The 57,671-nt window shown below is 68.7% G+C and carries 38 protein-coding genes (2 of these 38 cut by a window edge); 15 read left to right on the forward strand and 23 right to left on the reverse strand.

Annotated features, from left to right (window positions below; genetic code table 11):
* Positions 1-1,073, forward strand: partial view of a CitMHS family transporter gene (locus tag C1933_RS16375; protein WP_108754875.1) — the 3' portion only. 256 nt of this gene lie to the left of the window's left edge; 1,073 of the gene's 1,329 nt are visible here — the last part of the coding sequence; its start codon lies beyond the left edge, outside the window; the stop codon is at positions 1,071-1,073.
* 25 nt (positions 1,074-1,098) lie between these two features.
* Positions 1,099-1,839, forward strand: coding sequence for an acetoacetyl-CoA reductase (gene phbB / locus C1933_RS16380; RefSeq protein WP_108754104.1), 741 nt, complete (start codon positions 1,099-1,101; stop codon positions 1,837-1,839).
* 107 nt (positions 1,840-1,946) lie between these two features.
* Here the strand turns inward: phbB and C1933_RS16385 are convergent, their stop codons facing one another.
* The 4 genes from C1933_RS16385 to rsgA form a co-directional block, all read right to left on the reverse strand.
* On the reverse strand, positions 1,947-2,942 hold the full coding sequence (locus C1933_RS16385) for a DUF4274 domain-containing protein (RefSeq protein ID WP_108754105.1): 996 nt from the start codon (positions 2,940-2,942) through the stop codon (positions 1,947-1,949).
* Between the two features lie 152 nt (positions 2,943-3,094).
* Positions 3,095-5,386 carry a TonB-dependent receptor gene (locus C1933_RS16390; protein WP_108754106.1) on the reverse strand — a complete coding sequence of 764 codons (2,292 nt, stop codon included), beginning with the start codon at positions 5,384-5,386 and terminating at the stop codon, positions 3,095-3,097.
* A 445-nt stretch (positions 5,387-5,831) separates the two neighbouring features.
* Positions 5,832-7,085, reverse strand: coding sequence for a flavohemoglobin expression-modulating QEGLA motif protein (locus C1933_RS16395; protein WP_108754107.1), 1,254 nt, complete (start codon positions 7,083-7,085; stop codon positions 5,832-5,834).
* A gap of 295 nt (positions 7,086-7,380) precedes the next feature.
* Entirely contained in the window at positions 7,381-8,481 is a 1,101-nt protein-coding gene (rsgA, locus tag C1933_RS16400) for a ribosome small subunit-dependent GTPase A (protein WP_199911378.1), read from the reverse strand.
* Between the two features lie 111 nt (positions 8,482-8,592).
* Here rsgA and C1933_RS16405 point away from each other — a divergent pair, with 111 nt between their 5' ends.
* The 3 genes from C1933_RS16405 to C1933_RS16415 are packed head-to-tail and all read left to right on the forward strand — an operon-like array spanning position 8,593 to position 11,203.
* A complete protein-coding gene (locus C1933_RS16405) occupies positions 8,593-9,867 on the forward strand; it encodes a pyridoxal phosphate-dependent aminotransferase (protein WP_026347275.1) in 1,275 nt (424 codons plus the stop codon).
* 3 nt (positions 9,868-9,870) lie between these two features.
* On the forward strand, positions 9,871-10,488 hold the full coding sequence (locus tag C1933_RS16410) for an SGNH/GDSL hydrolase family protein (RefSeq protein ID WP_108754109.1): 618 nt from the start codon (positions 9,871-9,873) through the stop codon (positions 10,486-10,488).
* A 4-nt stretch (positions 10,489-10,492) separates the two neighbouring features.
* A complete protein-coding gene (locus C1933_RS16415; RefSeq protein ID WP_108754110.1) occupies positions 10,493-11,203 on the forward strand; it encodes a class I SAM-dependent methyltransferase in 711 nt (236 codons plus the stop codon).
* Between the two features lie 66 nt (positions 11,204-11,269).
* Here the strand turns inward: C1933_RS16415 and C1933_RS16420 are convergent, their stop codons facing one another.
* Entirely contained in the window at positions 11,270-12,049 is a 780-nt protein-coding gene (locus C1933_RS16420) for a polysaccharide deacetylase family protein (protein WP_108754111.1), read from the reverse strand.
* 59 nt (positions 12,050-12,108) lie between these two features.
* Here C1933_RS16420 and grxD point away from each other — a divergent pair, with 59 nt between their 5' ends.
* Positions 12,109-13,035, forward strand: a complete 927-nt coding sequence (gene grxD / locus C1933_RS16425; RefSeq protein ID WP_108754112.1) for a Grx4 family monothiol glutaredoxin — start codon at positions 12,109-12,111, stop codon at positions 13,033-13,035.
* A 138-nt stretch (positions 13,036-13,173) separates the two neighbouring features.
* On the opposite strand, the gene C1933_RS16430 is transcribed toward grxD, so the two are convergent.
* The 3 genes from C1933_RS16430 to C1933_RS16440 all read right to left on the reverse strand — a co-directional run bounded on the left by C1933_RS16430 (position 13,174) and on the right by C1933_RS16440 (position 18,041).
* Positions 13,174-13,713: a DUF924 family protein gene (locus tag C1933_RS16430; RefSeq protein ID WP_108750569.1), complete on the reverse strand. Its 540-nt coding sequence runs from the start codon at positions 13,711-13,713 to the stop codon at positions 13,174-13,176.
* A 44-nt stretch (positions 13,714-13,757) separates the two neighbouring features.
* A complete protein-coding gene (locus C1933_RS16435; RefSeq protein WP_108754113.1) occupies positions 13,758-14,534 on the reverse strand; it encodes an AMP nucleosidase in 777 nt (258 codons plus the stop codon).
* Between the two features lie 120 nt (positions 14,535-14,654).
* Positions 14,655-18,041, reverse strand: coding sequence for an autotransporter serine protease (locus tag C1933_RS16440; protein WP_108754114.1), 3,387 nt, complete (start codon positions 18,039-18,041; stop codon positions 14,655-14,657).
* Positions 18,042-18,306: 265 nt separating this feature from the next.
* Between C1933_RS16440 and C1933_RS16445 the strand changes: the two genes are divergently transcribed.
* The 5 genes from C1933_RS16445 to C1933_RS16465 all read left to right on the forward strand — a co-directional run bounded on the left by C1933_RS16445 (position 18,307) and on the right by C1933_RS16465 (position 23,071).
* The gene (locus C1933_RS16445; protein ID WP_108754115.1) at positions 18,307-19,716 is read left to right on the forward strand and encodes an amidohydrolase; all 1,410 of its coding nucleotides are present in this window, start codon (positions 18,307-18,309) and stop codon (positions 19,714-19,716) included.
* The gene (locus tag C1933_RS16450; RefSeq protein ID WP_108754116.1) at positions 19,716-20,978 is read left to right on the forward strand and encodes an amidohydrolase family protein; all 1,263 of its coding nucleotides are present in this window, start codon (positions 19,716-19,718) and stop codon (positions 20,976-20,978) included. The genes C1933_RS16445 and C1933_RS16450 overlap by 1 nt, the downstream gene beginning before the upstream one ends.
* Before the next feature lie 18 nt (positions 20,979-20,996).
* Positions 20,997-21,629, forward strand: coding sequence for a 2-hydroxychromene-2-carboxylate isomerase (locus C1933_RS16455; protein WP_108754117.1), 633 nt, complete (start codon positions 20,997-20,999; stop codon positions 21,627-21,629).
* A gap of 93 nt (positions 21,630-21,722) precedes the next feature.
* The gene (locus tag C1933_RS16460; RefSeq protein ID WP_108750563.1) at positions 21,723-22,664 is read left to right on the forward strand and encodes a DegV family protein; all 942 of its coding nucleotides are present in this window, start codon (positions 21,723-21,725) and stop codon (positions 22,662-22,664) included.
* A gap of 68 nt (positions 22,665-22,732) precedes the next feature.
* Positions 22,733-23,071: a hypothetical protein gene (locus C1933_RS16465; protein WP_108754118.1), complete on the forward strand. Its 339-nt coding sequence runs from the start codon at positions 22,733-22,735 to the stop codon at positions 23,069-23,071.
* A 105-nt stretch (positions 23,072-23,176) separates the two neighbouring features.
* Here C1933_RS16465 and C1933_RS16470 read toward each other — a convergent pair whose 3' ends face one another.
* From C1933_RS16470 to C1933_RS16485, 4 genes are all read right to left on the reverse strand, one after another.
* Positions 23,177-24,589, reverse strand: a complete 1,413-nt coding sequence (locus C1933_RS16470; RefSeq protein ID WP_108754119.1) for an efflux transporter outer membrane subunit — start codon at positions 24,587-24,589, stop codon at positions 23,177-23,179.
* Complete coding sequence (locus C1933_RS16475) at positions 24,586-25,623, reverse strand: HlyD family secretion protein (RefSeq protein ID WP_108754120.1); 1,038 nt, start codon at positions 25,621-25,623, stop codon at positions 24,586-24,588. Before C1933_RS16475 ends, C1933_RS16470 begins: the two co-directional genes overlap by 4 nt.
* Before the next feature lie 23 nt (positions 25,624-25,646).
* The gene (locus C1933_RS16480; RefSeq protein ID WP_108754121.1) at positions 25,647-27,161 is read right to left on the reverse strand and encodes an MFS transporter; all 1,515 of its coding nucleotides are present in this window, start codon (positions 27,159-27,161) and stop codon (positions 25,647-25,649) included.
* A gap of 234 nt (positions 27,162-27,395) precedes the next feature.
* Positions 27,396-28,304, reverse strand: coding sequence for a LysR family transcriptional regulator (locus C1933_RS16485; protein ID WP_108754876.1), 909 nt, complete (start codon positions 28,302-28,304; stop codon positions 27,396-27,398).
* A 142-nt stretch (positions 28,305-28,446) separates the two neighbouring features.
* Here C1933_RS16485 and C1933_RS16490 point away from each other — a divergent pair, with 142 nt between their 5' ends.
* Positions 28,447-28,887, forward strand: a complete 441-nt coding sequence (locus C1933_RS16490; RefSeq protein WP_108754122.1) for a universal stress protein — start codon at positions 28,447-28,449, stop codon at positions 28,885-28,887.
* A 299-nt stretch (positions 28,888-29,186) separates the two neighbouring features.
* On the opposite strand, the gene C1933_RS16495 is transcribed toward C1933_RS16490, so the two are convergent.
* From C1933_RS16495 to C1933_RS16530, 8 genes are all read right to left on the reverse strand, one after another.
* Positions 29,187-43,868, reverse strand: coding sequence for an ESPR-type extended signal peptide-containing protein (locus tag C1933_RS16495; RefSeq protein ID WP_108754123.1), 14,682 nt, complete (start codon positions 43,866-43,868; stop codon positions 29,187-29,189).
* 148 nt (positions 43,869-44,016) lie between these two features.
* Positions 44,017-46,833, reverse strand: coding sequence for a serine/threonine-protein kinase (locus C1933_RS16500; protein WP_108754124.1), 2,817 nt, complete (start codon positions 46,831-46,833; stop codon positions 44,017-44,019).
* An 8-nt stretch (positions 46,834-46,841) separates the two neighbouring features.
* A complete protein-coding gene (locus C1933_RS16505) occupies positions 46,842-47,441 on the reverse strand; it encodes an ECF-type sigma factor (RefSeq protein ID WP_108754125.1) in 600 nt (199 codons plus the stop codon).
* A gap of 272 nt (positions 47,442-47,713) precedes the next feature.
* Positions 47,714-49,144, reverse strand: coding sequence for a GGDEF domain-containing protein (locus tag C1933_RS16510; protein WP_108754126.1), 1,431 nt, complete (start codon positions 49,142-49,144; stop codon positions 47,714-47,716).
* 236 nt (positions 49,145-49,380) lie between these two features.
* Positions 49,381-50,211 (reverse strand): S-formylglutathione hydrolase, encoded by an 831-nt coding sequence (fghA, locus tag C1933_RS16515; RefSeq protein WP_108754127.1) that lies wholly within the window; start codon positions 50,209-50,211, stop codon positions 49,381-49,383.
* Positions 50,212-50,259: 48 nt separating this feature from the next.
* Entirely contained in the window at positions 50,260-51,369 is a 1,110-nt protein-coding gene (locus tag C1933_RS16520) for an S-(hydroxymethyl)glutathione dehydrogenase/class III alcohol dehydrogenase (protein WP_108754128.1), read from the reverse strand.
* Positions 51,370-51,427: 58 nt separating this feature from the next.
* Positions 51,428-51,703 (reverse strand): metal/formaldehyde-sensitive transcriptional repressor, encoded by a 276-nt coding sequence (locus tag C1933_RS16525; RefSeq protein ID WP_108754129.1) that lies wholly within the window; start codon positions 51,701-51,703, stop codon positions 51,428-51,430.
* Positions 51,704-51,759: 56 nt separating this feature from the next.
* Entirely contained in the window at positions 51,760-52,668 is a 909-nt protein-coding gene (locus tag C1933_RS16530) for a LysR family transcriptional regulator (RefSeq protein WP_108754130.1), read from the reverse strand.
* A gap of 127 nt (positions 52,669-52,795) precedes the next feature.
* On the opposite strand from C1933_RS16530, the gene C1933_RS16535 reads away from it, so the two are divergent.
* Positions 52,796-53,899 (forward strand): alkene reductase, encoded by a 1,104-nt coding sequence (locus C1933_RS16535; protein ID WP_108754131.1) that lies wholly within the window; start codon positions 52,796-52,798, stop codon positions 53,897-53,899.
* Between the two features lie 166 nt (positions 53,900-54,065).
* Here the strand turns inward: C1933_RS16535 and C1933_RS16540 are convergent, their stop codons facing one another.
* Complete coding sequence (locus C1933_RS16540) at positions 54,066-54,743, reverse strand: SMI1/KNR4 family protein (protein WP_108754132.1); 678 nt, start codon at positions 54,741-54,743, stop codon at positions 54,066-54,068.
* 124 nt (positions 54,744-54,867) lie between these two features.
* Here C1933_RS16540 and C1933_RS16545 point away from each other — a divergent pair, with 124 nt between their 5' ends.
* On the forward strand, positions 54,868-55,284 hold the full coding sequence (locus C1933_RS16545) for a VOC family protein (protein WP_108754133.1): 417 nt from the start codon (positions 54,868-54,870) through the stop codon (positions 55,282-55,284).
* 49 nt (positions 55,285-55,333) lie between these two features.
* Here C1933_RS16545 and C1933_RS16550 read toward each other — a convergent pair whose 3' ends face one another.
* On the reverse strand, positions 55,334-56,218 hold the full coding sequence (locus C1933_RS16550) for a LysR family transcriptional regulator (RefSeq protein ID WP_108754134.1): 885 nt from the start codon (positions 56,216-56,218) through the stop codon (positions 55,334-55,336).
* A gap of 107 nt (positions 56,219-56,325) precedes the next feature.
* Between C1933_RS16550 and C1933_RS16555 the strand changes: the two genes are divergently transcribed.
* Complete coding sequence (locus tag C1933_RS16555; protein WP_108754135.1) at positions 56,326-57,378, forward strand: NAD(P)-dependent alcohol dehydrogenase; 1,053 nt, start codon at positions 56,326-56,328, stop codon at positions 57,376-57,378.
* An 87-nt stretch (positions 57,379-57,465) separates the two neighbouring features.
* Here C1933_RS16555 and C1933_RS16560 read toward each other — a convergent pair whose 3' ends face one another.
* Positions 57,466-57,671 carry the final stretch of a hypothetical protein gene (locus C1933_RS16560; protein WP_108754136.1) on the reverse strand. 211 nt of this gene lie beyond the right edge of the window, so 206 of the gene's 417 nt are visible here — the last part of the coding sequence; its start codon lies beyond the right edge, outside the window; it ends in the stop codon at positions 57,466-57,468.

Consider the following 57,671-nt stretch of genomic DNA (forward strand, 5'->3'; position numbering starts at 1 on the left):
TCCTGCGCTTCGTGAAGGGCGATCCGATGAAGATCGTGCTTGGCACCGCGGTGCTGGCCATGCTGATCTCGCTCGATGGCGATGGCTCGACCACCTACATGATCACCGTGTCGGCCATGCTGCCGCTGTACCAGCGTCTGGGCATGAGCGCGCTGAACATGACCTGCGTGACCATCCTGGCCGGCGGCGTGATGAACCTGACCCCGTGGGGCGGGCCCACCGCACGTGCCGCCACCGCGCTGCACGTAGACCCGGCCGATGTGTTCGTGCCGCTCATTCCGTCAATGGTGATCGCCTGCGCCGGTGTGCTGGTGCTGGCCTGGTACCTGGGCATGAAGGAACGCCGTCGCCTGGGCGTGGTCACCCTGCCGCAGGGTGGCAGCTGGATGGACAGCACGGTGTCGGACGACAACACCGCACTGCCGTCGGTGGAAGACGCCGAGGACATCAAGCGACCGAAGCTGCTGTGGGTGAACCTGGCCCTGACCCTGGCCCTGATGACCGCGCTGATCATCGGCGTGCTGCCGATGCCGGTGCTGTTCATGGTCGGCTTCGCCATTGCCCTGGTCATCAACTACCCGAACCTGGCCGAGCAGCGCCGCCGCGTGGTCAACCATGCCGGCAACGTGCTGTCGGTGGTATCGCTGATCTTCGCCGCGGGCATCTTCACCGGCATCCTGAACAATACCGGCATGGTCGAGGCGATGTCGCACAGCTTCCTGGCGATCATTCCCGATGCCTGGGGCCCGTACCTGGCGGTGATCACCGCGCTGGCCTCGATGCCGTTCACCTTCTTCATGTCCAACGACGCCTTCTACTTCGGCGTGCTGCCGATCCTGTCCGAGGCCGCCGGCAACTACGGCATCACCCCGGTGGAAATGGCCCGCGCGTCGCTGGCCGGGCAGCCGGTGCACCTGCTCAGCCCGCTGGTGCCGTCCACCTACCTGCTGGTGGGCCTGGCCAAGGTTGAATTCGCCGACCACCAGAAGTTCACGCTGAAGTGGGCGATCGCCATCTCGCTGCTGTTGATGGCCGGTGGCCTGCTGTTTGCCCTGTATCCCCTCGCCGCCTGATCCACGTACCAGGGAGTTTTCTGCAATGACGCTTCGAATTGCATATGTCACCAGCGGCATGGGCAGCGTGGGTACTGCCATCTGCCAGGGCCTGGCCCGTTCCGGCCACACCGTGGTGGCCGGTTGCGCACCGAACTCGCCGCGCAAGGCGAACTGGCTGCGCGAACAGCGCGAACAGGGCTTTGACTTCATCGCATCGGAAGGCAACGCCACCGACTGGGCCTCCACCAGCGCTGCGTTTGCCAAGGTGCGCGCCGAAGTGGGCGAGGTCGATGTGCTGGTGAACAACTCCGGCGGCAGCCGTGACCTGCTGTTCCGGCAGATGACCGTGGAGGACTGGAACGCGGTGATCGCTTCCAACCTCAACGCGCTGTTCAACCTGACCAAGCAGGTGGTCGATGGCATGGCCACGCGCGGCTGGGGCCGCGTCATCAACATCGGTTCGGTCAGCGCCCACAAGGGGCAGATCGGCCAGGTGAACTACGCCACCGCCAAGGCCGCCATGCACGGTTTCAGCCGGGCGTTGGCCGCCGAAGTGGCCTCGCGCGGGGTGACCGTGAACACCTTGTCGCCCGGCTACATCGCCAGCCAGGCGATCAGCAGCTTCCCGCCGGATGTACTGGACCGGCTGGCCGCGTCGGTGCCGGTGCGCCGCCTGGGCCGCCCGGAGGAAGTGGCGGGGCTGGTGGGCTGGCTGGCATCGGACGAGGCTTCGTACGTGACCGGCGCCGATTACGCGGTCAATGGTGGGTTGTACATGGGCTGACCCCCGCGCGTTGCAGTAGATCCACGCCATGCGTGGATGCTCGGTCGCCCCCGGGGTCAGAGCCCTTCCGCATGCGAAAGGGCTCTGACCCCGATGCGCTCGGCGGTCTATCCGCGCGCCTGCGCGAGTGCGCCAGCCACCTCCTCCGGCAGGCCGGAGATGAAATCCACCTCGTCGGACTCCTCCACGATCTGGCCGTCGCGCGGCAACCACATCGCCTCGGGAATCGCGCGCAGCACCGGCCGGCCGGGCCAACGGGCCGGGAAGCGTGGCCGGTTCTGCGCCAGGTCGAAGCCCAGGCCCTGGTCAGCGTAGCCGCCCTCGGCCAGCCGTTGTTCGATGCCACGCAGCACCGCGGCGGTGTGGCGGTGCGATGCAGGCACATCGTCGACCGTGGCAAACGGCACGTACCAGGACGCCCCCAGGTTCCAGTACAGCGCCAGTGCGCTGGATGCGGCCAACGACGGCTGTTCAAGCAGCCATTGCAGCGCATCGGACAGGGTGTGGGTGTCGGCGAACAGCATCAGCTGATGGCGCTGCTGCGGCGTGGCCTGCTGGAGGAACGAGACGAGCAGCGGCCAGCCCGGATCCGACGCGGTTGCTACGGGTGAGAGTGCTGGGGGCACGACCTCCGCCCAGATATCGACATCACCTGCGGTGGCATCACCGAGTGCCGGGCCGCGTTCGGGTTCAAACGCCGCGGCCAGATCGTGCAACTGCTGCGCGATAAGGAACGGCAGGCCATCGTCGTACGCATCATCGACCGCCTCGGCAAACGGATCGAAGTCCAGCCCATGGTCGGCGTAGAAGCCATCGAGGCACCGCTGCTCGATGCGACGGACCAGCGCGTACGCCTCCTGCTCGTGGCCAGGCACCTCGCTGGCGTCTGCGTACTGGGCGAACCGGCCTGCGCCCAGCGATGCGTGCATCAGCAGTGCCGTGGCACGGTCCAGATCGCGTTGCTCTGCCAGCCAGGCCAGCACGTCGGGGCTGTCGTCGTAGTTGCGCCGTGCAACATAGATGTGGCGTTGTTCGGGCGAAGCGGTGTGCAGGTAGTCCTGCAGCAGGCGGCTGCAGGACGCGTGGTAGTCGTCGGGGGTCACGTGGGGTGTCCGTTGCTCAGTGCCCGTGCAGTCTAGCGGCCCCTTGCACCGGGGTCAGAGCCCTTTCAAAGGCGAAAGGGATCCGACCCCGGCCATGCCCCGAATCGGGGTCAGATCCCTTTCGCGCGCGAAAGGACTCTGACCCCATCGCATCAGAACTCGGCAGCGACGGTCATGAACACCTGGCGCGGTGCGCTGGCGTGGATCGCATAGCGCGTGCCGTTCGGGTCGGTGGGTGCGAACGAACTAAACTGGCCGGCGTAGCGCTTGTTGGTCAGGTTGGTGGCGTTCAAGGAAACACGCACGTTGCGCAGGCCCAGGCCGGGGCCGAAGTCATAACCAGCGCCGGCATCGAAGGTGGTCACGCCCGGCACCGACTGGTCGTTGGTGTAGGTGTAGTAGCGCTTGCCGGTGTACTTGGCGCGCAGGCTGGCGAAGAAGCCATCACGGTTCCAGCTGATCTCGCTGGACGCCATGCGCTGCGGCGTGTCCACGGTGATCTTGCCGGCCACCGGCACGATCGCACCGCCGGAGGTGTAGTCATCCTCGTAGGTGGTCTTGTTCCAGGACAGCGCGTTGTACCACTGCAGGCCATCGATGGGCTTGAGGATGAAGGTCAGCTCGGCACCATGGCTCTTCACCGAACCGACGTTGATGAAGCGCGTCACGCACTCGGGGCGCGTGCCGACTTCGATGCTCGAGCACGGATTCAACGACAGCAGGCGGTTGTCGAACTTCACGTTGTAGGCGGCGATGGAGGCCTGGTACTTCTCACCGAACGTACGGAAGCCGGCTTCCAGACTCTTGGACTTTTCCGGCTCCAGGCCGGCGCTGGCCGCGAACGATTCCGGCGACACCTGCAGCGGGCCGCCGCTGCCACCGCCCACGAACGCGGCGATGTTTTCCGCGTACGAAGCGAACAGCTCGTTGTTGGCGTTGAGCTTGAAGCCCACGCCCAGCTGCGGCAGCACCGATTCCTTGGCGGTGAGCGTGCCGGAGGCGATGCTGGTTTCCACGCCGCCCTTGGCGGTGGCGCGCATGCGGGTGTTCGGGCTCTTCAGGCCCACGTCCACGGTCAGGCGCTGGTCGAGGAAGCGCATGCGGTCCTGCACGTAGAACTGCTGCGTGCGGATGTCGAAATCCTGGTTGAACAGCAGGCGGTCGGGGTTCTGCAGGTACAGATCGTCCAGGAACGGCCCGCTGATGTAGTAGAAATTGCGCGACACGTTATGGTCGTTCTGCTCGTACCACAGGCCGGCTTCCAGCTCGTGGATGCCCACCGTCCACGACAGCGCGGCGGTCAGGCCATCGCGGTTGATGGTGTAGTTGGTGCTGCGGATCGAGATCGGCAGCATGCGGTCGGTGCCCGGGTACGACGGCTGGCCCGGCGCCCACCAGTGGCCCTGGCCACGGTTGTCGTGGTGGTAGGCCATCAGCTTCAGGCGGCCCTGCTCGCCCAGGCGAAGATCGGCATCGACCGAGTACAGATTGTCATCGCGCAGCGCGCGGCTCTGGTAGTAGGCATCGTCGATGCTGTTGACGCCACCACTGAAAGCGCACTTGGCCGGATCTCGAGTGCCCGGCGCGCAATAGGCTGCGGCGACAGCACGGTCCCAGTCCGGTGCGTAGATGTTCCAGTCCCAGCCCAGGCCACGCGCCAGCATGTCCTTGGACAGGTAGGCATAGTTGGCCTGGCTGGCGCGCGAGGTCGCCACGAACGCACCGAAGCGATGGTCGCCCACGTTCCATACGGCCTTGGCATTGAACTGGCGGGTGGTCTGGTTCTGGTACGGCGCGGCCCACATGTCCTGGTCCTGGTGCACGCCGGACACGTAGGCCGAGAAGCCGTTGATATCGCCGGTATCCACGCGCAGGTAGCCGCGGCGCTGGTTGTCATCACCCACGGTGATGCTGGCGCGCCCACCGAATTCGGTGGACGGGTCCATCGAGAAGTACTGGATGGTGCCGCCCAGGTTGCTGGTGGAGGCCACGCCCAGCGAGCCGATGCCCTGCGACAGTTCAGCGCCGGCCAGGTTTTCGGCAATGATCGCGCGGGCGATGCTCAGGCCGTTGTAGTTGCCGTAGCTGTTGTCGCCCAGTGGAATGCCATCGAGCGTGTAGCCCAGGCGGCTCTTGTCAAAGCCGCGCAGGCTGATGGTCTGCGATTCTTCATTGGCGCCGAACGCATCGTTGGATTGCACCGATACGCCCGGCAAGCGGTCGAGGATCTTCTGGCCGCTGGTGCCCGGCGGCAGCACCTGCTTGTCGACGGCGGTGATGCGCTGCACCTGGCGGGTTTCGCCCTGGCCGATCACGGAAACGGTATCCAGCGTCTGCGCGCTCAGCGCGGCATCGGTGCTGGCGTCGGCAGTTTCGGCGGCATGGGTGCTGGCGGCGGCGGAGAGGGCGATCGCCACGGCAATCGTCAGGTATCGGGTCTGCATGTGAGTCCATTGCATGGGGGAAGACCGGCGCGTCTGCGCGCGGCGCGCCGCCACTATGCGAATGGAAGATGAAAGGTTGTTTACGAAGCGGCGCGCGTGCTGCGGGCGGTGACGCGCGTCTCGTTTGTGGGGGTGGGAGTGTCGGCAGGGCTGCCGCCCTGCACCTGCTCACTGCAACGTCAAAAGCGTGCATTCCGTGGGAGGGCGGGGTGGGTCCGGTTGCGGGGGACGCCGTGAATACGTCCATGCAGGCTCGGTCGCCGCATCCATGCGGCTCACGCCCCCGCAACCGGACCCACCCCGCCTTCGACAGTTGGCCGCGAGCTGTTGGAACGGCACGGGGTCGGATCCCGTTGCGTGGCAACGGGCTCTGACCCCATTTTGTTTATCGATGTTTGACGGGTTCATCCACGCATGGCGTGGATCTACTGCTGTCGTACGCCATTTACTCTGGCGCCAGCTGGTCCATGCGGATGCGGTTGGCGAACAGCGAGAACGCCAGCATGCCGGCCAGGCCGTTGGCGCGGCTGACCCAGTGCGGCAGCCAGCGTGGGGGTTTCAGTACGCCGGCTTCAAACAGCGGTGCGAAGGCGATGGCGTCGGTCAGGCTCATCTTGCCGGCAAACAACCAGCGGCAGACCTGCAGGCGATCCTGGGCCAGCATGTGGCGGAAGAAGGTATGCACCGACACCAGGCCGCGCAGATACACGGTGTCCTTGGTGAAGGCCAGGCCGCCGCTGGGCGGTACGCCGCGGAACACGCGCTGGGCCGAGGCGAAACTTTCTTCCGGGTTCTGCCCGGCATCGCAGAAGTAGCGGTAGACCTCGATGAAATCGGCGCCCTCGCGTGCCATTGCAATGGCCTCGGTGCGCAGGCTGATGCGCTTCAATCGTTCGATATCGATGCTGCCGGTGATCTGTTCGGCAAACGTGGCCAGGCCTTCCTGGGTAGCGGTCACCCGTGGCGAGGACAGGCCCAGGCTGGGCAGCACCGGCTGCTCGCGCCCGTTCAAGGCGGTGAGCGAATGCACCAGCGCTTCGTGGTGGAACAGCTGCGCGCGGTCGTAGGCACTGAAGCGCGCGGTGGTGCGCAGGCGGATGCGGGTCGGACCAGCTGCGGCCTTAGACACCAGATCCGGGTCCAGTTGCACTTGGATGATGCGTGATTCGAAGAAGGCGTCCAGATCGTTCTGCAACTGCAGCTGCAGCGCGATGGCCGACACGGGCACCTGTTCTTCCGGGGCCAGCAGTTCGTGGTCCAGTTCCGCGGCGATCTGGATGAAGTGCCGCGCTGCATCGCGCGTGCTGGGGCCGTTGCCCGGCAACGGCTGCTCGGGTGCGCCGAACAACTGCACCGAACAGCGGTCAACGGTGGAGGTGCCCAATCCTTCCAGCAGCTGCGCGGCCAGGTCCCAGCTCTGCGCGGACTGCCGCACGTAGTGCCCCAACGGATGGCTTTCGTCGCACGCGCGGCTGATGGCATCCAGTGCGCGGCGTTCTTCGCTGAAATCCAGCCGTGGGTAATCAACCTGCGGCAGCACCGGTTGGCCGCGTGCCACGCTGGCCAGGAACGGCGCCTGCACGGTGGCCGGCCAACTGGTGAGCCCCAGCAGGCGGATGCCGCCGACAGCCTCGACCAGGCGCGCATCGAGCGCGGCATGGTGGGCCACATCGGGGTCCAGCATTGTGGTGGGTTCCATGGGCGGACTATAGCGCCCTGCCCTTGCTTTGGTAGGTGCCAACCTTGGTTGGCACGCGCCGACCGAGGGCTACGAACAGATTCGTGCCAACCAAGAGCAGGCAGAGGCGGACCCCCGGCAGGTGCCAACCTTGGTTGGCACGCGCCGAAGGCGGGCTGCGGAAACATTCGTGCCAACCAAGGTTGGCACCTACCAGGAGTCGGCAGTTTGCATCCACCAGGAGCAGGCCGTTGCAGTTCATTGCAGGGGTCAGAGCCCGTTGCGGTGCAATGGGATCCGACCCCGCCGCGCGCGATCAGCGCCGGCGCGGTTTGCTGGCCGGGCGGAACTGCTGGCCCTTGCCCTTCTTGCCGCCGCGTTCCTGCGCGGTCTCGGCCTGGCGCACGGCCAGCTTCGCTGCGGCCGCGGCGACTTCTTCCTTCAACTTGAAGTAGTTCAGCAGGCGGCTTTCTTCAATTTCGCCGGCATCGATCGCCGCGCGCACTGCACAGCCTGGTTCCTGCTGGTGCTTGCAGTCGTTGAAGCGGCACTGTTCGGCCAGCGCTTCGATATCGGCAAAGCCCCCCTCGGACAGCGTCTCTTCGCCGGTCGGCTTCAGCTCGCGCATGCCGGGCGTATCGATCAGGCAGGCGCCGGTCGGCAGCGGCATCAGCGCGCGGTGGGTGGTGGTGTGGCGGCCGCGCGAATCGTTGGCGCGCACCGCATTGGTCTTCATGCGCTGCTCGCCCAGCAGGGTGTTGGTCAGGGTGGATTTGCCCGCCCCCGACGATCCCACCAGCACCACCGTGCGGCCCGGCCCCAGCCACGGTTTCAGCACGGCCACGCTGTCGGCATCCAGGCCATTGATCGCGTGCAGGGCAATGCCCTGCATTTCCAGTTCTTCCAGCACCGCCAGCGCATCTTCGCTGTATTCGGTCTGGTCGGCCTTGGTCAGCACCACCACCGGTTCGGCACCACCGCCGCCGACCAGCAGCAGGTAGCGTTCGATGCGGCGCGGATTGAAGTCGGCATCCAGCCCACAGACGATGAACACCGTATCGATGTTGGCCGCGATCACCTGCTGGTGGTAATGCTCACCGGCGGCACCGCGCTTGATCGCGGTACGCCGCGGCAGCAGGGCGACGATGCGGATGCCGTCCAGCAGCACCCAGTCACCGACCGCCGGTCGTTCATGGCTGGGGAAACGCGGGCGCTGCCATTCCGGCAGCGATTCGGCCTTGATCGACGCGTCCGGGCCATCGGCCACCACGTAGTGGGTGCGATGCTGTTCGATCACCCGCGCCGGGCGGGCCTGCGGGTGCGCGGCCATGGCGGCCTGCCAGTCGGCCTGCTGCGGCGGGCCCGGCCAAGGCCAGCCGATGGTCTGCAGGGCGGTGAAATCGGGGGTCTGGGTCATCGCCGCCATTCTACCCGGCCAGCCCAGCAACGGCGGGGCCTGCACCCTTGCCATGCGCTGCACCAATTCCGGTAGGATGGAAGCCCCATGCCTTACGACGGCCCAGCCCCCATGTCCACCCCCTCGCCCAAGCCCTTGGCCATCCGCGAGCGCCTTTCCGAAGTGCGCTACGAAATCCGCGGAGAACTGGCCCGGCGAGCGCGGGAGCTGGAAGCGCAGGGCCGCAAGCTGATCAAGCTGAACATCGGCAACCCCGGCAACTTTGGTTTCCGTGCGCCCGAGCACCTGCAGCGCGCGATTGCCGATGACATGGGCCGTACCGACCCCTACACCCACCAGCAGGGCCTGCCGGTCGCGCGCGAAGCCATTGCCGCCGCGTATGCGCGCCGCGGTGCGCCCGATGCGCATCCGGACCGCGTGTTCGTCGGCAACGGCGTCAGCGAACTGATCGACCTGTCGCTGCGCGCACTGTTGAACCCGGGTGATGAAGTGCTGGTGCCCTCGCCGGACTACCCGCTGTGGTCGGCCGCGGCCATCCTCAACGACGGCCGCCCGGTGTACTACCGCTGCGCGCCGGAAAACGGCTTCCAGCCCGACCCGACCGAGATCGAGACGCTGGTGTCCTCGCGCACCCGCGCCATCGTGCTGATCAACCCGAACAACCCCAGCGGCGCCAGCTACCCGCGCGAACTGCTGGAGCGCGTGGTCGAGATCGCGCGCCGCCACAACCTGCTGCTGCTGGTCGATGAGATCTACGACCAGATCCTGTACGACGATGCGGTGTTCCAGCCGGTCGCGCCGCTGGCCGGCGATCACCCCTGCCTGACCTTCAGCGGTCTGAGCAAGGTGCACCGTGCCTGTGGCTGGCGCGTGGGCTGGGCCCACCTGAGCGGCGACGATGCGCGCCTGGGCGATTTCCGCGCCGCGCTGGACCTGCTCAGCGCGCTGCGCCTGTGTGCCAACGTGCCGGGCCAGTACGCGATCGACGCGGCGGTGAACGGCCCGGACACCATTTCCGAGCTGTGCGCCCCCGGCGGTCGTCTGTATGAAACCCGGCGTGCGGTGATCGAGGCCTGCGAGGCCAGCGAACACCTTTCGCTGGTTGCGCCGGCCGGCGCGCTGTACGCGTTCCCGGCCGTGGTCGGCGCCGCCGCCAAGGGCTTCGACGACCACACCTTCGCCCTGGACCTGATGAACAACGAAGGCGTGCTGGTGGTACCGGGCTCCAGCTTCAACGTGCCCTACCGCCACCACTTCCGCGTGACCCTGCTGCCGGAAGCCTCGGTGATGCGCGATGTATTCGCACGCATCGACCGGGTGCTGGCCCGCCGCGCCGAGGACGCCACCAAGGTCGTGCCGCTGAAGCCACGCCGTTCGGTGGCCTGAGCCGTGGCGCTGCGTTACCTGGCGCTGGGCGATTCGTACACGATCGGCGAAGCGGTGGACGTTGATGGCCGCTGGCCACACCAGCTGGCCGCGGCGCTGCGGGCCGAGGGCGTGGCACTGGCCGAACCGCAGACCATCGCGACCACCGGCTGGACCACCGACGAACTGGATGCGGGCATCGATGCGGCCGCGCCGCAGGGTCCGTTTGACTTCGTCAGCCTGCTGATCGGGGTGAACAACCAGTACCGGGGCCGTGCGCTGGACGAGTACCGCGCGCAGTTCCAGGCCCTTCTGCAGCGCGCGATCGGCTTTGCCGGCGGGCGCGCCGAACGCGTGCTGGTGCTGTCCTTCCCCGATTGGGGCTTCACCCCGTTCGGCGCCGGCAGTGGCCGCGATCTGGCCCAGGTAGCCGCGCAGACCGATGCCTTCAATGCGGCCGCTGCCGCGATCAGCGAAGCCCACGGCGTGGCGTTCGTGGATATCACCGACATCAGCCGTGCGCACGGCCACGACCCGGCGATGATTGCCGATGACGGGCTGCACCCTTCGGCGGCGATGTATGCGCTGTGGAGCGCGCGGGCGCTGCCGGTGGCCACGCGCATGCTGGCAGGGGCCGACTGAGCCCATGGACGGCACGCCACGGAACGGCACACCGCTGCACTGTTCACCGCTCGATGCCGCACAGGCGCGGGCGATTGCCGAAGCCTTCCGGCCTGCGCAGGCCTGGGGCAACCGCCGCGATTACTATTACACCCGCGGCAAGCTGGGCAGCGATCCGCTCTATGACGGCGTGCTGCAGCACCTGCCCGACGATGGCCAGCCGCTGCTGGACCTGGGCTGCGGGCTGGGCCTGTTCGCCCATGTGCTGCGCCAGCGTGGCCGCCGCGCACCGTATCTGGGCGTGGATGTGGACGCCGCCAAGATCGCCCGTGCGCAGCGCGCCGGCACCGGCCTGGCCGACGTTCGGTTCGATTGCCTGGACGTGCAGGCGCCCTTGCCGGCACAACAGGGCCACGTGCTGCTGCTGGACGTGCTGCAGTATCTGGATGCGCAGCCGCAGTTGCAGCTGCTGAAGGCCGCCAGCGCGCGCGTGGCCCCCGGCGCGCGATTGCTGCTGCGCACGCCACTGGCCACCGGCGACCGCCGCGACCGCACCACCCGGGTGGCCGACCGGCTGGCCTGGCTGGTGGGCTGGATGGGCACACGCCCGCGCCACTACCCGGACCCGGCGCAGTTGCGCGCCACCCTGGCCGACTGCGGCCTGCAGGTCGGCCAGGTGCGTCCGCTGCATGGGCGCACACCGTTCAACAGCTGGCTGCTGGTGGCCCAGCGCTAGCCGGACCCTGCCCGGCGGATTACCTGCGGGCCGCTGCGCTCGCCGGGCATGGCCCGGCGCTACCGGTCATGCGGCCGGCAGTTCGGCCTTCAGGCCACGCTCGTCCAACACCTGCAGCACCCGTTCGATGATGGCCAGGTTGTGCCCGTGCGCGGCGCCTTCATGCAGCAGCACGATGGCACCGGGCTGCAGATCGGGCAGCAGGCGCGCCAGCACACCGTCGGGGGTGCAGCCCACGCCGTCGAAGCCGCGCGCGCTCCAGCCCACCCGCACCAGACCCAGCGCCTTCAGCGCGGGGGCCACGAAGGGGTTGGTCATGCCGACCACCGAGCGGTACCAGCGCACGGGCCGGCCGGCGACCGCCTGCAGGGCATGGTGGCAGGCCTCGATCTCGGCCCGCATCGCTGCCGGGCCCAGCCGCCAGAAGCGGGTCTGCGGGTGGGTGTGGCTGTGGTTGCCCAGGTCGTGGCCGCGGCGCAGGATCTCGGCCACCAAGGCCGGATGCGCCAATGCGCGTTCGCCCACCAGGAAGAACGTGGCCTTGGCCTGGTGGCGATCCAACAGGTCCAGCACGGCTGGGGTCTCGGCGCTGGGGCCATCGTCAATGGTCAACCAGACGCTGTTGCCGGTGGCCGGCAGGCGGTCGAGCACCGGTGCGTAGAAGCGGCTGTTGGGCAGGAACACCGGCACCAGGAACAGCGCGTGGCTGGCCACCATCAACGGCAACCCCCACACCCAGCCGGCCCACCACCACAGCAGGATCACGGCCAGCTGCGACGCCACCAGCCAGGGCAGCCAGCGCCAGGGCCGGGACGGGATGCGATGCAATGTTCCTGCGTTGGTCATGCCCCATGATGCCATGGGGCGTAGAATGAGCGATTCGAATTTCCCGGACCACGACTGCCATGTCCCTCGATCCCGCCCTGCGTTCGCGCATCGAATCCCTCCTCAACGCCAACCGCGTCGTGCTGTTCATGAAGGGCCAGCCGTCCATGCCGCAGTGCGGTTTCTCGGCCAAGGCCGTGGGCGCCCTGCAGGATCTGGGCGTGGATTTTGCCCACGTGAACGTGCTGGCCGACCAGGAGATCCGTGAAGGCATCAAGGCCTACGGCGACTGGCCGACCATCCCGCAGCTGTACATCGACGGCGAACTGGTCGGCGGCAGCGACATCGTGCTGCAGATGGCCGCCAGCGGCGAACTGAGCAGCGTGCTGGGCCTGGCCGCACCGGACCGCACACCACCGCGCATCACCGTCACCCCGGCCGCAGTGGAAATGCTGAAGGGCGCGCTGGCCGATGCGCCCGGTGCCTCGCTGCAGCTGACCATCGATGCACGCTTCCAGCCGAACTTCCAGCTGGCCCCGCATGACGACAGCGCCATCGCCGCCGAATCCAACGGCCTGCGCGTGCAGTTCGACCTGTCCAGCGCGCGCCGCGCCGACGGCATCACCATCGACTGGGTGGACGATATCCGCGGCAAGGGCCTGGCCATCGACAACCCGAACGCGCCCAAGCCGGTGCAGGAAATCAGCGTGCGCGACGCCGACGATCTGGTGCGCGCCGGCAACGTGACCCTGGTGGACGTGCGCCCGGCCGACGAACGCGCGATCGCCGCGGTGGGCGTGCCGTTCAAGAGCTTCGACGGCAACGGCCGTGCCGAGCTGGAAGCCCTGCCCAAGGACACCGCGCTGGCCTTCCTGTGCCACCACGGTGGCCGCAGTGCGCAGGCCGCCGAACAGTTCCGCACCCTGGGCTTCACCAAGGTGTTCAACGTGACCGGCGGCATCGATGCCTGGTCGGACGAAGTGGACAACGGCGTGCCGAAGTACTGATCGGCCGCGGTATGGGTCAGAGCCCTTTCCTGCGGAAAGGGATCTGACCCTGCCTTTCCGCAGGAAAGGGCTCTGGCCCCAGCACAGAAAACGCCGGCATCCGCCGGCGTTTTTTTTGCATCCACGCAGGGCGTGTATCTACCCCGCGAAGCCACCTTCGGCCAGGTAATCCAGCTCTTCCGGGCTGGGAATGCGCCCCAGCACGGCGTTGCGGTGCGGGAAGCGGCCGAAGCGGCGGATGATGTCGCGGTGCAGTTCGGCGTACTGCAGGTATTCCTTGTCGCCCAACACGTCGAACATGGCCACCGAACGATCCTGGTCGAACGGATCTTCGGAATGTTCGAACGGCAGGTAGATGAAGGCGCGCAGCTTGGGCACCAGCTGCAGGTCCAGGCCTTCTTCGATGGCACGCATGGCGTAGTGCCGGGCCAGGCCATCGGTGGCATAGGAATGGGCGGTACCGCGGAAGCAGTTGCGCGGGAACTGGTCCAGCAGCAGCATCAGCGCCAGCGCGCCTTCGGCACTGCCCAGCCAGTGTTCGCGGCCACGCGCCGCGGCGGCGTAATGCTCGTCCAGGAAGCGTTCGCGGAAACGCGCGTCGAACGCATCGTCGCGCGCGAACCACTTGGCCGGGCCGGCCTCGCTCCAGAATTCCACCACTTGCGCGGCAACGTCCATCACCTACTCCCAGGGCCCCGCGCGCCGCGCCAGGCCGTCATCAATCATTCGTCAAAGCGCAGGTGGCGGACCGACTTGCCGTTGCGCCGGATAAGCTTAAGCGCCTCGATGCCGATCTGGATATGGTTTTCCACGAACTGGGAGCTGACCTTGGCATCGGAGGCCTCGGTTTTCACCCCGTCCGGGATCATCGGCTGGTCGGACACCAGCAGCAGGGCGCCGCTGGGAATGTGGTTGGCGAAGCCGGCGGCGAACACGGTGGCCGTTTCCATGTCGATGGCCATGCAGCGCATGGCCCGCAGCCGTTCCTTGAAGGCCTCGTCGTGTTCCCAGACCCGGCGGTTGGTGGTGTACACCGTGCCGGTCCAGTAGTCGTGGCCCAGGTCGCGGATCATGGTGGACACCGCACGCTGCAGGGCAAAGGCCGGCAAGGCCGGCACTTCCGGCGGCAGGTAGTCGCCCGAGGTGCCTTCGCCACGGATGGCGGCGATCGGCAGCACCAGGTCGCCCAGCGCGTTCTTGCGCTTCAGGCCGCCACACTTGCCCAGGAACAGCACCGCCTTGGGCATCACCGCCGACAGCAGGTCCATGATGATGGCCGCGTTCGGGCTGCCCATGCCGAAGTTGATCAGGGTGATGCCATCGATGGTTGCACTGGCCATGGGCCGGTCCAGGCCGACGATGGGCGCCCCGGTCAGTTCGGAAAAGGTGTGCAGGTAGCCGCCGAAGTTGGTCAGCAGGATGTGCTCGCCAAACTGGTCCAACGGCACGCCGGTATAGCGTGGCAGCCAGTTGTCGACGATTTCCTGTTTGCTCTTCATGCCCGGTCCGGTGCTGCAGGGGGGGCCATTGTAGGCAACGCTGCACCTGCCCTGCCACACAAAGAAAGGGGGCGGCCCTGCGGCCGCCCCCCCTCTAATCTCCCTACGGGAACCGGTGGCTTAGAAGCGCACCGACCAGCGCAGGTTGGCACCGTGGTCGCGGCTTTCGTCGCCGAACTGGCCGCTGTAGCCCAGTTCCAGCTGCTGCTTGGCGGTCAGCCAGGCCGACAGGCCCAGTTCGGCCACCACCGCGCTGTCGGCGATGGGGGCACCGTTGACCACGAAGCTGTCGCCGCCGCTGGCAAAGCCCAGGCGGGCCGCCGGGTTGCGGTCGCCGCTGGCGTGGCGGTAGGCCACCGCACCGCGCACGTGCAGCCAGCTGTCCTGCTGGAACGACGCCTTCAGGCCCTTGTCGAAGCGCACGCCGGCCGTGGCCAGGGTGGTGCGCACGTCATCCACCGAACCCTGCAGGGCCGCGGCACCGCCACGCTCGTTCACGTGCTTGGTGTCCACTTCCACGCGGGCCACCTGCAGGTAGGGCTCCAGGCCGGCCTCGCGGCCGCCGAAGCGGTAGGCCGCTTCGATGAAGGCCTGGCGGGTACGCGCGTCGTAACGGGCGCTCAGGGTGTCGCTGTAGCCGGCGAACGCCAGCTCACGGGTGCTGTCCACCTCGTGTTCGCTCCATGCCAGGCCACCACGCAGGCCGAAACCGCCCCAGTTGTGGCTGGCGTAGGCGCCGAAGTGGGTGTTGTCCACCTTCGACTTGGCACGGCGGCCTTCGCCCTGCTTCACGTCGGTGCGGCCGGTACCGGCCAGCACGCCCACCTGCCAGCCGCCGAACTCGCGGTCGGCACCGACCAGCAGGCCGTTGCTGTTGGCTTCGGTGCGGGCGGTGTTGGTGTTGCCGTCCAGGGTGGTGCTGCCGGCCAGGGCCTGCACCCACACGCCGGTGGCGTCGCCGCCTTCGGCACCCGGTGCAGCGGCACCGGCACGGCGGGCCAGCGCGGCATCACGCACGTAGCGGCTGCTTTCCAGCAGGGCCACGCTGGTGGCGGCGTGCAGTTCGCCGCTCAGGCTGTCCAGTGCACTGCCCACCTGTTCCGGGAACAGCATGGTCAGCGGACGCGGCAGGCCCTGGTTGACCGCCAGGCCGTCGGCCACGGTGGCCACGGCCAGCTGGTTGGCAGTGGTGGCCGAGGTGGCCAGCGCGTTGCCGCGGGTCACTTCAATGCGCGCGCCAGCGGCGGTGTAGGCCAGGCTGAACTGCATGAAGGGCGAGAAGGCGCTGAAATCGGTGGTGGCGAACTGGCCGTTCACGCCGCCGTCGGCCTGGATGAAGTTGAACTGCTCGCCCAGGTAGTAGATGCCCGGCTCCGGCAGCGCCACCAGGGTGCCGCCCAGGGTGGCGGTACCGGTCACGTGCAGCTGGTCGCTGCGGCTGCCCGGGGCCACTTCGGCCTGGTACACGCCGGTGGCGGTCTGCACGTAGTCACCGTTGATGGTGAGCGTACCGATGGAGTTGCCCGGGGCGATGATGCCGGCCACGGTGGTGTCACCCAGCTGGCCCACGCCCTTCAGCGTGCCCTTTTCACCGACGAAGGTGCTGCCGCCGGTCTGCACGCCGTTGAACGACACCACGCCGCCGGTGACGGTCAGGTCCGAGCCGTCCAGCACGCCGGTGGTGGTGATGCGGCTGGTGCCGCCCAGGCTGTTCAGCGCGGTGTTCTGCAGGGTGCCGTTGAGCAGGAAGGTACCGCCGGTCACGTCCACGGCACTGGTCAGCGTGTTCACGCCGTCCAGCTCCAGCACGCCTTCGCGCACCACGGCGCCGTTGAAGCTGTTGTCACCGCTCAGGCGCAGCCAGCCGATGCCACTCTTGGTCAGCTTGCCCGGACCGCCGATGTCGTTGGTCCAGTCATCCCACGCATCGCCTTCCCACACCTTCAGGCCGCCGGCCTTCTGGTTCATCACCACGTCGGTATCCACGCGCAGCGAGCCGTAGCCTTCGACGGCCGCGGCCAGGTTCATCAGGCCCCAGCCGTAGACATCGTCCACGCCTTCGGCGCCCAGGTCGGTGGCGGTGGTCAGCAGCACGTCGCGCACCTGCGCGCTGTCCAGGTACGGGAAGCGCTCGAACAGCAGGCCCAGCGCGCCGGTGACGTGCGGGGCGGCCATGGAGGTGCCGCTCAGTTCCTGGTAATCGGACGACGGGGTCTGGCTGATGATGTCCACCACCAGGTTGCCGTTGTCGTCATAGAAATCGCCTTCGATCACCGAGTCGGGACCGTACACGGTCGAGTTGATGTTCGAACCCGGTGCGGCAAGGCACCAGTTCGCGGCCAGACCGCAGCGCATCGAGCGGTTGCTCAGCTCCAGGTCTTCATTGACGTTGACCACGGCCAGCCAGTACGGCTCGATGTCGGCGATGGCGCGCGGCAGCGAGGCATACATGCCGGCGATCGGCGCTTCTTCCGGCGAGGTGTTGGGCGCATCGGTGTTGCCTGCGGCCCAGACCTGGATCAGGCCGCTGCTGCGCGAACCTTCGGCCATCGCGGCCAGACTGGCGGCGAACACCGGGTGCGACTGGTACAGGTCCAGGTCTTCAGCGGTGGTCGGCTCGTTGGCCAGGCCCCAGCTGTGGTTGATCGCGCGCACGCCCTGTTCGTTCATCTGCGCGTACAGCTGCGGGTAGATCGAATCATCGGCCTGGATGGCGGCGATGGTCTGCTCGTCCAGGTACAGGTTGCCGCCGATGTTCACCACCGACAGGTAAGTGGCGCTGTTGGAGAACAGGCGGGCCACGCTCAGGTCGGCGCCGAAGGCCACGCCGTGGGTGCCGTTGCCATCGCGGTTGGCGGCGATGGTGCCCGACACGTGGGTGCCGTGGATGTTGTAGCTCAGGCCTTCGTAGAAGCCGTTGCGTTCCAGCAGCGCGGCATAGTCCGGATCCAGCACCTGGTAGGACACGGCCACCTGGTCACCGTCACTGGCGAAGCAGGCATCCGGGCCATCCAGCACTTCGCGTGCGCACAGGCTGCCATCGGCCAGCACGTCGGCCAGGTGGATGCTGCGGTGGTCCTTGCCGGCGAACTCGTCGTGGTCCAGGCCGGTGCCGCTGTCGAACACGCCCAGGCGGATGCCGGCGCCGGTCAGGCCGCGTGCGTAGGCCACATCGGCGTTGATCGCCTGCAGGCCCCAGTCACTGTTGAATTCGGTGGTGCGCCAGCTGGCGGCATCACCCGGCTTGCCCATGATGGGTTCCGGATCGACTTCAACGTCGGCGGCAATGATCTTCAGCGACGGCGAAGCGGTGAGGACCGGGGCGGCAAACGCGGCCTGCAGGCTGCGCTGGAACTGGTAGCGCGACAGCGCGTCTGCGTTGCTGTCCTGGGCCAGGGCCGGCAGGGCGGCGGCCATCAGCAGCGAGCCAACGATGGCCGAGGCCAGGGGGGAGGGCAGGATGGAGCGGCGGGAAGCGGTGGAACGGTACGACGGGGAGACAGTCATCTGCAGTTACGTCCTTGATTCCATGGAATGTTTCAGGTGCGGCTCCGTCATGGAGCAGTGGAAAGAACACCCTCGCGGCGGATCAGCGCGCGCTAACCCACCGGGTGGTAGCGGCAGGTATCACAAAAAATTAATGCTTGATTCACAATTTCTGTATAGGGAAATTCCTACCCCGCTCTTCTCGGCCCCTGCCCAACGTCACTTGGCAAGTGGCACCGACGACGGATAGCGTCGCTGGATTCACGTGGGGGTTTGGGGAATCTGCATGGCTTCGATGGTGTTGCGCGCTGCTCTAGGGTTGGCGCTGGTTTCGTTGACTTCGGCGCCGGCCGTGGGTGCGTCGCGCTTCGTGGCCGACCCCTACCCCAGCACCTACCGGGCCCAGCCGGGCGCGCCGGTGCTGATCCACAACGCCACCGTGCTGACCGGCACCGGCCAGCGCCTGGACAATGCCGACGTGCTGCTGCGCGATGGCCGCATCGTGGCGGTCGGCCCGCAGCTGCAGGCCGATGCGGGCGTCACCCGCATCGATGCGCAGGGCAAGTGGGTCACCCCCGGCCTGATCGACGTGCATTCGCACCTGGGCGTCTACCCCAGCCCCGGCGTGGGCGCGCACAGCGATGGCAACGAGATGACCGCACCGGTCACCGCCAACGTCTGGGCCGAGCATTCGGTGTGGCCGCAGGACCCCGGCTTCCAGGCCGCGCTGGCCGGTGGCGTGACCAGCATGCAGGTGCTGCCCGGCTCGGCCAATCTGGTGGGCGGGCGCGGCGTGGTGCTGAAGAACGTGCCCGCCACCACCTACCAGGCGATGAAATTCCCCGGCGCGCCGTGGGGGCTGAAGATGGCCTGCGGCGAAAACCCCAAGCGCGTCTACGGCGGCGGCAAGGGCGTGGCCCCCGGCACCCGCATGGGCAACGTGGCCGGCTACCGCGCCGCCTTCATCGATGCCGCCGACTACATCGCCAAGAACAGCCCGAAGCCGGCCAAGCGCAAGGGCTGGTTCGGCAGCGACAAGGGCGACAGCGCTGGCGATGCCGGCGGCAAGCGCGACCTGAAACTGGACACCCTGGCCGGGGCGATCCAGGGCGATATCCGCGTGCACATCCACTGCTACCGCGCCGACGAAATGGCCACCATGCTCGACCTGGCCAAGGAATTCGGCTTCAAGGTCGCCGCCTTCCACCACGGCGTGGAAGCCTACAAGCTGGCCGACCGCTTGGCCGCCGACGGCGTCTGCGGCGCCCTGTGGGCCGACTGGTGGGGCTTCAAGATGGAAGCCTTCGATGGCATTGCCGAGAACATCGCACTGGTGGACCGGCCCCAGAACAGCTGCGCCATCGTCCACTCCGATTCGCCCGAAGGCATCCAGCGCTTGAACCAGGAAGCGGCCAAAGTGATCGCCGCCGCGCGGCGCGCGCAGATGCCGGCGATCGCACCCGAACGGGCGATCACCTGGATGACCGCCAACGCGGCCAAGGCACTGGGCATCGAGGGCCAGACCGGCACCCTGGAGGCCGGCAAGATGGCCGACGTGGTGGTGTGGAACGGCAACCCGTTCAGTTCCTATGCCCTGGCTGAGCAGGTGTTCATCGATGGGCGGCGCTTGTATGACCGCAGCGTGCCCGAGGCCACGCCGCGTTCTGATTTCCAGCTTGGCCAGGAGGTGCGCTGATGGGCATGTTGAACAAACGCCGCCGGCCATGGCCCGGCGCTACCGCCGCGCTGTTGCTGCTGCTGGCCGGTACGGCGTCGGCGCAGGACCTGCTGGTGCGCAATGCCACGGTGCATACCGCTGGCGCGCGCGGCAGCCTGCAGAACAGCGACGTGCTGGTGCAGGGCGGGCTGATCCGCGCGGTTGGGCCGGGCCTGGCCGCGCCGGCCGGGGTAACGGTGGTGGAGGCCAACGGTCGCCCACTGACCCCGGCCCTGTTCGGCGGCATCACCGAGATCGGCATTGAGGAAGTGTCCGGTGAATCGAGCACGGTGGACAGCACACTGAAGATCGGCGAGCAGCCGCTGCGCCCGGAATTCGACGTCACCCTGGCCTACAACCCGGCCTCGGTGCTGGTGCCGGTGGCACGCCTGGATGGCATCGGCTTCACCGCGCTGGGCGCGCATACCGGCGGCGGCTTCGTGGCCGGCCAGGGCGGCGTGGTGCGGTTGGACGGCAGTGCCGACCCGATCGGCCCACGTGCCTTGTACCTGCGCCTGGGTGCGGCCGCAGCCGAGTTGACCGGGCAGTCGCGTGCCGCCCAGTGGATGCTGCTGCAGCAGATGGTGGACGAGGCCCGCGGCCAGGTCCCGGCCGATTCACCGCATGCGCTGCTGACTCCGGCCGGGCGGCGCACGCTGGCCCGCTACCTGGGTGGCCAGGGCCGCATCGTGGTGGAGGTGGACCGCGCCGCCGATATCCGCCAGCTGCTGCGCTGGGCCGCGCGCGAGAAGGTGAAGATCGCCATTGCCGGCGGCGCCGAAGCCTGGCAGCTGGCGCCGGAGCTGGCCGCTGCGCAGGTGCCGGTGTTCGTGGATGCGCTGGGCAACCTGCCCAGCACCTTCGACCAGATCGGCGCCAGCCTGGAAAACGCCGCGCGCCTGCAGCGGGCCGGCGTGCCGGTGGCCTTCGCCCAGCGCGAAGACGCGTCGCACAACGCGCGCAAGATGCGCCAGCTGGCCGGCAATGCAGTGGCCAACGGCCTGCCCTGGGCCGATGGCCTGGCCGGCCTGACCCGGGTACCGGCGCAGGTGCTGGGCGTGGCCGACCAGATCGGCAGCATCGAACCGGGCAAGCGCGCCGACCTGGTGCTGTGGGAAGGCGACCCGCTGGATGTGGCCCACTATGCCGAACAGGTCTGGCTGGGCGGCCGCACCATGCCCATGCGCTCGCGCCAGACCGAACTGCGTGACCGCTACCTGCAGCGCACCACCCTGCCCTGACCGACCGAGATCACGCCGATGGCCACCCTGCGCTGGTACTTCGACTTCGTTTCGCCCTATTCCTACCTGCATTGGCAGAAGCTGAAGCAGTTGCCGCAGTTCACCCGCATCCAGCCGGTGCCGATCGCCTTCGGCGCGATCCTGCACCACCTGGGCAACCTGGGGCCGGCTGAGATTCCGGCCAAGCGCCGCTTCATCTACCGCCAGCTGCTGTGGACCGCGCAGGCCGAAGGCACGTCGCTGCGCTTTCCGCCGGGGCATCCGTTCAACCCGCTGGCCGTGCTGCGCCTGTGCCTGGCCGCCGGCGGCAGTGCGCAGGCGGTGGATGTGCTGTTCGACTGGATCTGGCGCGACGGCAACAGCGCCGACAGCGCCCAGGCCCTGCGCGAACCAGCGCAGCGGCTGGGCGTGGATGACGTGGAAGCCGCCCTGGCCGACCCGGCCATCAAGGAACAGCTGCGCCGCAACACCGACGCGGCCATCGACGCCGGCGTGTTCGGCGTGCCGACCCTGTCCATCGACGGCGAACTGTTCTGGGGCAACGACGCGCACCCGATGATGGCCGCGGTGCTGGCCGACCCCGGCCTGCTGCAGCAACCGGAATGGCAGCACGTGATAACGCTTCCAGTGGCGGTACAGCGCAATCGCTGAACAGGCATGGCGTAATTCCCTCGCGCGCCCGGCTCGGTTTTGAGATAGTTTTCACACTTTCCGAACCTACAACCGCCCTGGAGGGGGAGCCGGATGCGCATCGGAATCGTCGTCGATTCGGCCTGCGACCTGCCGCAGGACTTCATTGCCGCGCACAACATCGTGCTGCTGCCGATCACCGTTCGCATTGGCGAAGCGGTACTGGCCGACCACCGTGATGAGCAGGCCACGCTCAGCTTCCTGCACGCACACGTGGCCGAACACGGGGCCGAAGCGGAAACCATTCCCTTCAGCGTGAACCAGATCCGCGATCTGTTCCTGCAGCAGCTGGTGATCGATTACGACCACGTGTTCTGCATGACCATCACCAAGACCCGCAGCCCGATCCACGACAACGCGCTGCAGGCCAGCTTCGCCATCCTCAACGACTACAAGCCGGTGCGGCAGGCGGCGGGCTTCAATTCGCCCTTCGCGCTGCGCGTGCTGGACACCCAGAACCTGTTCGCCGCGCAGGCGGTCACCGCCATCGAAGCGGTGCGCCTGCGCGACAGCGGCGCCAGCGTGCAGCAGATCCGCGAGCGGCTGGAAGCGCTGGCCGGCAACGTGCATGGCTACATGGTCACCCGCGATCTGTACTACATGCGCGCACGCGCCCGGCACAAGGGCGACCGCAGCGTGGGCCTGATCAGCGCCGCACTGGGCAGCGCACTGGACATCAAGCCGGTGCTGCACGGGTACCGCGGCGAAACCGGCCCGGTGGCCAAGATCAAGGGCTTCGACAATGCGGTGCAGAAGCTGTTCGGCGTGGTCGGCAAGCGCGTCCGTGCCGGCCTGATGACCCCCACGGTGTGCGTGAGCTACGGCGGTGAACTGGACGAACTGCGTGCCCTGCCCGGCTATGCGGCGCTGAAGGAAACCTGTGCCGCGCACGGCGTAGCCGTGTACGAAGCGGTGATGAGCCTGACCGGCATGGTGAACGTGGGCAAGGGCGCGGTGACGGTGGGCTTCGCCGACGGCCCGCACGCCTTCGATTGACGGCGCGCGCCTACACGCGCATTGCACCGCCACTGTGCCAGCCTTGCCACCTCTGAAGGAGAACCCTCATGCCTGCGCAGTACCACATCAGCCTGCCCGACCCGTCCAAGGCCCGCGGCAACGACCCCGACCTGTCCTTCCATTCGCAGAGTGCCGGCGGTTTCGCCGAAGAACTGCAGGACGCGCTGCGCACGGTCACCCTGTTCGAACGCTGGAAGGCCAAGCAGCCGGATCCCGATGCGGTGGAACCGCAGTGGGGCGTGACCGACCCGGACGCCACCGTGACCGGCGAACAGAAGGACCTGCGCATCAACCTGGTGGCCACCACCCGCATCGACAGCGATGTGTTCAAGCAGCGCCTGCGCCTGCTGGCCGGCCACCATTGGGAACTGCGCGACGTGCGGTAAGCAGCGCACCGCTCTGGTAGGTGCCAACCTTGGTTGGCACTCATCGGAAACGACGGCCAACCAAGGTTGGCCACTACCGGGTTCATGCCCGGCTCTGGCCACGCGCTACCAGCCACCACCCAGCGCGCGGTACAGCTCCACCCGGGCGATGGCGGCCGCGGCCTGGCTGTTGGCCAGCGCGGCCTGGTTGTCCAGCGCGATGCGCTGGGTACTCAAGACATCCAGCATATCCACCACGCCGGCCTGGTACTGGCGGCGCGCGGCACCCAGCGCGGTTTCGCTCTGCGCCACCGCCACCTGCAGCTGCGTACTGCGCTGCTGTTCGGCGGCATAGCCATCGATGGCATCGTCCACTTCATGCCAGGCCTGCAGCACCGTGCGCTGGAACTGCAGCGCCGATCGCTGTTGCTGCAGGCGGCTGAGCGCCAGATTGGCCTGCAGTCGCCCGCCCTGGAAGATCGGCAGGCTGATCGACGGGCCGATGCTGAAGCGGTGGGCATCCCATCCGTCCAGGTCATCGAGCTGTTTTGCCTGGAACCCGGCATCGCCGTTCAAGGTGATACGCGGCAGGAAGCTGGCTTTGGCCACGCCGATGTTCGCCGTGGCCGCATGCAACGCCGCTTCGGCACGGCGGATGTCCGGGCGGCGTTCGGCTAGTTCACTGGGCAGGCCCACCGCAACGGCAGGCAATGCCGGCCAGTCGGCACGCGCGTCCTGCAGCAGGGTATCCAGCGCCTGCGGCGGCCTGGCCAGCAGCAATGCCAGTGCATTGCGCAGCTGTGACTGGCGGTGCCGCAGCGGGGCGATGCGCGCCTGCAGCGCGGCAACCTGCGCGGCCGCGCTCGACACCTGCAGGGTCGTGGCGACGCCTTGCCGCTGGCGTGCTTCAGTCAGCCGCTGGATGTCGGCGGCAATGCCCAGGTTGTGCTCGGTAATGGTCAGCAGCTGCGAAGTCGCGCGCAGCTGCAGGTAGCTGCGTGCGGTTTCCGCCAGCAGCGCGATGCGCACCGCATGCGCATCTTCTTCGGCCATCTGCACGCGCGCGTCGGCGGCCTCCACCTGGCGGCGCACGCGGCCCCACAGATCCAGCTCCCAGCTCAGGCCGATGCCGGCCTGGAACAGGCCGTAGTCATCGCGCCCTGCATTACCGGAAGGATCGCTCAGGCCCGCTTCGCTGTTGCGCGCGCGCACGCCGCTGGCAGTGGCCGCCACCGACGGCAGGCGATCGGCCGCACTGATGCCACGCGCCGCCCGGCTCTGCTGCACGCGATTGGCGGCCAGCTGCAGATCCAGGTTGGACTGCAACACCTGCTGTGCCAGCTGCCCCAACAGCGGATCATCGAAGCCTGCCCACCAGGCCGCGTCATCGTCGATGGCCGTGCTGGCCACCGCCTCGCCCTGCCACTGCGCCGGCAGCGCAGCCTGCGGGCGTACGAAATCCGGGCCCATCGTGCAGGCCGCCAGTGCCACGCACAGCAACGCGCTGGCCAGTGCCTGCATCACGCTGCGCGCGCTCATGCGCCCTCCCCGCCCTGCAGGTCCACGCGGGCTTCCACCGACATGCCGGCACGCAGCTGGTCCAGCAACGGCTGGCCCGGTTCCAGCACGATCTTCACCGGAATGCGCTGCACCACCTTGGTGAAGTTGCCGGTAGCGTTCTCCGGTGCCACCGCAGCGAACGTCACTCCGGTGGCGGGCGCGATGCTGTCGACGTGGCCACGCAGCGAGGTACCGGGAAACACATCCACGGTCAGTTCCACCGGCTGCCCCGCGCGCATGCGGGTCATCTGCGTTTCCTGGAAATTGGCGACCACGAAGGCACGCTGCAGCGGCACCACCGCCGCCACCGCAGTGCCTGGGGTCAGGTAGGCACCCACGCGTACCGCACGCCGACCGACCACGCCATCGATCGGGGCCCTCAGCTCGGTATGCGAAAGGTCCAGCTCGGCACGGGCCTGCGCCGCTTCGGCACGCTGTACCGCCGCCTGCGCCGACTGCACGCCTGCGGCCAGGATGTCGGTGCGCTGGCGGGCGGTGCTCAACGCGGCCTGGCCCTGCTGCAGGTGGGCACGGGCCACGGCCTGCTTCGACTGCGCCTGCTGCGCGTTCTGCACCGTACCGGCGCCGTCGCTGGCCAGTGCGCGGTAACGCTGCTGGTCGGCACGGGCCAGGGTCAGTTCGGATTGACTGACATCCACGCTGGCCCGCGCCTGTTCGATCAGCGAGCCCTGCTGGGCGAGCGCCGCTTGCGCATTGGCCAGCTGTGCACGCGCATTGGCCAGGTCGGCGCGTGCGGCCTGCAGTGCCACTTGGTAGTCGCGGTCATCGATGCGGGCCAGCACGTCGCCGGCCTTCACTGTCTGGTTGTCCTGCACCTCGACGCTGCTGACAAAGCCGGCCACTTTCGGCGCAACCACGGTGAAATCCGCATTGACATAGGCGTTGTCGGTGCGCTGGTAGCGGCCATCGCGCAGCAGCAGCCAGCCGCCGATGGCCAGGGCCAGCACGCCCAGCGCCAGGCCGGTGTTGAGGGTTGTCTTGTTGACGGTCATGGAGGGTTCCTTGCGAAAGGGGGTCAGGCCACGGCACGTGGCGGATGGACACGGGTGGCCCACGGCAGCAGCGGCAGGCAGCCCAGGGCCACCAGCGCGACCAGCCAGTACAGGTCCGCCGAGGTCAGTGCCTGCACCTGGGCGTGCAGGCGCGCGGGCAGATCGGCACTGGCCGGCAACCACGGCTGGTTGCCCAGGTGGTCGACCAGGGCGGTGGAATGGAGGTGGCGGCGAGACTGCCCGACCGCATCGAGCACGCCCCCGGCGAACACCGCAGAGAAGCCTTTGACGGTGTTGAACCAGGCCGAGGCATACGGGCCGTCCTGCGGCGCCAGGCCGGTGGTGGCCAGCAGCAGCAACGGCAGCACCGCCATCGGCTGCGCCACCACCTGCAGCAGCTGCACCCACAGGAAGTTGTCGCGGTTCCATTGCACGTCCAGCTGCGCGCCCAGCAGGCACGCCACTGCCAGCAGCAGCAATCCGGCCGCCTGCACCCAGCGGCAATCCACCGCACGCTGGTTCATCAGGGTGGCCACCAGCGGCAATGCGAGCGCCTGTGGCAGCGCCACCCACAGCAACATCGGTGCCGTCTGCAGCGGACGGTAGCCCTGCACGCTGGCCAGGAAGCTTGACGGGATGGAGATGACCGCCAGCAGCACGAACAGCACGCCCATGCAGGTCACCAGCGCATAGCTGAGGTTGCGATGGGCCAGCAACTGCAGCTTGAAGAACGGAAGCGGGTGGAACCATTCGTTGATGAAGAACAGCACCAGCAGGCCCGCGCCGCCGCCCAGCAACGCGATGATCAGCGGCGAATCGAACCAGCCCAGGCGCGCGCCCTGGGTCAGGCCCAGCACCAGCATCACCAGCGCCGGAAACCCAAGGGCCAGGCCCACGCCGTTGAACTGGGCAAAGCGTTCCAGCCGCAGCGGGTCCTGCGGCAGGCCCCAGCCCACCATCAGCATGCCGGCCACGCAGAACGGCACGATCTGCCAGAACGCGAACTGCCACCCCGCATGCTCGACCCACAGCGCCGCCAGGGGCGTGCCCATGCTGGGCCCGAACGTTGCAGTGAGCGCATAGCCGGCCAGGCCGTACAGCTTGATGCCCGGCGGCAGGAAGCGCAGCGCCACGCTCATCAGCAGCGGCGGCAGCGCACCGCCGGCCAGGCCCTGCAGCGCACGCAGCAGCAGGAACGAGGGCAGGTTCGGCGCCAGCGGGCACAACACGCCCAGCAGCATGAAGGCCGCGATCATCACCAGGCCGAAGCGGCGCAGCGAGAAGGTCACCGCGCACCACGGCGCGAACGCCATGGCACTGACCGACATGGCGCTGTAGATGCCGGTGATCCAATTGCCTTCATCCACGCTGAAACCCATCGCACCGCGGATGTCGGCCAGTGCGACCTTGGTGACGTTTTCGTTGAAGCCCGACAGCAGCACGACCAGCAGTACGCCGCACAGGCCCACCACGATGCGGCGATCGAAGGCGGCGGGAACGGGCGCGGCAGGCGTGCTGGGCAAGGTGACCGCGCTCATCGGCGCGGCTCGATCCGTGCAGCGCACGGCAGGTGAAGCGACATGGCGTGCGCTCCGTGAAGGTGGGGAGCGCAGTCTAGGCAGGCCCACTACTGCGAAAAATGGTGTGGGTGCGATGCCAGTCGTGCGTGCAACGCACGGTAGGACAGGTCGATGGTGCCCATGCTTCGTAGAGTCGAGCTTGCTCGACTGCCCTGCGCGGGATCAGGCGAAAGCAGTCGAGCAAGCTCGACTCTACGGGGCGTCGGCGTCGCACATGCTCTTGATCGCGCGGCGCAGCCAGCGGTGCGCCGGGTCGTTGTCCATGCGCGGGTGCCAGGCCTGCACCAGGGCCACGGTGCGCACCGACACCGGCAGCGGGAACATGCGCAGTGGCAGCCCCATGTAGGTGATGCGGTCGAGCATCACGCTCGGCATCTGCGGCAACACCAGGTCCGAAGCGGCCGCCGCAAAGATCGCGCCATGGAAGGTGGGAATGACCATCGCCACCCGTCGGCGTAGGCCCATCTGCGCCAGTTCGTCATCGATCGGCCCATGGGCGATGCCACGCCGCGAGACGGCAATGTGATCGCAGGCGGCAAACCGCTCGGCGGTGATATCCCCGTCGAACAGCGGATGATCCTCGCGCGCCGCGCCGAGCAATGCCGTGGTGAACAGGTTCTGCACCTTGGTTTCCTGCGTGTGCTTGCCGGCGGTGCTGATGTACAGGTCGATCCGCCCCTGCACCATCGCGTCATCGTCGGTATCGCCTTCGGGCATGAAGCGCAGGGTGCAACCGGGCGCCTGCTGGCGGAACACCTCGCGCAGGCGACCGCCGTAGCTGCCGATGAACACATCGTTGGCGCGGATGCTGAAGGTGTGCTCCAGGGTCAGCATGTCCACTTCGCGACCATCGTTGAACACCCGGTGCGCCTGCTCGATCACATCACGCACCTGCTCGCGCAGCTCCAGCGCGCGCGGGGTCGGCGCCAGCCCGCGGCCGGCGCGCACCAGCACCGGGTCGCCCAGCGCCTCGCGGATCCGCCCCAGGGTGCGACTCATCGCCGGCGCGCTCAGGTTCATGCGCCGCGCAGCCCCGGCGACACTGCCTTCGTCCAACAGGACGTCCAGGGCCAGCAACAGGTTCAGGTCGGGCAGGGGCATGGCGGTCTCCAACAGATGGAATGACTCTACGACACTCCAGCCCGACGTCGATTGCATCCTATGCACGCATTGCCTGCGCCGCACGGCATGGGTGCGCGCTGCGGCATGGGCGACCATCACCGCCTGCCAAGGAGACCTCCCCATGTTCACCACCCTGCTGGTCGCCCTCGATGGCGGCCGCCAGCACGACCCGCTGCTGGACCTGGTCGCCCACGTCGCCGGGCCGCGCAGCCGCGTACACCTGCTGTGTGTGCTCGATCCCGAGTTCGCCCTGCCCGCTGGCGCCAGCGACGCCGACCGCTGCGAGTACCCGGCGGCCGCCCGCCAGCAGGCCAAGGCCGAAGGTCTGCTGCAGGACGCCACGGCGCAGCTGCGCGAACGCGGCGTGGATGCGCGCTCGCTGCTGCCGGCCGGGGACCCGGGCGAAGTGATCAGCGCCCAGGCCCGCGAGCTGGGCGCCGATCTGATCGTCATCGGCCATCGCCACCTGTCGCGCCTGCAGCGCCTCCTCGACAGCTCGGTAGCGCAGTGGACGCTGGACCACGCACCGTGCCCGGTGCTGGTGGAAACGCGGGGCGGTTGACCGGCCCGCTCTGGTAGGTGCCAACCTTGGTTGGCACTTCCGGGTCCATGCACCGCTCTGGTAGGTGCCAACTTTGGTTGGCACTTCCGGGTTCATGCACCGCTCTGGTAGGTGCCAACCTTGGTTGGCACTTCCGGAAACGACGGCCAACCAAGGTTGGCCACTACCGGGTTCATGCCCGGCTCTGGTAGGTGCCAACCTTGGTTGGCACTTCCTACCGCGTTCATGCCCGGCTCTGGTAGGTGCCAACCTTGGTTGGCACTTCCGCGAAAGGCGGCCAACCAAGGTTGGCCACTACCTCAGAACTTCACGCGCAGGTCCACGCCATACACTTCGCCGCCCACGCGGCTGCCGTGCTGCACGCCGTACTGCATGCCCACCGTCACCCGCTCGTTGCCGTAGTACAGGCGCGAACGCCAGTTCAGTGCCGGGCTGGCAATCGGAATCTGGATATCAGCGGCGCTGGCATCGGCATTGGCGCCGATCAGCGACACCGGCAGGTTCACTGCGGTGCGCGTGGACACTTCGTAGGCCACCTGGGTGGACACACCGAAACGGCTCTTCGCAACTGCCTGCTCGTAACCCAGCTTCACGCTGGGCACCACCGAGAACAGACTCTGGTTGTGGGCACCCGCGCGGTAGCCGATATCTCCCATGCCCTGTTCGCGCAGGCCGTCGTGGTGCAGCAGGGTGTAGCGCGCATCCACCCGCGGCTGCAGCGACCAGCCGCCACTGCCCAAACGCGTGCCGATGCCTGCGCCCAGGCTCACGTAACCTGTGCGCGGTGACGATGTGGCCTGTGCGTTGTCGTCGAACACCGGCGACAACCGCGTGGTGTCATACCAGGACCAGCCGGCGGCCAGGCTCAGGCGGCTCTGCACGTTGTCGACATCATGCTCCAAGCCCACCCCCAGGTTCACGCCACGACCGCGGCTGCGGGTCTGGCCATCGTCCACGCTGATCTGCGAGAAGTGGTCGAACTCGAACGCGGTGGAAATCGACCAGGGCCCCTGCAGCGTGCCATCGATGCCGAAGCGTGCGTAGCTGCCTGACAACGAAATCGGCAGGTCGGCAGCGGTGCGATCGCGGTGCGCATCGTAGCTGCTGATGCCGCCCCACACGCAGCGGCCGTCTTCCAGCGTACGGCTACACCCGAACAGACTGCCGGTGAAGCCGCGCTGCACCTGCACCTGGTTGTACAGCGTAGAGCCCAGGCCATCGGCGTTGATCAGGTCGAACACCTGCCGGTAGGCAGCTTCATCACCGGCCTTGTAGTTGCCCAGCAGGGCCATCAGGCGACCAATGCCATCGCTGCTGCCGGTCAGCAGTGCGCTGTTCATGTGCGCCGCCAGCGCATTCTGGTTGTCGCGCAGCCACGCCTGCTGGAAGTGCGGATCGTAGGACAGGTGCACGCCATCGGCGCGATAGCTGGCCTTGAAGGTCAGCGCCAGCGTGTCCTGCATCTGGAAGCCATCATCGCGGCTGCCCTGCGCGGCCGAGAGGATCGGCAACCACTTCGCGTTCGACAGCGACGCCAGGGTGAAATAGCCGGTGCCGGCCAGCGCAACCGAACCACTGGCGATCAGGCGGTCCGACGCGGGCGAGCCGAAGGCCACATCCATGTGCAGCGCACCGCTACTCTCCTGCACGAAGTTGCCGGTCAGGGCGACCTTGCTGATCACCCGTGCGCCCAGCAGCAGGTTGTCCGCTGCGGCCGCCGCATCATCCACGTTGGCATGCACCGCGCCGGCGGCCAGATCGATCGGGAACTGCGGTGCGGCCAGGCCGAAATGCAGATCGCCACGGTTCACCAGCGTGCCCGACGTTGCGCTGGTCAGCGCGGCCACGCCACTGCCCTGGCCGATGGCCAGGCGGTCATAGGTGACCAGGCGTGCGCCGGCTTCGTTCAACAGCCGGTTGCTGCCGTTGCCCAGGTCGACGTTGCCGTACAGGCTGCCCTGGTTCTGCAGCAGGTCGTTGCCCTCACCGGCCAACGCAGCCAGCGTGGATACCGACGACAGCGAACGCTCGACCACGATGTGGTTGTCGGCGCCGCCTTCGATCACCACGCCCGCACCGGCTCCACTGCCACCGCGCACGGCACCGGCCAGGGTGACGTCGATGTTGCCGCGGCCATCGTGGCCCAGGCTGGCGGCCTGCACGCCCACCGCATCGGTGCCGGTCTGCAGCACATCGCCGCTCACCGCCACACTCACCGCGCCTGCACTGCCCTGCCCGCCTGCAGCCGCCGAGCCCACCCCGGCTACCCAGCCACCGCCGCCCGCAATGGATTGCGCCAGCACACCCACGCTGCGCGCGCCCAGGCCCAGCACATCGCCCTGCACCTGCACGCTGACCGTACCGGCGTCGCCCTGATTGTCGGCGGAAAGGCCGATGGCGGCGGTGTCAGCGGACTGCATCAACAGACCACCGCCGCCACCAATGGACTGCGCCACCACGCCCAGACTGTTGTCGCCGGTGGTGATCACACTGCCCTGCACATCCATGCTGACCGCTGCACCATCGCCCTGCGCGCCATTGCGTGCGCCGAACTGCACATCGGCGCCGATGCCCTGCGACAACAGGGCCATGCCACCACCGGCGCCGATCGACTGCGCCAGCAGGGCGACCGAATTGGCCGACAGGTCCAGCACATTGCCGGCCACTTGCATGTCCACGGCTCCGGCATCCAGTCCGGCACCGCCGTCGGCCCCCAATCGCGCCTGCGCCTGCACCGCACCCGGTGCATCCAGGCTCACCCGCGCCACGCCACCACCGCCGCCGATGCTCTGCAGCAGCAGCCCCTGCGTGTCCTGCCCGGCCACGGCCACATCGCCGCGCTGCGTGTAGGCCAGCGCGCCGCCGCGGCTGTCCTGCGCGCCGCTGGCGCCCATCTGCAACTGCAGCTGCACGGCGCTATCGGCGCCCTCCAGCTGCGCGCGGCTTTCGCCACCGCCGCCACCAATGGACTGGTGCAGGGCCAGCACGCCCTGGCTGCCTTCCAGCAGCATCATGCCGTCGTGGCTCAGGCGCAGTGCACCACCGTTGTTGTTGCTGCCGCCGATTGCCCCCAGGCTGGCCGCAAACACCAGCGCCGATGCCGTCGGCTGCGCCTGCGTCAGGGCCTGCGACAGGCCATTGCCGGCGCTGGCCGCAGTGAACGCCACACGCGGCGCGACGCTGTCGGTACCGCCCAGCAGGCGGGTCAGGCTGCTGCCACCACCGCCACCAATCGACTGGGTCAGTTCGCCCAGCGAGAAGTCACCGGCGATGGCGTAGTCGCCCTTCGATCCGGCCTCCACATCACCGCCGCTGGTGTTGGTGGCACCCCGGCTGCCCAGCAGGCTGCCCAGCACGCTGCCGATACCCGACGCTGCGCTGCTGCCACTTCCCGCATCCGCCGCTGCCGCAGACAGATCCACACCGGTGAACGTCTGGTCGAGCACGCCGCCGCCACCGTTGATGGCCTGCGTGCGCACGGCCACCGCACCGGCACCCGACACGCTGATGCTGCCATTGTTTTCCACGGTGACCGTGCCGGCCTTGCCGCCACCGTCCAGGTTGCTGCCGCCCAGCTGGCTGAGCAGCACACCGGCCAATGACAGGCCGCCACCGCCATCGATGCTGCCGAAGCCCAGGCGGCTGTTGCCGCCGCCGCCACCGATCGACTGCGCCACGATGCCATCGGCACCGGCGCCGAAGGTCACGATGCGGCCGTTGTTGACCACCCGCACATCGCCGCCGTCGCCGCCATCACCGCCGTGGCCACCCACGGCCATGAAGTAGTCGCCGCTGTCGCCCGCGAACAGATTCGCTGCACCGGACAGACCGGCCAGCACACTGGCATCGACCGCACCGCCCTGCAGCGCTGCCGCGGTCATGGCCACCGACTGGCCGCCATCACCGCCACCGCCGCCGATGGATTGCGCCAGGATGCCGTAGGCCGCGTCGCCACGGGTCTGCACCAGGCCGTCATTGATCACCTCCACGCTGCCGGCGCGGTTGCCGCTGCCGCCCTGGCCGCCCAGCGCCAGGTTCAACGACGTGGCACCTTCCACGGCATTGGCTACGCTGGCCACGGTGAGCGACGCGCTGCCGCCGCCGCCGCCGATGGATTGGGCGAAGATGCCGTGTGCGCCCTCACCCGTGGTGCTGATCACCCCGCTGTCGGCCACGCCGGCCTGCACCCGGTTGCTCACGCTCACATTGCCACCGGTACCGCCGTCGCCGGCGCTGCCGCCCAATGCCAGGTTCAACTGCAGCGCGCCACTGCCCTGCTGCGCCTGGCTGTTGTTGCTGTTGCCCGTGCTGCTGTCGGCATCCTCATCACCACTGTCCACCTCGTTGCGGTTGGCCAGGGTCAGTGCGGTATCGCCGCCACCACCGCCCACCGACTGGGCGAAGATCGCGAATGCTCGTGCGCCAACGGTGCTGATCCAACCGCTGTTGTCCACCTGCACGTTGCCGGCGGCGGCGCCGCTGCCCCCTTCGCCGCCCAGCGCCAGTGCCAGGCCCATGCTGCCTTCACCGGCACTGGCCGCGTCGGCCACGGTCACCCCCGCACTGCCGCCACCGCCACCGATGGACTGCGCGAACACGCCATGGGCGGTGTCACCGCCGGTGATCACGTAGCCCTCGTTGCGCACCTGCACGTTGCCGCCGGTGTTGCCGGTGCCACCGCTGCCGCCCAATGCCAGGTCCAGCGATACCGCCGTGCCGCCCCCGCTCTGCGCGCTGCGGCTCGACGCCATCGCAGCATCACCGCCACCGCCGCCGATCGATCGTGCGTGAATGCCGTGTGCGCTGTCACCCAGGGTCAATACCACCGGTGCATCGGCACTACCGGCCGTGGCCACGTTGAACACGGCCACGTCGCCGCCGGCACCGCCATCCCCACCACTGCCGCCCAGCGCCAACTGCAGCGACACCGTGGTTGAACCGGTCTCGTCCTTGTCGGTGTCCACCTTCGATTCGCTGGATGCCACCCCGCCACTGCCGCCGCCGCCACCGACCGACAGCGCGCCGATACCCACCGAGCGCGCGCCCGCCGTCTGTACGCGACCGCTGTTTTCCACGCTTACCGCGCCACCGGATGCACCGGTGCCGCCCGCGCCGGACAGCGCGATGTTGCCCATCACCAGGGTCAGTGCGCTGCTGGCCGACGCTTCACCCTTGGCCGAACTCTGGCCGCCCACACCGCCACCGCCGCCGACGGACTGGGCGTTGATGCCCACCGCGTCGTCGCCCCAGGTGATCACCGTGCCACCGTGGGCCACGCTCACATCACCGCCGGTCGCACCGTCGCCGCCCTGCCCGCCCAGGGCCAGGTTCAGCGCCACACTGGTGGCTGCTTCGCTGCTGCCAGTGCTGCTGCCAGTGCTGCTGCCATTGCCACTGCCGTTGCTGCCAGTGCTGCCGCTGCCCTGGCCGCCGTCCGTGCCGCCCTGCTTGAACGTGGAGGTCGCCGAAGCCGAACCCGCCAGGCCACCACCACCGCCGATGGACTGCGCCAGCACGCCGTCGGCGCGGTCGCCACGGGTCTCGATCACGCCATCCAGGTCCAGATCGACGCGGCCACCGGTGGCGGCTTCACCGCCGGCACCGCCCAGTGCCAGGTTCACTGCCACGGTAGCGGTGCCGCCCTTGCTGGCCGCACTGCCGCCGGTGCCACCGCCGCCGCCCACCGACTGCGCGACGATGCCGCGCGCGTCGTCGCCGCTGGTCAGGATCTGCGAATCGGCCACGCTGCTGACTGCCACCGCGCCGCCGGCGGCGCCCTTGCCACCGGCCACGCCCAGGCTGATATCCAGCGCCAGTGCATCGGGTTCATCGGTGCTGTTGCTGCTGCCGCCCGTGCCCGTGCCAGTTCCAGAACCCGTGCCACCGCCCGTGCCGCTGCCGCCGCCCGAGCTGCCGCCCGAACTGCCACTGGACCCGGCCACCGCCACGGCCACCGACGTGCTGCTGGAGGTACCGCCACCACCACCGATGGACTGTGCCAGCACGGCCGACGCGCCGGCACCGGCGGTCTGCAGCACGCCCTGTTCCAGCGCAACCTGCACCGTACCGGCGCTGCCGCCTTCGCCGCCCTGGCGGCCCAGAGTGAAGGCCAGGCTGTTCTGGCCCGCGGCATCGCCGGTGTTGTCCACCGCCGCGTTGCCGCCACCGCCACCGATCGACTGCGCCAGGATCGCGTAAGCCGATGCACCCGCGGTCAGCAGATTGCCCTGGCTGCGCACCGTCACATCGCCACCGGTGCCGGCCGCACCGGCCGCACCACCAAGCGCGACCTTCAGGCCCACATCCACATCGTCCAGGCCACTGGCCTTGCGCACGTTCTGGCCGGCATTGCCGCCGCCACCGCCAATCGACTGCGCCACGATGGCCGACGACGCCAGGCCATCGGTGATGATGTTGCCGATGCTGGTCACCTCCACCGCGGCGCCACTGCCGGCACCGGCACCACCACCGCCGATCTGCAGGTTGGCTGCCACCGTGGTGCGCTGCTGGTTGCCGCTGCCGTTTCCAGTGCCCGTACCGCTGCCGGAACCCGAGCCCGAGCCCGAGCCCGATCCCGAACCTGAGCCGGAACCCGAACTGTCGGAATACTTTTCCAGCACCAGGGTGCCGCCACCGTTGCCACCGCCACCGCCGATGGACTGCGCCAGGATGCCGGTGGCATGGTCGCCGCCCACGAACAGGTTCAGCGCCGGCGTCGTGCCGCTGCCCCAGGCCGCCGCATCGCCCCGCAGCACGCTGACGGCGCCGGCATTGCCGCCGCTGCCACCGGTGCCGCCGATACCGATGCTGATCGGCACCTGCGCCGACGAATACAGACCGCTGATGCTGCCACCGCCCGCACCGCCACCGCCGCCGATCGACTGCGCCAGGATGCCGGTGCCGCCCTGCGCCACCTCGTCGGCCCCATTGGCGTTGACGAACACGTCGCCGCCGCCGCTGTGCACGTACACCGCACCGGCATCGCCGCCTTCGGCACCGTCGCCGCCAATGCCGGCCGACACTGCCAGGCGCTGCGCGCCCTGGCTGGCCGAGGCGGAGATGTTCTGCCCTCCGGCACCGCCACCACCGCCGATCGACTGCGCCAGCAGTGCGCTGGCATGGCTGCCCACCACATTGATGCTGCCCATGTGGGTCACGTCCACCACGCCACTGGTGTTGCCGGTACCGCCGGACCCGCCCAGCCCCACCACCAGCGAAGCGCTGTTCTGCGACGAGGGCTTGCTGAGTGCCGCGCTGATGTTGATGCCGCCGGCGCCACCGCCACCACCGATCGACTGCGCCAGGATGCCGCGTGCGTGATCGCCGAAGGCGAACACATCGGCGCTGGCATCGACCTGCACATCGTTGCCGCGGCCGGCATCGGCACCGTTGCCGCCCAGGCCCACGGTGATGCTGCTGCCGGTGCTGACCGCTGCGCCGATGTTGATGCCACCGTTGCCGCCACCGCCACCGATGGATTGCGCCAGGATGGCCGACTGCTCATCGCCGATGGCGACCACCAGCGGTGTGTCGGCGTCTTCCGGGCCCACGTTCACCGCCACCTTGCCGGCATGGCCACCGGTGCCGCCATTGCCGCCGATGCCCAGCACGATGCCGACGCTGGTGGAGCTGTTGCCGCTGCCGCCGCCGGACGATCCGCCACTGCCACCGCCGCTGCTGCCACCGCCGAACACCGCCGTCGGATCGACTGCCAGGCCGCCCTGGATGTTGATGCCACCATTGCCGCCGCCACCGCCGATGGACTGCGCGACGATGCCGCTGGAACCCTTGGACAGATCGCTGGCATCGACCTGGAAGGCGCTGCCGTTGCCGAGCGTGAGCACCTGGCCCAGCCCACCCAGCGCGGCCACCGTGCCGAGCACATCCACGCTCACATCCCCAGCGGTGGCACCACTGCCGCCCTTGCCGCCCACCCCCACCACCACGCTGCCGTTGCGGCTGTCGCCCAGGCTGAGCGCACCGGCAATGGTCATGCCGCCATTGCCGCCACCACCGCCGATGGACTGCGCGACGATGGCATCTGCGCGCTCACCTTCGGTCACGGTGCTGCCCTGGCGCAGCAAACTGACATCGCCGGCGGTATTGCCACTGCCGCCGGTGCCACCGATGCCGATACTGGCCACGCCGTTGTCGCCCAGGCTGGCGCTGATGCTGCCGGCCACGGTGATGCCACCGTTGCCGCCACCGCCGCCCAGACTCTGCGCCAGCACGGCCGTCGATCCATTCCCCGCGGTGAAGTAGTCCCCTTCCAGCGTGCCGCTGACATCGCCGGCGCTGCCACCGCTGCCGCCGTTGCCGCCCACGCCCACCGACACCGCCAGGTTGCGCGAACCATCGCCCAGGTTGATGCCGCCGGCACCGCTCACGGTCAGCCCACCATTGCCGCCACCGCCGCCCAGCGACTGCAGCACCATGCCCTGCGCATCGTTGCCCGACGTACTCACATTGCCGGTGTGGTTCACCTGCACATCGCCGGCCGTGCCGCCGCTGCCACCGCTGCCGCCGATACCCACGCTCACCGCCAACTGGTTCTGTGCCGAGGCGGCCACCGTCAGCGCGCCGGCAATGGTCATGCCGCCATTGCCGCCGCCGCCACCAATCGACTGGAACAGGCCACCCCAGGCACCGTCCCCCAACGTGGACAAGCTGCCGTCCAGATCGGCCTGCACGTCACCGCCGGTACCGCCGGTGCCGCCGCTGCCCCCGATGCCGATGCTGGCACTGACATTGCCGCTGCCGTTGCCCGACGCGGCCAGGCTGCCGGCGATGGTCATGCCGCCATTGCCACCGCCACCGCCCAGGCTCTGGTAGGTCACCGCACCGGCATCGCTACCGGCGGTCACCACGTTGCCGACCAGGCTGCCGCTCACGACGCCGCCATCGCCGCCGCTGCCGCCACTGCCGCCCACGCCGATGGCGATGCTGCCGCCATTGGATGCACTCGCGTTGAGCGCACCGGCAATGGTCATGCCGCCGTTGCCACCGCCGCCGCCGATGGACTGCTGCAGGATGCCCTGCGCGCCGTCACCGGCGGTCTGCACATGGCCTTCCACGTCCACGTGCACATCGCCTGCGGTATTGCCGCTGCCACCACGCCCGCCCACACCCACGCCGATCGCACCGGAATTGCCGGCCGAGGCGGTCAGCGCGCCACCGACCACGAAGCCGCCGTTGCCACCGCCGCCACCAATGGACTGCGCCACCACCCCCATGGCGTCGTCGCCTTCGGTGATCACCGCATAGCCCTCGTTCTGCGCCAGCGCGCGCACACTGCCGGTCACGTTGCCAGCCAAGCCCCCTTGGCCGCCGTTGCCGCCCAACCCCACGCTGATCGAACCGCCCGAGCCCGCCGTCGCGGTCAGGCTGCCACTCACGTTGAAGCCGCCGTTGCCACCGCCACCCCCCAGCGACTGCAGCAGCACGCCATGGCTGTCATTGCCTGCGGTGGTGACCAGACCCACGGTGCTGCCTTCCACCGAACCGGCACTGCCGCCGTCACCGCCGTTGCCGCCCAGCCCCACGCTCACAGAACCGGAGGTACCGCCACTGGCGGTCAGCGCGCCCTGCACGCTGAAGCCACCGTTGCCACCGCCGCCGCCAATCGACTGAGCAACCAGACCCGAGGCACCATCGCCCAGCGTGGCCAGCACCCGGCCGTCGTCGGCCGAGCCGTCCGGCGCAGCCGCTTGCAACGTGGCGCGCACGTTGCCGGCGCTGCCCCCGCTGCCGCCGTTGCCGCCCAGGCCCACGGTGACCGAGCCACCGGCACTGCCGGTGGCAGTCAGCCCGCCGCTGATGTTGAAGGCGCCGTTGCCGCCGCCGCCGCCCAGCGATTGCGCCAGTGCGCCATGGCTGCCGTCGCCTTCGGTGGACACCAGGCCGGTGCTGTCCACGGTCACCGCGCCGGCGCTGCCGCCGTTGCCACCGCTGCCCCCCAGGCCCACCGACACCGAACCGCCGGCACCGCCGCTGGCGGTCAGTGCACCACTGACGTTGAAGCCACCGTTGCCGCCGCCACCACCGATCGACTGCGCCAGCAGACCCAGCGACTGCTCGCCTTCGGTAGCAACACGACCGACCTGGGTCAGGCCCACCGCGGCGCCGGTACCGCCGGTGCCACCGGTGCCGCCCAGGCCCACCGACACGCTGCCGGCACCGCCACCACTGGCGGCCAGGTTGCCGGTCACATTGAAGCCCCCGTTGCCGCCACCGCCGCCAATGGACTGCGCCACCACGGCGTCGGCTCGATCACCACGGGTCAGTACGCTGCCCTGCTTTTCCAGCTGCACCGTGGACGCGTTGCCGCCGGTACCGCCGCTGCCCCCCAGGCCCACCGACACGGCCACGCCGCCACTGGACGACGCACTGATGCCGGCGGCCACGTTGAAGCCGCCATTGCCGCCACCACCACCGACCGACTGCGCCAGCACACCGGTGGAATCATCGCCGTCGGTCTGCACGTCCTGATCGACGTAGCCGACAACGCGCCCACCGGTGTTGCCGCTGCCACCGTTGCCACCCAGGCCCACGCTGACCGCGCCACTGCCCATGCCGGCGGCCAGCGAACCGCTGATGTTGAAGCCGCCGTTGCCACCGCCGCCACCGATGGACTGCAGCACCAGCGCCGAGGCGTTGTCGCCCACGGTGTAGACCGAACCGCCGCGCAGATCAGCGGTCACCGCGCCGGCGCGCCCGCCATCGCCACCATTGCCGCCAATACCGACCGACACCGCGCCGGCTGCCGCACCGGCACTGATGCCCCCGGCCACCACGAAGCCGCCGTTGCCGCCGCCACCGCCGACCGACTGCAGCAGCATGCCGGTGGCACCGTCACCCAGGGTCTGTACCTGCAGATCGGTGGCATCGGCACGTACGCTGCCGGCCACGCCGCCCGAGCCGCCCGTGCCGCCCAGGCCCACCGACGCACTTACCGCCACCGTGCTGACGGTGACCCCACCGCCCACGCTGAAGCCACCGTTGCCACCGCCGCCGCCGATCGACTGCAGCACCACGCCGCCCGAGCCGACACCTTCGGTCAACACCGTGCTGTCGTTGAAGGTGGCGCTGACCGCGCCCGCGGTACCGCCATCGCCACCGTTGCCACCGATGCCGACCGATGCCGAACCTGCACCAGTGCTGCCGATGGTCAGGGCGCCGCCCACGCTGAAGGCACCGTTGCCGCCGCCACCGCCCACCGACTGCACCAGCATGCCGTTGGACTGTGCGCCGAATGTCTGCAGCAGGCCGTCCAGTTCCGCGTGCGCGCTGCTGCCATTGCCGCCCTTGCCACCACTGCCGCCGATGCCGATCGCGGCCTGCGCCGCTGCGCCATTGCTGATCGCCAGACCACCGGCCACGGCGAACCCGCCGTTGCCGCCACCGCCGCCCAGCGACTGCACCACGTAGGCATCGGACTGCGCGCCCAGGGTCGATGCGCTGCCGGCGAACTGGCCACTGACCGCGCCGCCATCACCGCCGTCGCCACCGTCACCGCCCAGCCCCATGGTGGCGCCGACAGTGGCACCGGAAATCACCGCGGTCTGCAGGCCCACGGCCACATCGAAGCCACCGCTGCCACCGCCACCGCCCACCGACTGCAGCAGCACGCCGGTGGCCTGGTCGCCGGCGGTGATCACCGTGGCATCCACCGCACCGGTGACCGCGCCACCATTGCCGCCTTCGCCCCCGGATGCGCCGATGGACAGCGTGCCCTGCAGCGAAAGCGCTGCGCTCACCGACACATCAGCATCCACGGTGAAGCCACCGTTGCCGCCACCGCCGCCGATCGACTGCATCACCACGCCACTGGCGCGCTGCCCCAGCGTGGTCACTTCACCGCGGTAGTCGCCAGTGACGATGCCGCCGTTGCTGCCGTTGCCGCCGGTGCTGCTCAGGCCGGTCGCGCCGATGCCCAGCGACAACTGCGCGGTGCCGCCCGCCACCGCCACGCCCACGTCGATCTTGTTGCCGCTGTTGCCGCCACCGCCGCCCACCGATTGGATCAGCGCACCCACCGCATCGTCGCCGCCGGTCCAGATGCTGCTGTCCAGTACGGCATCCACGCGGCCACCGTTGCCACCATCACCGCCGCTGCCGCCCAGGCTCTGGCCGATGTTGATGGCGGTAGCGCCCAGGCCGGCAGCCACCGACACCACGCTGCCACCACTGCCACCGCCGCCACCCACGGACTGGATCAGCGCACCCACTGCCCCCTGCCCGCTGGCTTCGGTGTTGAGCGTGCTGGTGCCGCCGGTGGTGATGTCCCCGCTGTAGGTGACATCGACATCACCGCCTTTGCCGCCGGCACCGCCGGTACCGCCCAGGGTGGACGACACGGTGAGCGAAATACCGCCGCTGGCCGCACCGGTCACGCCGATGGCATCACCACCGGAGCCGCCACCGCCGCCGACGCTCTGCGCCACCAGCCCGTTGGAAAAATCGCCCGCGGTCCAGATCGAACCGCGCGTGCCGCCGCTGTCGACGGTGACCGTGCCGCCGTCGCCGCCACCGGCACCGCTGCCGCCCTTGCTGCTGTTCAAACTCACCGCGAAGGCGTTGCCGCCGGTCAATGCAACACCGAGCGCGTTGCCACCGCTGCCGCCACCGCCACCAATCGAGGCCAGGTACAGGCCATCGGCGTTGTTGCCATGGGTGGTGACATCGGCGTTGCCCTGCAGTTCCACCACGCCGCCATTGCCGCCCGCCGCGCCGGAACCGCCGTAGGAAGCACTGAGGCTGATCGGCACGACCACGCCCACCGACACCGCGGTAGCGCTGCCGCCGTTGCCACCGCCGCCGCCGATCGACTGCAGGCGCACGCCGGCCGCGTTGCTGCCCTGGGTCAGGATGCTGCCGCCATCCACGAGCGTGGTGGAGACCTTGCCGGCGGTGCCGCCGTTGTCACCACTGCCACCGAAGGCAAACGCAATGAACGGTGCCACCGCGCTGGCGCCGCCACCGTTGCCGCCACCGCCACCAATGGACTGCGCCAGGATGCCATCGGCGGACGTGCCGTGGGTTTCGATGCTGCCGCTATGGGTCACGCTGACATCGCCGGCATTGCCGCCCTTGCCGCCATCGCCGCCCAGCGCGAACACGCCCAGGCTGCTGCCGCCGGTGCCGCCACCACCACCAATGGATTGCGCCAGGATGCCCATCGCGCGCTCGCCCAGGGTCAGGATGCGCCCGCTGTTGTCCACGCGCACGGTGCCGCCGGTACCGGCATCGCCACCGGACGATCCCAGTGCGGCCAGGGCCGCACTCAACCCCGCCTTGCCACCGCCGCCGCCGATCGACTGCGCCAGGATGCCGTTGGCATCGGCGCCACGGGTGGTGATGTTGCCGTCGTTGTCGACCGCCACGGCACCGCCATTGCCGCCGGCGCCACTGCTGCCACCCAGGGTAACCAGGCCGATCTGGGTGCCGGCGCGGCCGCCGCCGCCACCGATCGACTGCGCGGAAATGCCATCGGAACCCGTGCCGCCGGTGCTGATCGCCCCGCTGTTGAACACCTCCACCGCGCCGCCGTTGCCACCAATCGAACTGCTGTCGCTGCCCAGCACCACCAGCGCCACGGTGGTGCCGCCGTTGCCGCCGGTGCCACCGATCGATTGCGCGTTGATGCCCGCCGAACCGGCGCCGTCGGTCACCAGCGTGCCGCTGTTGTTCACCGTCACCTTGCCGCCGTGGCCACCGGCACCACCGCTGGCGCCCGCCGTCGGGAACAGGCCATAGGAGTTGCCGCCGCTGCCACCACCGCCGCCCAGCGACTGCACCAGCAGCGCGGCCGAATCGGCACCATGGGTTTCCACGTTCACCGAAGTGGTCAGTGACACGTCACCGCCCTGCTTGGTGCCACCGCCACCGCCGGCGCCACCACCGGCGTAGGAATTGCCACCATCGCCGCCCTGGCCGGAGCGGCTTTGCACTGCGATGCCCGGCGCCGGCGTGCCGCCGGACGCCGTGGTGATGATCTTGCCCGAACCGGCCACGGTGACATCCACGTTGCCGCCCGAGCCACCATCACCGCCGGGCTTGGCCTTGGAGGTGGACAGGTAGATGCTGCCGCCGTTGCCACCATTGCCGCCGGTGCTGGTGATCAGGATGCCGGGGTTGCCATTGCTGATGGTGACCGTGTCGTTGATCTGCAGCTTGGAATCCTGGCCCGGGCCCAGGGTGATGTCGGGCCCGCGGCCGCCATTGCCACCGGCCTTGGCCGGTACGAACAGGGCACCGGTGCGGCCCTTGCTGCCCTTGCTGCCCACCCGCGTCACCTTCACCAGCGTGCCGCTGCCGTAGCTGTCGGTGGGGTCGGGGCCATCGCCGTCGGCCAGCATGCGCGTGGCCACGTCCACGGTGCCGTTCTCGGTCACCGTCAGGTTGCCCTCGTCGTCGGTGGACGTGCTGCCATAGACCATGGCCAGGATGGTCACTGCATCGCCGTTGCTGTTTTCCCAGCGGCCGCTGCTGCTGTTGAACACCACATCGCGGGTGGTGGTGCCGGGGCTGCCGGCCAGCCGGTAGCCCACCACCGTCACCGACTGCGCCTGGCCGTCACCGTCGGTTTCCACGCCGGTGCCGGAACTGGCGATCAGCACACTGCTGCCCAAGCCCTTGATGTCGCGCACCAGGTAATCGTTGCTGCCATCGGTAGCGATCACACCCACCTTGCGCGAGGCGATCACATCGCCATCGTCATTGGTTTCGCCGGCCACTTCGCTGGTCAGGATCAGGTCGACCGTGGAATAGCTGCCATCCGGGTTGCGGATCGAATAGTTGGCCGCCAGCGCAAGCCCCGGCAGCAGCCCCAGACCCAACGCCAGCGTCATGGCCAGCACGTCGCGGCGCAGGCCGACGGCAGCGCCACCTGCCGACAGGCGGCCGGGCTTGCGGGCGATTTCGGAAACGACCTGGACAACGCCGAGCGCAGCGTTGAAAACCAGCTTGTAGATCTTGTTCATGGGAGCATCCGGAGGCGAGTGAAAGCGACCCGACCGCGGGGCATACGCGGGGTCTCACCAGAGCAACCGGAAAAGAAACGGGATTCCCATCACACAAAATTGCGAAAATTATGAACGATTCATACTTTCGTTTGTGAACAGGGGGTCGTCAGGGGGCAGCGCTCTCGCCGACCGGCGGCGCGGTGACAGCCGTCGTGCCCTGGGTCCAGCGCTGGGCCAGCGTATGCATGCGCGTATTGAACTCAGACCCCGCGTAGATTTCGCCCAGGCGGGGCTGGGCCCGCTTCACCTCCGCGCGCGCCTGCGCGATGTGGCCCGCGTCGGTCAGGGTTTCGGCGTAGGGAATGCGCCATTTGGCCGTGGCCACCGAATCGGCGCCGTACAGCCGCGAGAACTCGCGCACGACTTCCCCGGCACGTTCGGCCGCATCGGCCGCGCCGCTGCGCTGGGCCAACAGGGCCTCCTGCATGGTCTGGCGCAGCGCCAGCGACGACGACGGTGAAGGATGCTGCGCGCGGAACGCATCCAGCGCGGTGCGTGCGGCCACCAGGTTGCCACTGCGGGTCATCCACTCGATTTCCACCAGGCGCAGTGACTGCCGGTCCGGGCTGCCCGGGTCGGACTGGCGCCGCCAGACCCGGCCCACGCGCTGCAGCAGCGCGTCGGATGCCTGCAGCTGGCCCACCCGCATCAGCAGCCGCGCCAGCACCATTTCCACGTCCAGCGTTTCGCCCTGGTCGGCACCCAGCAAGCGCTGGTGGCGGTCCAGCGCCTGCCGGTACAGCGCCTCGGCCGCCGCCGTATCGCCGTAGGCTTCCTTCATGATGCCGTGCGCAAACAGCTTGCGGGCGTAGGCGAAACTGTCCACGCCGTCGATGGCCGCGCTGATCTGCAGGCTGTGGCGGAAGTGGCGGTCAGAGCTTTCGTAGCGGCCAAGATCCAGATACTGCCCGGCCAGTGCGCTTTCGGCGCTGGCAGTGAAGCTGCTCTGTTCACCGTAGATGTGCCGGGTCAGTTCCAGGTTGCGTTCCATCACCTGCAGCGCCGGATCGATGCGGCCCTGGTCGAACAGCACCTGCGACAGCAGCTGCAGATCCTTCTGGTAATCGATGCCTTCACCATCGGCGCCACCGTCGTCATTGATGGCCGCACGCAGGGTCTGTTCGGCAGCCAGCAATGCACCGGTCGCGGCCTGCACGCTGGCAAGCTGCCGGCGAAGGCTGGAACGCACCCGGCGCGCGTCCAGGGTGTGTTGGTCATCCAGCATGCCCAGCGCCTGGGTGAACATGGCCACCGCCGGTTGGCTGCCGCCTGCGCTGCGGCTGCGCACCTGCGCCTGCACGGCCAGTACCCGCGCGCGTGCCAGCGCATCGGGCGCCGTGGCAGAGGCCAGCAGCGCAGCGGCCTGGCTGGCGCTGCGCGCGGCCGCGTCGCGCTGCCGCGCCTGGTCCTGCAGGGTGGCCAGGTCGGCATAGGCCAGCGCCGCATCGCGCAGGTCGGCCGGGCCGGCCGCCGCCAGCGCCTGTGCGCCCTGCTGCAACAGCGGCTCGGCCTGCTGCGGCTGGCCCAGGTTCATGTAGGCACGGCCCAGCACCACCTGCAGCCGCGCACGCAGCACTGGCTGCATCGTGGGCGTGGCATGCAGGCGGCGTACGCTCTGGTCCAGCAGTTCGCGCGCACTCAGTTCCGAGGTGGCCGCACCGCCGCGGGTGCCCGGGTCCAGCACATCGAAGGACGCCACCAGGAAATCGCTGGTGCGGTTGGCGATATCGGCGTTGCGCGCCGATTCGCGCCCGGCCATGTCCAGCCGGACCAGCAGCCCTGCCACCACCAGCACCACGCCGGCGGCGGCCACGCTGCTGCGCCAGTTGCGGCGCAGGAACAGCCGCGTCTGCTGCAGTGCGCCGCTGTGCCCGGCGCGCACCGGGCGGAATGCCAGATAGCGCGCCACATCGTCGGCCAGCGCTTCCACGGTGGCGTAGCGTTGTTCGGGCACCATCGCGCAGGCCCGCGCCACGATCGCATCCAACGGGCCGCGCAGCGCGCGCCGTTCGCGTGCCGTGCGGGCCAGCGCGCTGGGCAGAGGCACCGCAACGGGCTCGGCCTGCAGCGGGCGCAGCACGCGTTGCCCACAGCTGATTTCCGCCAGCATGGCACCCAGGCTGAACACATCGCTGGCCACGCCCACGCGCTGGCCGCCCAGCAACTCGGGGCTGGCGTAGGCGGGGGTGACATAACGTGGCAGACCGTCATCGGCCGACTCGTCGGCCGGTTGCCCCAGCAGTCGCGCCACGCCGAAATCCAGCAGCACCGGCCGGCCCTGGTCATCCACCAGCACGTTGGACGGCTTCAGGTCACAGTGCACCACCAGCTGTGCGTGGGCGAACTGCACGATGCGGCAGATCTGCACGAACAGCGCCAGACGTTGCCGCAGCGGCGGCGCGTGCGCCTGCAGATAGCGGTCAAGCGGCAGGCCGGCCACGTGCTCCATCACCAGGTATGGGTTACCCGACGGCGTTTCGCCTGCGTCGTACAGGCGCGCCACGCCCGGGTGCTGCAGGTCGGCCAGGATCTGCTGCTCGGCCAGCAGGTGCGCGCGCAGCGCTGGTGCCATCGGGCTGGGCAGCACCTTCACCGCCACCGTGCGGCGGTACAGGGCATCGGCACGTTCGGCGCTGAACACCGCACCCATGCCGCCTTCGGCCAGCAGTGCGGTCAGCCGCCACGGGCCCAGGCAATCGCCCACCTGCACTTCCGGCCGCGCGATGTCTTCGGCCAGCCGCTCCAGCGGCGCACGCACCCGCATCAGCTCATCGGTCTGTGCGTGCAGCAGCCGGGTGACCTCGGCAATCAACGCGGCATCGCTGCTGCGCGCCGCCAATGCCGGGCCCCACTGTTCCCGCGGCAGCTCACACACCGCATCGAACAGTTCACGCAGTTGCCCCCAGTGCGCGGCCTGCGGCATGGCCGTGCTCAGGCCGCGCTGCCCAGCTGGCTGTTGAGCCAGGCACGGGCAAAGCGCAGGTCACGGTCGACCGTGGGCACGGAAATCTCCAGCACTTCGGCGATGGCCTCACGGTCCATGCCGGCGAAGTACATGCACTGCACCGCGCGGGCCGCGCGCGGGTCCTGGGTTTCCAGTTGCAGCAACGCCTGGTCCAGCGCGAACAGATCCTGCTGCAGGGTCATCGCCGGCAGCGCTTCGTGATCGACCGCCGACAGGGTCAGCGCAACCTGGCCGCCACCGCGCTTGACCGCGCCCAGCGCGCGCGCATGGTCGGCCACCACGCCGCGCATCTTCAGCGCGGCCAGTGCCAGGAAGTGCTGGCGGTCCTGCGGGTCGGCACGGCTGTCGAGCAGGCGCAGCAGCGCTTCGTTCACCAATGCAGTGGGGCGCAGGGTGCGATCACCGCCGCGCGCAGATACGCGCGCCGCCGCCATCGCCCGCAGCGTGCCGTACAGCAGTTCCATCAGTGCATCCAGCGCGGCCGCGTCGCCGCGCCGCCAGCGCTGCAGCAGTACCGTGGCATCGGCCGCCGGCCGCGCCGGCTCCTCGGTGAACACCGTGGCCATCGTCCTTTCCCCATTCCGCCAGTGGTGATCCGGGCTCCCCGCCCGAATGTGATCATCCGCACATTCGGCGGCAGTATCCCACAGGCGCCCGGCCTTCACCCACTACCGGGTTCATGCCCTGCCTTGGTAAACGGCCATCAATACGCGGCGGTTGACCGGCCCGCCCTGGTAGGCGCCAACCTTGGTTGGCCACTACCGGGTTCATGCCCTGCTTTGGTAGGCGCCAACCTTGGTTGGCGCGCATGGGAAAGGCGGCCAACCAAGGTTGGCCACTACCGGGCGAAGCTGAAGCCCATCGGCCCGGACGGCAGTGCGGCCACCTGGTTGCGGCCGCCCCGCTTGGCTGCGTACAGGCCTGCATCGGCATGGGCCAGCAGCTGTTCGGCCGTGGCCATCACCGGCGGGTGGGCGAACCCCACCCCCACGCTGATGCTGACCCGCCCTTCCGGCAGCTGCAGCGCCTGCACTGCCACGCGCAGGCGCTCGGCCAGCGCCAGCACGCCCTCCACGCTGGTGCCGGGCACGATCACCGCGAATTCCTCGCCGCCATAGCGCGCCACGGTGTCGGCCGCGCGGTTGGCGGTGGCCTGCAGTACCGCGGCCACGGCCTGCAGGCAGCGGTCGCCGGCGGGGTGCCCGTGCTGGTCGTTGAACGCTTTGAAATGGTCGATGTCCACCAGCAGCAGGCCCACTTCGGTGCCGCTGCGGCGGGCCCGGTTCCACTCGCTGGTCAGCGCCGCATCGAACTGGCGGCGATTAGCTACGCCGGTCAGGCCGTCCTGCCGCGCCAGCTGGTCCAGCCGTGCCTGCGCTTCCAGCAGGTCGATCTGCAGCAGGGTGCTGCGCAGGCTGAAACCCAGCGTAGCAACCACGAAGCCGGCCAGCGCCAGCGGGCGCGCGTGGTCCACCACCAGCGCCCCGACCACCAGCAGCAGCAGCGGCAGGATCATCGGTCCACCGGCCTGGACCAGCCGCGACAGGCGCGGGTGCAGCACGCCGCCGGGGGCCGGCGCCTGGCGCAGGGCCAGCACCGCCAGCAGCAGGAACGGCACGTCGATCAGCAGGTCGTTGTAGGCACCGAAGGACTGTTCGGCGGTGAAATGGTTGATGTAGTACGCCACGCCCAGATAGAGCAGCGCATACAGCGCCAGCGCGCGGAAGAAGCTGCGCCGTTCGGGCACGTCGCCGGCCAGCCAGCGCACGCAGGCGAACGCAGCAATGCACAGGTTCTGGATGTCGAACATGCGGCGCATGTTGGCCATGGCCGTGTCATCGACGTTGATGCGGTCGGCGAAGGACAGGGTGTGCACGAAGAACAGCACGCCCAGCAGCGCCGCCATCAGGCCGTCGATGGTGCTGATGGTCCAGCGCTCGCGGCGGGCGCGGGCAAGGATGAACACCAGCGGCACGCCGTAGATTACATACAGCAGCAGGCTGACCCGCGGGGTCAGATCGGCACGCCCGGCACCGATCGCATCGGCCATGTTCACCGCCATGCCTCCGGCCCACAGCAGCAGCGCCAATGCGGTGGCCCGCCAGCCCAGCGCCGCCCGGTCACGCCGCGCGCGCCACAGGCAGGCCATCGCCGCCAGCACCGGCGCGGCGGTCAGGAACACGAACGAACCTTCCCCGGCCGGCCCCGGCCAGAACGCCACGACCACCCCGTGGCAGAGCACGTACAGCAGCGCAAGCACTACCGGCATGGATCCCCCATCGGCAAGCCGTCTGTGCGCACCATAGCGCGTTGCCCCGCCAGCGGGGCGTGATCGACTGCCGAAAACCCAGCCGCACCGGGTGGGCTCGAGCGCGCTCGACTGCCCCGCTTCGGTAGAGTCGAGCTTGCTCGACTGCCCGCTTGGGTAGAGTCGAGCTTGCTCGACTGATTTTCCACGCCAGTCGAGCAAGCTCGACTCTACGCCTCAGCGGCGCCGCGTTCGCCTCAGCCGCGCAGCGCCTTGCCGTGGTGCGCGATGTGCTCGCCAATGAAGCTGGCGATGAAGTAATAGCTGTGGTCGTAGCCCGGCTGCAGGCGCAGGGTCAGCGGGTGGCCCACCGCTTCGCACGCCTGCTGCAGGCGCTGCGGCTGCAACTGGGTCTGCAGGAATTCATCGGCATCGCCCTGGTCCACCAGCAGCGGCAGGCGCTCGCCGGCATCGGCGATCAGCGCGGTGGCATCCCACTGCGCCCAGGCCGCACGGTCGTCGCCCAGGTAGGCGGTGAAGGCCTTTTCGCCCCACGGCACCTGGCTGGGTGCCACGATCGGCGAAAACGCCGACACGCTGCGGTAGCGGCCGGGATTGCGCAGCGCCAGCACCAGCGCGCCATGTCCACCCATCGAATGGCCGCTGATGGCACGCGCATCGGTCGCCGGGAAGTGCGCCTCGATCAGCGCCGGCAGCTCCTGCACCACGTAGTCGTGCATGCGGTAGTGCCGTGCCCATGGCTGTTCGGTGGCGTTGAGATAGAAGCCTGCGCCCTTGCCCAGGTCGTAGCCTTCGGCATCGGCCACGTCGTCACCGCGCGGGCTGGTATCGGGGGCCACCAGGATCACCCCGTGTTCGGCGGCGTAACGCTGCGCGCCGGCCTTGGTGATCACGTTCTGTTCGGTGCAGGTCAGGCCACTCAGCCAGTACAGCACCGGCAGTTTCTGCGTGGCCGCCTGCGGCGGCAGGTACACGGCGAACTGCATGTCGCAGCCCAGCGTGGTGGACGTGTGGCGATAGACATCCTGCCAGCCGCCGAAGCAGGCACGGTGTTCAATGCGTTCCATGGAGTGCTCCCGGTGGCGGCAGGCGCGCGGCCTGCCGCCTGGCGTGGTTCAGTAGTGGACGACCGAACGGATCGACTTGCCTTCGTGCATCAGGTCGAAGGCTTCGTTGATCTTGTCCAGGTCCATGGTGTGGGTGACGAACGGGGCCAGTTCGATATCGCCCTTCATCGCGTCCTCCACCATGCCCGGCAGCTGGCTGCGGCCCTTCACGCCGCCGAAGGCAGTGCCCATCCACTTGCGGCCGGTCACCAGCTGGAACGGACGGGTGGAGATTTCCTGGCCCGCGCCGGCCACGCCGATCACCACGCTCTGGCCCCAGCCGCGGTGCGCGCATTCCAGCGCCGCACGCATCACGCTGGTGTTGCCGATGCACTCGAAGCTGTGGTCCACGCCCCAGGTGGTCATTTCCACGATGACCTGCTGGATCGGCTTGTCGAAGTCCTTCGGGTTGATGCAGTCGGTGGCGCCGAATTCGCGCGCCAGCTCGAACTTGGACGGGTTGGTGTCCACCGCGATGATGCGGCCGGCCTTGGCCTGGCGGGCACCCTGGATGACCGCCAGGCCGATGCCGCCCAGGCCGAACACGGCCACGCTGTCGCCTTCCTGCACCTTGGCGGTGTTGTGCACCGCGCCGATGCCGGTGGTCACGCCGCAGCCCAGCAGGCAGACGTGTTCCGGGTTCGCTTCCGGGTTGATCTTGGCCAGCGATACTTCGGCCACCACGGTGTACTCGCTGAAGGTCGAGCAGCCCATGTAGTGGTAGATCGGTTCGCCGTTGTAGCTGAAGCGGCTGGTGCCGTCGGGCATCACGCCCTTGCCCTGGGTAGCACGCACCGACACGCACAGGTTGGTCTTGCCGCTCTTGCAGAACAGGCATTCGCCGCACTCGGCGGTGTACAGCGGAATGACGTGGTCGCCCGGCTTCACGCTGGTCACGCCCTCGCCCACTTCCACCACGATGCCGGCGCCTTCATGGCCCAGCACCACCGGGAACAGGCCTTCCGGGTCATCGCCGGACAGGGTGAACGCATCGGTGTGGCAGACACCGGTGTGGGTGATCTTCACCAGCACTTCGCCAGCCTTCGGCGGGGCGACGTCGATTTCGACGATCTGCAGCGGCTGGCCGGGACCAAAGGCGACGGCGGCACGGGATTTCATGGCGGATTCTCCAAGGACAGACAAAGACAGCATGGATGGCGCAGTGTTGCGCCCTCGTTTATTTCAGGTACGAACGGATCAAGCCGCTCATCTCGCGCACGCGCTCGGCGCGCTGTTCATCGGATGCGGCTGGTTGGCCGAATTCCTCGCGCAGGTGGGCTTCCATCACTTCGGACATCAAGCCGTTCACCGCGCCGCGGATGGCCGCGATCTGCTGCAGCACCGGGCCGCACTCGGCGCCGGCTTGCAGCGCGCGGTCCAGCGCATCGCACTGGCCACGGATGCGGCGCACGCGGGCCAGGACCTTCTTTTTCTCTTCGGGTGAATGCGGCATGGGCGGCCACCTGCGGAACTATACTGGGGGACAGTATACAGGCCGGCCGCGCAAACTCAATCGAAGGCGCCCCCGGCCGCCAACCGGGTCAGCTCATCCACCACGTAGCGCACCTTCGGCCGCAGGTGGCGGGTGGGCGGCCACAGGGCATGGATATCGACATGGCGCTGCATCTGCTCGTCCAGCACCGACTGCAGCGCGCCCGACTGCAGGTGCGGCCGCACCAGCGACATCGGCATCTGGCAGATGCCCAGCCCGGCCAGTGCGCCGTCAATCACCGCATCGCCATCGTTCAACTGGTGGGTGGCGCTGGGGATGAACGTGCCGCCCTCGCCCTCCACGCCCACCCGCCACGCCACCGGTTGACCATGGCGGTAGCCGACGATGCTGCGGTGCTGGCGCAGATCGTCCACCGTCCGCGGCACCCCGTGCGCCTGCAGGTAGGCCGGTGCCGCACAGGTCACCAGGCGTTGGCTGCCCAGCCGCCGCGCCACCAGATGTTCGGCCTGCTGCAGCCCGCCGAAACGGATCAGCAGATCGATGCCTTCCTCGATGGGGTCTACGAAGTGATCGGTGAAGGTCACCGTCAGCTGCAGGTCCGGGTACTGCTGGCACAGCTTCAGCAGCACCGGCATCACCACCATGCGGCCAAACGACGAGGGCATGTCGATGCGCAGGCGACCGCTGGGCACGTGCGCGCCCAGGCCCAGGCAGGCCTCGGCCGCGGAAATCTCCTCCAGCGCGGCGGCGCAGGACGCGTAGTAGGCCTCGCCGTCGGTGGTCAGTGAGATGCGCCGGGTGGTGCGGTGGAACAGGCGCACGCCCAGCCGCACTTCCAGCCGGGCGATGGCCTTGCCCACCGCCGAGCGGGAAATGCCCAGCGCCTCGGCCGCCTCGGTAAAGGTGGTCGCGCGTGCAGTGGTCACGAAGGTGACCAGACCATTCAAGGATTCGACGGGTAGCATGCCGGGGGCCCTACTGGGGACAAATAGTCCCGCTCGATGGGAAATGGAACCCATTTATGGGGCCCGATGTCAACGCCATCCTGTAGGCATCGCGCCACCGGCGCTCCTTCCCCCAAGAGACCTGCACATGACCGCCCCGCTCTTCCAACCGTTCGATCTGGCCGGCACGCCGCTGCGCAACCGTATCGCCATGGCGCCGATGACCCGTGCGCGCAATCCCGACTACGTGGCCAACGAACTGACCGCGCAGTACTACCGCCAGCGCGCCAGTGCCGGCCTGATCATCAGCGAGGGCACCCCGGTGTCGCCGCAGGGCCAGGGCTACATCGACGTGCCGGGCATCTGGTCGCAGGAACAGGTGGCCGGCTGGCGCCAGGTCACTGATGCCGTGCATGCCGCACAGGGCGCCATCTTCGCCCAGCTCTGGCACGTGGGCCGCATGTCGCACCGCTCGCTGCAGCCCGACGGTGGCCAGCCGGTCAGCGCCAGCACGCGCGCGGTGGCCCACGATCCCCGCAGCTTCGCCTTCGTGTATCGTGACGACGGCAGCCGCGGCCCGGCCGACCCGACCCCGCCGCGCGCCCTGCGCACCGACGAAGTGCCGGGCATCGTCAGCGACTTCGTGCGCGGCGCCGAGAATGCCATCGCCGCCGGTTTCGATGGCATCGAACTGCATGCCGCCAACGGCTATCTGTTCGAACAGTTCCTCAACCCGCTCACCAACGATCGCCAGGATGGCTACGGCGGTTCGCTGGCCAACCGCGCGCGGCTGATCCTGGACACCGTGGATGCCATGACCGCACGCATCGGCGCGCAGCGCGTGGGCGTGCGCCTGGCACCGAACAGCCAGGTCTTCGACATGCCGGCCTATGCAGAAAACGAGGCCAGCTATCTGTACCTGGCCGAAGAACTGGGCAAGCGTGGGCTGGCCTATGTGCATCTGAACGACAACTACCTGCACGGCGCGCCGGCCATCGGCGAAGCGTTCCTGAAGGCCTTCAAGCAGGCCTACGGCGGAACCGTCATCCTGGCCGGCGGGATGACCCGCGAGCGTGCCCTGCGCCTGGTGGACGAAGGCACCATCGATATCGCCGCCTTCGGCCAGCCGTTCATCGCCAACCCCGACCTGGTCGAGCGCCTGCAGGCCGACGTGGCGCTGACCACGCCGGATCGCGCTACTTACTACGGCGGTGGCCGCGAGGGCTATCTGGATTACCCGGTCGCCAGCTGATCGGACATGGGGTCAGATCCCTTTCCAATGGAAAGGGCTCTGACCCCGGTTCGGCGATCTGGCATGGGGTCGGATCCGTTTCCAGCGGAAAGGGCTCTGACCCCGGTTCGGCGAAGACGGGGTCAGAGCCGCACTGCGCGCGGATCCGCCCCCTGGCTGCCCGGGGTCACGCCCCTTCGCGCACGTACGCGAACGATTCATCCAGCCGCGCGAAGCCGATCACCCGCTTCAGCAGCGCCTGTCCCTCGTCCTCGCTGATCCGCCCTGCAACGATCTCGTCAGTACGCGCGTACAGGCGTTCCAGCGCCGCCACCTGGTCGGCCCGCAGCCACGCGCGGTGCGTGCCCAGCCACGCCTGCAGATCGTCGGCCAGCGTCTCCTTGCCCAGCATCGAGTACTGCGTCTCCAGTTCCACCACCGCCTCCACCATTTTGCGGAACACGAAGTCCTGCAGGTTGGCGGCCAGGATGTCGGCGCGGTCGTCGTCGTGCCATACCAACACGACCGGCGGCTCGCTGAAGCCCGGCGCATTGGACCAGAAGCAGTACACGTCGCCCGCGCCGCTGCGCGCGAACGGCAGCAGCTGCAGGTCGTCGCGCAGCGGGTTGTAGTGGTCCTCGGCGGTCAGGTCTTCCCACGCTTCCTGCAGTTCGTCGCGGCCGATCGGCTCGAACTCATCGGCAAACAGCAGCAGCGGCGGCTGCGCGCGCAGCTGTGCGGATTGCTGCTGGAAACCCTCCCAGCCCAGCGCGCCCCACTGCAGCTGACCATCCGCAGACAACTGGTGGTACAGCGGCGGAAAGACCTGGCCCGTGGCCTGTTCGACGTCGGCGAGCGTGTTCATACGTATCCTTGTTGGAACCCAGCCGACTACCTTGCCTGAACCCTGCGCGCGCGGCCAGCAAGATGAACCGGCACCGTCACGCCACGGGCCTAGACTGCACTGCCCCGCCGTACGTTGCCCCGCCATGGACTCCCCCGCCCCCTCCTTCATCGTCAATCTGGACGTGCCCGACCTGGCCGCGGCCGAGGCGTTCTACACCCAGGCGTTCGGCCTGCGCATCGGCCGTAGGCTCGGCGCGGGCGCCACCGAACTGCTGGGCGGGCCCACGCCGCTGTACCTGCTGCAGAACGCCGACGGCAGCGCCGCCGCCGACGATGGCGATGTGCGCGACTACGAGCGCCACTGGACGCCCATCCACCTGGACTGGGTGGTGGACGATATCAACGCCGCCCTGTCACGCGCGGTCGCCGCCGGTGCGCTGATCGAACGCCCGGTCAGCGAGCGCGCATGGGGCCGGCTGGCCGTGCTGGCCGACCCGTTCGGGCATGGCTTCTGCCTGCTGCAGTTCGTCGGCAAGGGGTATGACGCGTTGGTGGAGTGATCGGGGCCAGCCATCCACGCATGGCGTGGATCTACTGCATTGCTGCGCTTCACTGCCGCAACATATCCACGAACGCGCGCAGCGCCGACGCCATCTGCCGCTGCTTGGGGTAATACAGCACGAAGCCGGCGAACGGTTCGCTCCAGTCCTGCAGTACCGCCACCATGCGCCCGGCCTCGATATGCGGTCGGGCGGCATCTTCCAGCACATACGCCAGGCCGAAGCCATCGATCACCGCGCGGATGATGGTGGTCTGCTCACTCAGCGTCAGCCGCCCGCGCACGTCGATGTCCAGCGATTCACCGCCGCGGTCGAACTGCCATTTGTACAGGTGCCCGCTGGCGAAGCGGAAGCGAATGCACTCGTGCTCCAGCAGGTCACGCGGGTGCTGCGGGGCCGGGTGCCGCCGCAGGTAGTCCGGCGAGGCGACTATCATGCCGCGCAGCGCCGGCCCCAGTGGCACCGCCACCATGTCCTCGGGCACGAACTCGTGCAGGCGCACGCCGGCGTCGTAGCCTTCGCCCACAATATCCACCAGACCGTCGTTCTCGGTCAGCTCCAGGCGCACATCGGGGTGCGCATGCAGGAAGCGGGTCAGCCGCGGGCCGAGCTGGGTCGGCACGGCCGCGCGCGCGGCGTTGATGCGCAGCAGGCCGGTGGGGCTGGCCCGGAACTGGTTCATTTCCTCCAGCGCCTCGTGCACCTGGCCCAGCGCCGGCTGCAGCCGCTGCAGCAGCCGCTGGCCGGCTTCGGTCAGGGCCACGCTGCGGGTGGTGCGGTGGAACAGGCCCACGCCCAGCCGCTCTTCCAGCGCGCGGATCGCGTAGCTCACCGCCGAGGTGGACAGGGCCAGTTCGGCCCCGGCCCGGCGGAAGCTGCGGTGCCGGGCCACCGCGGCGAACGCGGCCAGGTGGGTCAGGTTGTCAGTGGCCATGATTGTGCAGTCCCACTTGATGAATCATGCCGATATCCGGGGTTCTTACCCCCGCGCGAGGGGCGTATTGTAAAACGCCTTTCGACAAACCCCGCCAAGGATTCCCCATGTCCCTCGCCCTCGGTTATGCGGTGCGCAGCAACACCGCCCCGCTCGAACCCATCAGCTTTGAACGCCGCGCGGTCGGCGCCAACGATGTGCGCATCGAAGTGCTGTACAGCGGCATCTGCCATTCCGACCTGCACCAGGCCCGCGACGACTGGGGCGGCGCCGAGTATCCGATGGTGCCGGGCCACGAGATCATCGGCCGCGTGGTGGAAGTCGGCCCGGGCGTGACCACGCTGAAGGCCGGTGATTTCGCCGGCGTCGGCTGCATGGTCGATTCCTGCCGCCACTGCGACGCCTGCGACCACGACCTGGAGCAGTACTGCGAAAAGGGCCCGACCTACACCTACAACAGCCGCGACCGCGTCACCGGCGAACTGACCCAGGGCGGCTATTCCGACCACATCGTGGTGGAACAGCGCTTCGTGGTGAAGGTGTCCGAGAAGCTGGACCTGAAGGCTGCCGCGCCGCTGCTGTGCGCTGGCATCACCACCTGGTCGCCGCTGCGCCACTGGAAGGTCGGCCCCGGCCAGAAGGTCGGCGTGATCGGTCTGGGTGGCCTGGGCCACATGGGCGTGAAGTTCGCCAAGGCCCTGGGCGCGCACGTGGTGATGATCACCACCACCCCGGAAAAGGGTGCCGACGCCAAGCGTCTGGGCGCCGACGAAGTGCTGGTCTCGCGCGATCCGGCGCAGATGAAGGCCCACGCCAACAGCTTCGATTTCCTGCTCAACACGGTACCGGTCAGCCATGACACCAATCCGTACATGAGCCTGCTCAAGCGCGACAGCACCATGTGCCTGGTCGGCGTGATCACCGAACTGGACCCGGCGCTGATGGGCGCCAGCGTGATCTTCGGCCGCAAGCACGTGACCGGCTCGGCCATCGGCGGCATGGCCGAAACCCAGGAAATGATGGACTTCTGCGCCGAGCACGGCATCGTGGCCGACGTCGAAGTGATCGACATCAAGAACGTCAACGACGCCTGGGAGCGCATGGCGAAGAACGATGTGCGCTACCGCTTCGTGATCGACATGGCCACCATCAAGGCCTGACCGCCGCGGTGATGGAACGAAAAAACCCCGGCACTGCCGGGGTTTTTTCATGGTGCACCGTCGGCTGACACGTTCAGCCCAGTCAAATCAACCGACACCGCCGGCGCAATGCGGAATGCATTTCATGAAGACGTCCGCAGGCTGTTGCTCCGCCTGCTCCGCCAATGCCTGCAGAAAGTCCGCATAGGATCTTACGGCGGGCAGATCCCGGTAGTCCGATCCTGCCCAGAACACGAACCCGATGTTCATCTCGAACGCACGCTTCACCAGCCGGGCGATACGCGAGCCTTCCA

Origin of the sequence: Stenotrophomonas sp. ZAC14D2_NAIMI4_6, assembly GCF_003086875.1 — a bacterium.
Lineage (GTDB): Bacteria > Pseudomonadota > Gammaproteobacteria > Xanthomonadales > Xanthomonadaceae > Stenotrophomonas.

Coding starts and splice junctions, on each gene's coding strand:
- phbB (WP_108754104.1), top strand. CDS start 1,099: ATGACGCTTCGAATTGCATATGTCACCAGCGGCATGGGCAGCGTGGGT.
- C1933_RS16390 (WP_108754106.1), bottom strand. CDS start 5,386: ATGCAGACCCGATACCTGACGATTGCCGTGGCGATCGCCCTCTCCGCC.
- C1933_RS16395 (WP_108754107.1), bottom strand. CDS start 7,085: ATGGAACCCACCACAATGCTGGACCCCGATGTGGCCCACCATGCCGCG.
- rsgA (WP_199911378.1), bottom strand. CDS start 8,481: ATGACCCAGACCCCCGATTTCACCGCCCTGCAGACCATCGGCTGGCCT.
- C1933_RS16405 (WP_026347275.1), top strand. CDS start 8,593: ATGTCCACCCCCTCGCCCAAGCCCTTGGCCATCCGCGAGCGCCTTTCC.
- C1933_RS16415 (WP_108754110.1), top strand. CDS start 10,493: ATGGACGGCACGCCACGGAACGGCACACCGCTGCACTGTTCACCGCTC.
- C1933_RS16420 (WP_108754111.1), bottom strand. CDS start 12,049: ATGACCAACGCAGGAACATTGCATCGCATCCCGTCCCGGCCCTGGCGC.
- grxD (WP_108754112.1), top strand. CDS start 12,109: ATGTCCCTCGATCCCGCCCTGCGTTCGCGCATCGAATCCCTCCTCAAC.
- C1933_RS16430 (WP_108750569.1), bottom strand. CDS start 13,713: ATGGACGTTGCCGCGCAAGTGGTGGAATTCTGGAGCGAGGCCGGCCCG.
- C1933_RS16435 (WP_108754113.1), bottom strand. CDS start 14,534: ATGAAGAGCAAACAGGAAATCGTCGACAACTGGCTGCCACGCTATACC.
- C1933_RS16440 (WP_108754114.1), bottom strand. CDS start 18,041: ATGACTGTCTCCCCGTCGTACCGTTCCACCGCTTCCCGCCGCTCCATC.
- C1933_RS16445 (WP_108754115.1), top strand. CDS start 18,307: ATGGCTTCGATGGTGTTGCGCGCTGCTCTAGGGTTGGCGCTGGTTTCG.
- C1933_RS16450 (WP_108754116.1), top strand. CDS start 19,716: ATGGGCATGTTGAACAAACGCCGCCGGCCATGGCCCGGCGCTACCGCC.
- C1933_RS16455 (WP_108754117.1), top strand. CDS start 20,997: ATGGCCACCCTGCGCTGGTACTTCGACTTCGTTTCGCCCTATTCCTAC.
- C1933_RS16460 (WP_108750563.1), top strand. CDS start 21,723: ATGCGCATCGGAATCGTCGTCGATTCGGCCTGCGACCTGCCGCAGGAC.
- C1933_RS16465 (WP_108754118.1), top strand. CDS start 22,733: ATGCCTGCGCAGTACCACATCAGCCTGCCCGACCCGTCCAAGGCCCGC.
- C1933_RS16470 (WP_108754119.1), bottom strand. CDS start 24,589: ATGAGCGCGCGCAGCGTGATGCAGGCACTGGCCAGCGCGTTGCTGTGC.
- C1933_RS16475 (WP_108754120.1), bottom strand. CDS start 25,623: ATGACCGTCAACAAGACAACCCTCAACACCGGCCTGGCGCTGGGCGTG.
- C1933_RS16480 (WP_108754121.1), bottom strand. CDS start 27,161: ATGAGCGCGGTCACCTTGCCCAGCACGCCTGCCGCGCCCGTTCCCGCC.
- C1933_RS16485 (WP_108754876.1), bottom strand. CDS start 28,304: ATGCCCCTGCCCGACCTGAACCTGTTGCTGGCCCTGGACGTCCTGTTG.
- C1933_RS16490 (WP_108754122.1), top strand. CDS start 28,447: ATGTTCACCACCCTGCTGGTCGCCCTCGATGGCGGCCGCCAGCACGAC.
- C1933_RS16495 (WP_108754123.1), bottom strand. CDS start 43,868: ATGAACAAGATCTACAAGCTGGTTTTCAACGCTGCGCTCGGCGTTGTC.
- C1933_RS16500 (WP_108754124.1), bottom strand. CDS start 46,833: ATGCCGCAGGCCGCGCACTGGGGGCAACTGCGTGAACTGTTCGATGCG.
- C1933_RS16505 (WP_108754125.1), bottom strand. CDS start 47,441: ATGGCCACGGTGTTCACCGAGGAGCCGGCGCGGCCGGCGGCCGATGCC.
- C1933_RS16510 (WP_108754126.1), bottom strand. CDS start 49,144: ATGCCGGTAGTGCTTGCGCTGCTGTACGTGCTCTGCCACGGGGTGGTC.
- fghA (WP_108754127.1), bottom strand. CDS start 50,211: ATGGAACGCATTGAACACCGTGCCTGCTTCGGCGGCTGGCAGGATGTC.
- C1933_RS16520 (WP_108754128.1), bottom strand. CDS start 51,369: ATGAAATCCCGTGCCGCCGTCGCCTTTGGTCCCGGCCAGCCGCTGCAG.
- C1933_RS16525 (WP_108754129.1), bottom strand. CDS start 51,703: ATGCCGCATTCACCCGAAGAGAAAAAGAAGGTCCTGGCCCGCGTGCGC.
- C1933_RS16530 (WP_108754130.1), bottom strand. CDS start 52,668: ATGCTACCCGTCGAATCCTTGAATGGTCTGGTCACCTTCGTGACCACT.
- C1933_RS16535 (WP_108754131.1), top strand. CDS start 52,796: ATGACCGCCCCGCTCTTCCAACCGTTCGATCTGGCCGGCACGCCGCTG.
- C1933_RS16540 (WP_108754132.1), bottom strand. CDS start 54,743: ATGAACACGCTCGCCGACGTCGAACAGGCCACGGGCCAGGTCTTTCCG.
- C1933_RS16545 (WP_108754133.1), top strand. CDS start 54,868: ATGGACTCCCCCGCCCCCTCCTTCATCGTCAATCTGGACGTGCCCGAC.
- C1933_RS16550 (WP_108754134.1), bottom strand. CDS start 56,218: ATGGCCACTGACAACCTGACCCACCTGGCCGCGTTCGCCGCGGTGGCC.
- C1933_RS16555 (WP_108754135.1), top strand. CDS start 56,326: ATGTCCCTCGCCCTCGGTTATGCGGTGCGCAGCAACACCGCCCCGCTC.